The organism is Pseudomonas sp. TWI628 (assembly GCF_039673865.1).
Classification (GTDB): domain Bacteria; phylum Pseudomonadota; class Gammaproteobacteria; order Pseudomonadales; family Pseudomonadaceae; genus Aquipseudomonas.
The window spans coordinates 1-55249 of record NZ_JBDJMM010000034.1; the positions used below are offsets into that span (position 1 = coordinate 1).

Annotated in this window: 56 protein-coding genes, 2 tRNA genes and 1 pseudogene (1 of these 59 cut by a window edge); 35 read left to right on the top strand and 24 right to left on the bottom strand. The window is 62.7% G+C overall.

Translation table 11 applies throughout. The features are described from left to right. Positions 1-29: 29 nt before the first annotated feature. Together ABE528_RS22945 and ABE528_RS22950 are read right to left on the bottom strand one after the other, a co-directional pair. A complete protein-coding gene (locus ABE528_RS22945) occupies positions 30-1136 on the bottom strand; it encodes a GlxA family transcriptional regulator (RefSeq protein ID WP_060512237.1) in 1107 nt (368 codons plus the stop codon). A gap of 480 nt (positions 1137-1616) precedes the next feature. Beyond that, entirely contained in the window at positions 1617-2993 is a 1377-nt protein-coding gene (locus tag ABE528_RS22950) for an L-serine ammonia-lyase (RefSeq protein ID WP_152956874.1), read from the bottom strand. A 442-nt stretch (positions 2994-3435) separates the two neighbouring features. Here ABE528_RS22950 and ABE528_RS22955 point away from each other — a divergent pair, with 442 nt between their 5' ends. The 3 genes from ABE528_RS22955 to choV all read left to right on the top strand — a co-directional run bounded on the left by ABE528_RS22955 (position 3436) and on the right by choV (position 6488). After that, positions 3436-4383: a choline ABC transporter substrate-binding protein gene (locus tag ABE528_RS22955; protein ID WP_152956873.1), complete on the top strand. Its 948-nt coding sequence runs from the start codon at positions 3436-3438 to the stop codon at positions 4381-4383. Between the two features lie 81 nt (positions 4384-4464). Further along, the gene (choW, locus tag ABE528_RS22960) at positions 4465-5313 is read left to right on the top strand and encodes a choline ABC transporter permease subunit (RefSeq protein ID WP_346654173.1); all 849 of its coding nucleotides are present in this window, start codon (positions 4465-4467) and stop codon (positions 5311-5313) included. Then, positions 5310-6488, top strand: coding sequence for a choline ABC transporter ATP-binding protein (gene choV / locus ABE528_RS22965; RefSeq protein ID WP_152956871.1), 1179 nt, complete (start codon positions 5310-5312; stop codon positions 6486-6488). Before choW ends, choV begins: the two co-directional genes overlap by 4 nt. Before the next feature lie 37 nt (positions 6489-6525). Here the strand turns inward: choV and hisF are convergent, their stop codons facing one another. From hisF to ABE528_RS22995, 6 genes are all read right to left on the bottom strand, one after another. Then, entirely contained in the window at positions 6526-7296 is a 771-nt protein-coding gene (hisF, locus tag ABE528_RS22970) for an imidazole glycerol phosphate synthase subunit HisF (RefSeq protein WP_011536177.1), read from the bottom strand. Between the two features lie 10 nt (positions 7297-7306). Beyond that, positions 7307-8044 (bottom strand): 1-(5-phosphoribosyl)-5-[(5-phosphoribosylamino)methylideneamino]imidazole-4-carboxamide isomerase, encoded by a 738-nt coding sequence (gene hisA, locus ABE528_RS22975; RefSeq protein ID WP_003255731.1) that lies wholly within the window; start codon positions 8042-8044, stop codon positions 7307-7309. 27 nt (positions 8045-8071) lie between these two features. Next, the gene (locus ABE528_RS22980; protein ID WP_060512242.1) at positions 8072-8332 is read right to left on the bottom strand and encodes a DUF2164 domain-containing protein; all 261 of its coding nucleotides are present in this window, start codon (positions 8330-8332) and stop codon (positions 8072-8074) included. Further along, positions 8333-8971 carry an imidazole glycerol phosphate synthase subunit HisH gene (hisH, locus tag ABE528_RS22985; RefSeq protein WP_060512243.1) on the bottom strand — a complete coding sequence of 213 codons (639 nt, stop codon included), beginning with the start codon at positions 8969-8971 and terminating at the stop codon, positions 8333-8335. Next, positions 8972-9565, bottom strand: a complete 594-nt coding sequence (gene hisB / locus ABE528_RS22990) for an imidazoleglycerol-phosphate dehydratase HisB (RefSeq protein WP_027917570.1) — start codon at positions 9563-9565, stop codon at positions 8972-8974. A 170-nt stretch (positions 9566-9735) separates the two neighbouring features. Then, complete coding sequence (locus ABE528_RS22995) at positions 9736-11397, bottom strand: OFA family MFS transporter (RefSeq protein WP_346654142.1); 1662 nt, start codon at positions 11395-11397, stop codon at positions 9736-9738. A 366-nt stretch (positions 11398-11763) separates the two neighbouring features. On the opposite strand from ABE528_RS22995, the gene ABE528_RS23000 reads away from it, so the two are divergent. The 6 genes from ABE528_RS23000 to ABE528_RS23025 all read left to right on the top strand — a co-directional run bounded on the left by ABE528_RS23000 (position 11764) and on the right by ABE528_RS23025 (position 17181). Next, positions 11764-14001 (top strand): AsmA family protein, encoded by a 2238-nt coding sequence (locus ABE528_RS23000; RefSeq protein ID WP_346654143.1) that lies wholly within the window; start codon positions 11764-11766, stop codon positions 13999-14001. Beyond that, positions 13998-15065, top strand: a complete 1068-nt coding sequence (gene mutY / locus ABE528_RS23005) for an A/G-specific adenine glycosylase (protein ID WP_346654144.1) — start codon at positions 13998-14000, stop codon at positions 15063-15065. Before ABE528_RS23000 ends, mutY begins: the two co-directional genes overlap by 4 nt. Beyond that, a complete protein-coding gene (locus ABE528_RS23010) occupies positions 15062-15334 on the top strand; it encodes an oxidative damage protection protein (protein ID WP_027917574.1) in 273 nt (90 codons plus the stop codon). The genes mutY and ABE528_RS23010 overlap by 4 nt, the downstream gene beginning before the upstream one ends. A gap of 90 nt (positions 15335-15424) precedes the next feature. Then, positions 15425-15500 (top strand) — tRNA-Phe (locus ABE528_RS23015). A gap of 187 nt (positions 15501-15687) precedes the next feature. Next, positions 15688-16677, top strand: coding sequence for a polyphosphate kinase 2 (ppk2, locus tag ABE528_RS23020; protein ID WP_152956867.1), 990 nt, complete (start codon positions 15688-15690; stop codon positions 16675-16677). 60 nt (positions 16678-16737) lie between these two features. Continuing rightward, complete coding sequence (locus ABE528_RS23025) at positions 16738-17181, top strand: hypothetical protein (RefSeq protein WP_110639159.1); 444 nt, start codon at positions 16738-16740, stop codon at positions 17179-17181. A 72-nt stretch (positions 17182-17253) separates the two neighbouring features. Here the strand turns inward: ABE528_RS23025 and gabP are convergent, their stop codons facing one another. After that, the gene (gene gabP / locus ABE528_RS23030; RefSeq protein WP_152956866.1) at positions 17254-18639 is read right to left on the bottom strand and encodes a GABA permease; all 1386 of its coding nucleotides are present in this window, start codon (positions 18637-18639) and stop codon (positions 17254-17256) included. Positions 18640-19272: 633 nt separating this feature from the next. Here gabP and ABE528_RS23035 point away from each other — a divergent pair. The 5 genes from ABE528_RS23035 to ABE528_RS23055 all read left to right on the top strand — a co-directional run bounded on the left by ABE528_RS23035 (position 19273) and on the right by ABE528_RS23055 (position 23566). After that, positions 19273-20046 (top strand): ABC transporter ATP-binding protein, encoded by a 774-nt coding sequence (locus tag ABE528_RS23035; protein ID WP_085677911.1) that lies wholly within the window; start codon positions 19273-19275, stop codon positions 20044-20046. An 11-nt stretch (positions 20047-20057) separates the two neighbouring features. Then, on the top strand, positions 20058-20810 hold the full coding sequence (locus ABE528_RS23040) for an ABC transporter substrate-binding protein (protein WP_346654145.1): 753 nt from the start codon (positions 20058-20060) through the stop codon (positions 20808-20810). Positions 20811-20864: 54 nt separating this feature from the next. Continuing rightward, positions 20865-21557 (top strand): ABC transporter permease, encoded by a 693-nt coding sequence (locus tag ABE528_RS23045; RefSeq protein ID WP_152956864.1) that lies wholly within the window; start codon positions 20865-20867, stop codon positions 21555-21557. After that, entirely contained in the window at positions 21557-22246 is a 690-nt protein-coding gene (locus ABE528_RS23050) for an ABC transporter permease (RefSeq protein ID WP_054886716.1), read from the top strand. The genes ABE528_RS23045 and ABE528_RS23050 overlap by 1 nt, the downstream gene beginning before the upstream one ends. Before the next feature lie 114 nt (positions 22247-22360). Next, positions 22361-23566 carry a methyltransferase gene (locus tag ABE528_RS23055; RefSeq protein WP_346654146.1) on the top strand — a complete coding sequence of 402 codons (1206 nt, stop codon included), beginning with the start codon at positions 22361-22363 and terminating at the stop codon, positions 23564-23566. Between the two features lie 258 nt (positions 23567-23824). Here ABE528_RS23055 and ABE528_RS23060 read toward each other — a convergent pair whose 3' ends face one another. Together ABE528_RS23060 and ABE528_RS23065 are read right to left on the bottom strand one after the other, a co-directional pair. Next, positions 23825-24097, bottom strand: coding sequence for a DUF3077 domain-containing protein (locus tag ABE528_RS23060; RefSeq protein WP_346654147.1), 273 nt, complete (start codon positions 24095-24097; stop codon positions 23825-23827). Then, the gene (locus ABE528_RS23065) at positions 24090-24218 is read right to left on the bottom strand and encodes a hypothetical protein (RefSeq protein ID WP_346654148.1); all 129 of its coding nucleotides are present in this window, start codon (positions 24216-24218) and stop codon (positions 24090-24092) included. The genes ABE528_RS23060 and ABE528_RS23065 overlap by 8 nt, the downstream gene beginning before the upstream one ends. A 482-nt stretch (positions 24219-24700) precedes the next feature. Here ABE528_RS23065 and ABE528_RS23070 point away from each other — a divergent pair, with 482 nt between their 5' ends. The 3 genes from ABE528_RS23070 (at position 24701) to ABE528_RS23080 (ending at position 25746) form a co-directional block, all read left to right on the top strand. Next, positions 24701-24949 carry a hypothetical protein gene (locus tag ABE528_RS23070; RefSeq protein ID WP_346654149.1) on the top strand — a complete coding sequence of 83 codons (249 nt, stop codon included), beginning with the start codon at positions 24701-24703 and terminating at the stop codon, positions 24947-24949. A 97-nt stretch (positions 24950-25046) separates the two neighbouring features. Continuing rightward, positions 25047-25122 (top strand) — tRNA-Thr (locus ABE528_RS23075). 300 nt (positions 25123-25422) lie between these two features. After that, positions 25423-25746: a helix-turn-helix transcriptional regulator gene (locus ABE528_RS23080; RefSeq protein WP_346654150.1), complete on the top strand. Its 324-nt coding sequence runs from the start codon at positions 25423-25425 to the stop codon at positions 25744-25746. A gap of 51 nt (positions 25747-25797) precedes the next feature. Here the strand turns inward: ABE528_RS23080 and ABE528_RS23085 are convergent, their stop codons facing one another. Together ABE528_RS23085 and ABE528_RS23090 are read right to left on the bottom strand one after the other, a co-directional pair. Next, the gene (locus ABE528_RS23085; RefSeq protein ID WP_346654151.1) at positions 25798-26271 is read right to left on the bottom strand and encodes a transcriptional regulator; all 474 of its coding nucleotides are present in this window, start codon (positions 26269-26271) and stop codon (positions 25798-25800) included. Positions 26272-26316: 45 nt separating this feature from the next. Next, positions 26317-26853 carry a type II toxin-antitoxin system HigB family toxin gene (locus ABE528_RS23090; protein WP_346654152.1) on the bottom strand — a complete coding sequence of 179 codons (537 nt, stop codon included), beginning with the start codon at positions 26851-26853 and terminating at the stop codon, positions 26317-26319. Between the two features lie 61 nt (positions 26854-26914). Between ABE528_RS23090 and ABE528_RS23095 the strand changes: the two genes are divergently transcribed. Next, on the top strand, positions 26915-27115 hold the full coding sequence (locus ABE528_RS23095) for a hypothetical protein (protein WP_346654174.1): 201 nt from the start codon (positions 26915-26917) through the stop codon (positions 27113-27115). A 73-nt stretch (positions 27116-27188) separates the two neighbouring features. Here ABE528_RS23095 and ABE528_RS23100 read toward each other — a convergent pair whose 3' ends face one another. Then, positions 27189-29468 (bottom strand): TonB-dependent siderophore receptor, encoded by a 2280-nt coding sequence (locus ABE528_RS23100; RefSeq protein WP_346654175.1) that lies wholly within the window; start codon positions 29466-29468, stop codon positions 27189-27191. A gap of 157 nt (positions 29469-29625) precedes the next feature. Here ABE528_RS23100 and ABE528_RS23105 point away from each other — a divergent pair, with 157 nt between their 5' ends. The 3 genes from ABE528_RS23105 to ABE528_RS23115 all read left to right on the top strand — a co-directional run bounded on the left by ABE528_RS23105 (position 29626) and on the right by ABE528_RS23115 (position 33487). After that, the gene (locus ABE528_RS23105; RefSeq protein WP_346654153.1) at positions 29626-30345 is read left to right on the top strand and encodes a response regulator transcription factor; all 720 of its coding nucleotides are present in this window, start codon (positions 29626-29628) and stop codon (positions 30343-30345) included. A 1-nt stretch (position 30346) separates the two neighbouring features. Continuing rightward, entirely contained in the window at positions 30347-31714 is a 1368-nt protein-coding gene (locus tag ABE528_RS23110; RefSeq protein ID WP_346654154.1) for an ATP-binding protein, read from the top strand. A gap of 102 nt (positions 31715-31816) precedes the next feature. Next, a complete protein-coding gene (locus tag ABE528_RS23115) occupies positions 31817-33487 on the top strand; it encodes an FMN-binding glutamate synthase family protein (RefSeq protein ID WP_346654155.1) in 1671 nt (556 codons plus the stop codon). 30 nt (positions 33488-33517) lie between these two features. Here the strand turns inward: ABE528_RS23115 and ABE528_RS23120 are convergent, their stop codons facing one another. The 3 genes from ABE528_RS23120 to aguA all read right to left on the bottom strand — a co-directional run bounded on the left by ABE528_RS23120 (position 33518) and on the right by aguA (position 36715). Then, complete coding sequence (locus ABE528_RS23120; protein WP_152956856.1) at positions 33518-34807, bottom strand: OprD family porin; 1290 nt, start codon at positions 34805-34807, stop codon at positions 33518-33520. Positions 34808-35227: 420 nt separating this feature from the next. Further along, a complete protein-coding gene (locus ABE528_RS23125) occupies positions 35228-35425 on the bottom strand; it encodes a hypothetical protein (protein WP_152956855.1) in 198 nt (65 codons plus the stop codon). A 183-nt stretch (positions 35426-35608) separates the two neighbouring features. Then, positions 35609-36715, bottom strand: coding sequence for an agmatine deiminase (gene aguA / locus ABE528_RS23130; RefSeq protein ID WP_346654156.1), 1107 nt, complete (start codon positions 36713-36715; stop codon positions 35609-35611). Between the two features lie 453 nt (positions 36716-37168). On the opposite strand from aguA, the gene rfbC reads away from it, so the two are divergent. The 5 genes from rfbC to ABE528_RS23155 are packed head-to-tail and all read left to right on the top strand — an operon-like array spanning position 37169 to position 42279. Continuing rightward, positions 37169-37711: a dTDP-4-dehydrorhamnose 3,5-epimerase gene (rfbC, locus tag ABE528_RS23135; protein ID WP_152956853.1), complete on the top strand. Its 543-nt coding sequence runs from the start codon at positions 37169-37171 to the stop codon at positions 37709-37711. After that, complete coding sequence (rfbD, locus tag ABE528_RS23140; protein WP_152956852.1) at positions 37708-38568, top strand: dTDP-4-dehydrorhamnose reductase; 861 nt, start codon at positions 37708-37710, stop codon at positions 38566-38568. The genes rfbC and rfbD overlap by 4 nt, the downstream gene beginning before the upstream one ends. Positions 38569-38606: 38 nt before the next feature. Beyond that, on the top strand, positions 38607-40421 hold the full coding sequence (locus ABE528_RS23145) for an ATP-binding protein (RefSeq protein ID WP_346654157.1): 1815 nt from the start codon (positions 38607-38609) through the stop codon (positions 40419-40421). Further along, positions 40418-41827: a sigma-54 dependent transcriptional regulator gene (locus ABE528_RS23150; RefSeq protein WP_152956850.1), complete on the top strand. Its 1410-nt coding sequence runs from the start codon at positions 40418-40420 to the stop codon at positions 41825-41827. The genes ABE528_RS23145 and ABE528_RS23150 overlap by 4 nt, the downstream gene beginning before the upstream one ends. Then, entirely contained in the window at positions 41824-42279 is a 456-nt protein-coding gene (locus tag ABE528_RS23155) for a YiiD C-terminal domain-containing protein (protein WP_346654158.1), read from the top strand. Before ABE528_RS23150 ends, ABE528_RS23155 begins: the two co-directional genes overlap by 4 nt. Here ABE528_RS23155 and cysQ read toward each other — a convergent pair. Next, positions 42268-43095 (bottom strand): 3'(2'),5'-bisphosphate nucleotidase CysQ, encoded by an 828-nt coding sequence (gene cysQ / locus ABE528_RS23160; RefSeq protein WP_346654159.1) that lies wholly within the window; start codon positions 43093-43095, stop codon positions 42268-42270. The genes ABE528_RS23155 and cysQ overlap by 12 nt on opposite strands. Beyond that, on the bottom strand, positions 43092-43658 hold the full coding sequence (gene nudE, locus ABE528_RS23165; RefSeq protein ID WP_015268611.1) for an ADP compounds hydrolase NudE: 567 nt from the start codon (positions 43656-43658) through the stop codon (positions 43092-43094). The genes cysQ and nudE overlap by 4 nt, the downstream gene beginning before the upstream one ends. Before the next feature lie 64 nt (positions 43659-43722). Between nudE and yrfG the strand changes: the two genes are divergently transcribed. Continuing rightward, the gene (yrfG, locus tag ABE528_RS23170; protein WP_346654160.1) at positions 43723-44385 is read left to right on the top strand and encodes a GMP/IMP nucleotidase; all 663 of its coding nucleotides are present in this window, start codon (positions 43723-43725) and stop codon (positions 44383-44385) included. 50 nt (positions 44386-44435) lie between these two features. Here yrfG and lysM read toward each other — a convergent pair whose 3' ends face one another. After that, positions 44436-44873, bottom strand: a complete 438-nt coding sequence (gene lysM, locus ABE528_RS23175; RefSeq protein ID WP_152956845.1) for a peptidoglycan-binding protein LysM — start codon at positions 44871-44873, stop codon at positions 44436-44438. A 178-nt stretch (positions 44874-45051) separates the two neighbouring features. Here lysM and fdhD point away from each other — a divergent pair, with 178 nt between their 5' ends. The 3 genes from fdhD to ABE528_RS23190 all read left to right on the top strand — a co-directional run bounded on the left by fdhD (position 45052) and on the right by ABE528_RS23190 (position 48924). Then, positions 45052-45882 carry a formate dehydrogenase accessory sulfurtransferase FdhD gene (gene fdhD / locus ABE528_RS23180; protein WP_152956844.1) on the top strand — a complete coding sequence of 277 codons (831 nt, stop codon included), beginning with the start codon at positions 45052-45054 and terminating at the stop codon, positions 45880-45882. A 5-nt stretch (positions 45883-45887) separates the two neighbouring features. Then, positions 45888-48233: an FdhF/YdeP family oxidoreductase gene (locus ABE528_RS23185; protein ID WP_346654161.1), complete on the top strand. Its 2346-nt coding sequence runs from the start codon at positions 45888-45890 to the stop codon at positions 48231-48233. 214 nt (positions 48234-48447) lie between these two features. Further along, positions 48448-48924 (top strand): glycine zipper domain-containing protein, encoded by a 477-nt coding sequence (locus ABE528_RS23190; protein WP_152956843.1) that lies wholly within the window; start codon positions 48448-48450, stop codon positions 48922-48924. A 56-nt stretch (positions 48925-48980) separates the two neighbouring features. Here ABE528_RS23190 and ABE528_RS23195 read toward each other — a convergent pair whose 3' ends face one another. Beyond that, positions 48981-49421 carry a thioesterase family protein gene (locus ABE528_RS23195; protein WP_152956842.1) on the bottom strand — a complete coding sequence of 147 codons (441 nt, stop codon included), beginning with the start codon at positions 49419-49421 and terminating at the stop codon, positions 48981-48983. A gap of 103 nt (positions 49422-49524) precedes the next feature. On the opposite strand from ABE528_RS23195, the gene ABE528_RS23200 reads away from it, so the two are divergent. Both ABE528_RS23200 and ABE528_RS23205 read left to right on the top strand, forming a co-directional pair. After that, positions 49525-49989: a hypothetical protein gene (locus ABE528_RS23200; protein ID WP_346654162.1), complete on the top strand. Its 465-nt coding sequence runs from the start codon at positions 49525-49527 to the stop codon at positions 49987-49989. Next, positions 49989-50243: pseudogene (locus ABE528_RS23205) on the top strand (type II toxin-antitoxin system mRNA interferase toxin, RelE/StbE family); the annotation flags it as partial. The gene ABE528_RS23200 and the pseudogene ABE528_RS23205, both read left to right, overlap by 1 nt. 75 nt (positions 50244-50318) lie before the next feature. Here the strand turns inward: ABE528_RS23205 and ABE528_RS23210 are convergent. Together ABE528_RS23210 and hslO are read right to left on the bottom strand one after the other, a co-directional pair. Then, positions 50319-51866 (bottom strand): phosphoenolpyruvate carboxykinase, encoded by a 1548-nt coding sequence (locus ABE528_RS23210; protein ID WP_152956839.1) that lies wholly within the window; start codon positions 51864-51866, stop codon positions 50319-50321. Between the two features lie 179 nt (positions 51867-52045). After that, entirely contained in the window at positions 52046-52945 is a 900-nt protein-coding gene (hslO, locus tag ABE528_RS23215; RefSeq protein ID WP_346654163.1) for an Hsp33 family molecular chaperone HslO, read from the bottom strand. Between the two features lie 119 nt (positions 52946-53064). Here hslO and ABE528_RS23220 point away from each other — a divergent pair, with 119 nt between their 5' ends. After that, positions 53065-53859, top strand: coding sequence for a phosphatase PAP2 family protein (locus tag ABE528_RS23220; protein WP_346654164.1), 795 nt, complete (start codon positions 53065-53067; stop codon positions 53857-53859). Between the two features lie 114 nt (positions 53860-53973). Here ABE528_RS23220 and ABE528_RS23225 read toward each other — a convergent pair whose 3' ends face one another. Further along, a complete protein-coding gene (locus ABE528_RS23225; RefSeq protein WP_346654165.1) occupies positions 53974-54375 on the bottom strand; it encodes a S4 domain-containing protein in 402 nt (133 codons plus the stop codon). Positions 54376-54484: 109 nt separating this feature from the next. Here ABE528_RS23225 and ABE528_RS23230 point away from each other — a divergent pair, with 109 nt between their 5' ends. Next, positions 54485-54967, top strand: a complete 483-nt coding sequence (locus tag ABE528_RS23230; RefSeq protein WP_346654166.1) for an ATP-dependent zinc protease — start codon at positions 54485-54487, stop codon at positions 54965-54967. Next, positions 54964-55249 carry the 5' portion of a 30S ribosomal protein S6--L-glutamate ligase gene (gene rimK / locus ABE528_RS23235; protein WP_015268602.1) on the top strand. It continues 620 nt past the right edge of the window, so 286 of the gene's 906 nt are visible here — the first part of the coding sequence; the start codon lies at positions 54964-54966; its stop codon lies beyond the right edge, outside the window. Before ABE528_RS23230 ends, rimK begins: the two co-directional genes overlap by 4 nt.

A 55249-nucleotide genomic window follows, 5' to 3' on the forward strand; every position in this document is an offset into this window, starting at 1 on the left:
GGTTTACCCGCGAAGAGGCCGGCTCCGTTTCAGAGCCTTACACTGGCAAAGGTCGACTCGTTGCGAGCCTGGCTCAAGGCCGCCATCGGCCCGCTGTGCGGCGACAGGGTCATGGCTTGCGGGATCGGCATCATCGCCACCTGTTGCGCGGTGTTGGAACCGACGCGCTCGTCACGCGGCGGAATGCCGAAGTACTCGCGGTAGCACTTGGAGAAGTGCGGCGTCGATACGAAGCCGCACACCGAGGCCACTTCGATGATCGACATCGGCGTCTGCTTGAGCAACTGCCGCGCACGGATCAGGCGCAGCTTCAGGTAGTAGCGCGACGGCGAACAATGCAGGTACTTCTGGAACAACCGTTCGAGCTGACGACGCGATACCGACACATACACCGCCAGTTCGTCGAGGTCGATCGGCTCTTCGAGGTTGGCCTCCATCAGCGCGACGATCTCCTGCAGCTTCGGCTGGTTGGTGCCGAGCATGTGCTTGAGCGGCACGCGCTGGTGGTCCTGCTCGTTGCGGATACGCTCGTAGACGAACATCTCGGAGATCGCCGCCGACAGCTCACGACCGTGATCGCGGCTGATCAGGTGCAGCATCATGTCCAACGGCGCGGTACCGCCAGAGCTGGTGAAGCGGTTGCGGTCGAGGGTGAACAGGCGGGTGCTCATGTTGACCCGTGGGAAGGCCTCCTGCATCGCTGCCAGGCACTCCCAGTGCACGCTACAGTCGAAGCCATCGAGCAAGCCGGCACAGGCCAGCGCCCAGCTGCCGGTGCACACCGCGCCAAGGCGGCGCGACTGGCGGGCCTGGGCCTGCAGCCAGGTGACGTGCTCACGGGTGACGGTGCGCTGGATACCCACGCCACCGCAGACGATCACGGTATCGATCGGCGGCGCATTGTGCATGGCCGCGTCCGGGGTGATCTGCAAGCCATCGCTGGCCCACACCTGCCCACCATCGACAGTCAGCGTGTGCCAGCGGTACAACTCGCGGCCGGACAGCTGGTTGGCCATGCGCAGCGGCTCCACGGCCGATGCCAGGGAAATCAGGGTGAAATTGTCCAAAAGGAGAAACCCGATGGACTGGGGTGCTGTGCGGTTCTGGGTTGGGTTCCCGGAGGTGTACGACGTCATCGCGATTTCTCCTCACACAAATGCAGGGGGTGCCTCAGGCGGGCACTGATTTCTTGTTATGGCCCCGGTTTTGTGTGCAGGGGCTTGGTGCCAAACTCAACGCAAAGGCCGTGCCTGAAATTGAACGGCCATCCGAAAAAACCTGAAAACGACGCCTTCATTCGGCAAATCAGGCACTTCGATCAAGTTGGCAAGTCTTCGCAAACCGCCGTGCTAGCGCCTTGCGTGTAACGACTGAGCAATTTGGTGACACGCGCAGCGCAGGTTGCCCAGAAACGACACTCTTAAGTGTCACCGACAATGCTCGCGCTGATAGCGACATCCGACGATCGGTGAGCCTAGCCCATGCACCGAAACAGGGCGTGGCGCACCTTAAACATTCAAGGGCCCCATCGCGGATGAATCCGCTCCTACGGGGGCATGCATCCCCTGCAAGAGCGGATTCATCCGCGATAAGGCCCTTGAGGCTGGCTCAAACACTCAGCATTCAATGGCGCTGACCGCAAGGCCACCGCGCGAGGTCTCTTTATATTTGTCGTGCATGTCGGCACCGGTGTCGCGCATGGTGCGAATCACCTGGTCGAGGGAGATAAAGTGCTCGCCATCACCGCGCAGCGACATCTGCACGGCATTGATCGCCTTCACTGCGGCAATCGCGTTGCGCTCGATGCACGGCACCTGCACCAAGCCGCCGACCGGGTCGCAGGTCAGGCCAAGGTTGTGTTCCAGGGCGATCTCGGCAGCGTTCTCCACCTGCGGCGGAGTCGCCCCCAGCACTTCGGCAAGGCCCGCAGCCGCCATGGCGCAGGCCGAGCCGACTTCACCCTGGCAGCCGACCTCGGCACCGGAAATCGACGCGTTCTTCTTGCACAGGATGCCCACCGCCGCCGCCGCGAGGAAGTAGTCGACCACGCTGGAGTCGGTCACCGCATCGCTGAAGCGCATGTAGTAGTGCAGCACCGCCGGGATGATGCCGGCCGCGCCGTTGGTGGGTGCAGTGACCATGCGCCCACCGGCCGCGTTCTCTTCATTGACCGCCAGGGCGAACAGGTTGACCCACTCCATGGCGCTCATGGTCGAGCCGATCACATTGGGCTTGCCGATTTCCTGCAGGCTGCGGTGCAGCTTGGCGGCGCGACGCCGCACATTGAGCCCGCCGGGCAACGTGCCTTCGTATTTCAGGCCGTTGTTGACGCACTCCTGCATGGCTTCCCAGAGCTTGTGCAGGCCGGCGCGGATTTCTTCCTCGCTGCGCCAGACCTTCTCGTTGGCCATCATCAATTGCGACACGCTGAGGTCGTTTTGCTTGCACAGGCGCAGCAGTTCGGCGGCGCTGTTGAAATCGTACGGCAGCACCGTCTGGTCGGCGTCCAGCACGCCGCTGGCAGCCTGGGCAGCGTCGACCACGAAGCCGCCCCCGACCGAGTAGTAGGTGTCGCGGTGCAGCTCGCCCTGGGCGCCTTCGGCGATCAGGGTCATGGCGTTGGGGTGGTACGGCAGGTTCTCGTCCAGCAGCAGCATGTCGCGGGCCCAGACGAATTCGATGGGCAGGCGGTTATCCAGCTTCAGCGTGTTGGTTTCACGCAGGTCGGCGATGCGCGGGACGATCTGGGTCGGGTCGATGGCGTCCGGCCATTCACCCATCAGGCCCATGATGGTGGCGTTGTCGGTGCCATGGCCGATGCCTGTGGCCGACAGCGAGCCGTACAGCCGCACTTCGATCCTTTGCACCCGTTCCAGCTCGCCGCGCTCACGCAGGCCCTGGACGAACAGGGCGCCAGCACGCATGGGGCCGACGGTGTGGGAGCTGGAGGGCCCGACACCGATCTTGAACAGGTCGAACACGCTGATGGCCATTGTCGAATCACCTCTTGCTGGGCTTGTCTCTGCGCGCCATGCGCAGGGCGGGGCAACTGCTAGGCTGAAGCTGCGAGCCGCCACGAATGCACGCATCATCGGGCTTTTGCCTACCCCCTCGCCGTCTGCAACCGACGTACTTTTGTCCAGCAGCGCCGCAGCCTTTTCGGCCAACTGCGCGCCGCTTTCGAGCGGCCTTGTGACGCAAAAATGCGGCGGCAGGGGTGGAAAAACTCATAAACGACATCGCCCGTACTGGATGCGACCCGTTCCGTACTGGTTACGACCCCACCAGTAGGCGATTGCCCGGCGCTGGAGGATTATCGAAAGCGACTCGTAAAGCACGGCCACGCAACCTGCCCTCTGCAGGCCTGGTCGACCGGGCCCTGAGAACGCCCGGCGACCCATGCGAACCCGAAGACAAAATCACAGGAGTCCATCCATGAAAGGTTCACCCTCGCTGTTGCTGGTTGCGATGCTGTCCGCACCTCTGCTGGCCCAGGCCGCCGAGCCCGAACAGTGCCAGACGGTACGCTTCTCCGATGTCGGCTGGACCGACATCACTGTCACCACGGCGACCACCAGCGTTGTGCTCGAAGCACTGGGTTACAAGACCCACACCACCATGATCTCGGTACCGGTGACCTACAAGTCGCTGGCCACCGGCAAGGACCTGGACGTGTTTCTCGGCAACTGGATGCCGACCATGGAGAACGACATCAAGCAGTACCGCGATGCCGGCACTGTCGAGACCGTGCGCGCCAACCTGGAAAACGCCAAGTACACCTTGGCCGTACCCCAGGCGCTGTATGACAAGGGGCTGAAGGATTTCAGCGACATTCCCAAGTTCAAGAAGGAACTGGACGGCAAGATCTACGGCATCGAGCCCGGTAACGACGGCAACCGCACCATCCAGAGCATGATCGACAAGAACGCCTTCGGCCTGAAGGACGCCGGCTTCAAGATCGTGCAGTCGAGCGAGGCCGGCATGCTGTCGCAGGTCGACCGCGCGCAGAAGCGTGGCGAGGCGGTGGTGTTCCTGGGCTGGGAACCGCACCCGATGAACACCCGCTTCAAGATGCAGTACCTGACCGGCGGGGATGAGTACTTCGGCCCCGAGTTCGGCAAGGCCACCGTGCTGACCAACACCCGCAAGGGCTATGTGCAGGAATGCAGCAACGTCGGCCAGCTGCTGAAGAATCTGCAGTTCGAACTCAAGGATGAAAGCACCATGATGGGCTACGTCCTGGACGACAAGATGAAGCCCGAGGCGGCCGCCAAGAAGTGGCTGAAAGACAACCCCGGCAAGCTGGACACCTGGCTGGCGGGTGTCACCACCGTGGACGGCAAACCCGGCCTTGAGGCGGCCAAGGCGAAGCTCGCTCAATAACGCAATACGTCGTAGCGCTACCTCGGGGCGGGACCGTGCCCGCCCCGGACTGATTTCAATCTTCGCAGGTGGAAGCTCGCTATCATGCTTATCGATCAGAAAATACCCTTGGGTCAGTACATCGCGTCGTTCGTCGAATGGCTGACCCAGAATGGCGCGGACTATTTCGACGCCATTGCCCGAGGCCTGGAGTTCATGATCCATGGCGTCACCAGTACCCTTACCTTCTTCAACCCGTTCGTACTCATTGCCCTGTTCGCCGCCCTGGCGCATTTCATCCAGCGCAAGTGGGCGCTTACCGCATTCGTCGCCCTGTCCTTCCTGCTGATCCTCAACCTGGGGTACTGGCAGGAAACCATGGAAACCCTGGCCCAGGTGACCTTCGCCACCGTGGTCTGCGTGGCCATCGGCGTGCCGCTGGGCATCGTCGCCGCGCACAAGCCGATGTTCTACACCGCCATGCGCCCGGTGCTCGACTTGATGCAGACCGTGCCAACCTTCGTCTACCTGATCCCGACCCTGACCCTGTTCGGCCTGGGCGTGGTGCCGGGGCTGATCTCGACCGTGGTGTTCGCCATCGCCGCGCCAATCCGCCTGACCTACCTTGGCATCTGCGACGTGCCACAGGAGCTGATGGACGCCGGCAAGGCCTTTGGCTGTTCGCGCCGCCAGCTACTTACCCGTATCGAACTGCCGCATGCGATGCCGAGCATCGCCGCCGGCGTCACCCAGTGCATCATGCTGTCGCTGTCGATGGTGGTGATTGCCGCCCTGGTGGGCGCAGATGGCCTGGGCAAACCTGTGGTCAACGCACTGAACACCGCCGATATCTCCCTGGGCTTCGAAGCGGGCCTGGCGATCGTGCTGCTGGCGATCATGCTCGACCGTATCTGCAAGCAACCGGAACTGCCGGTAAGGGGTGAGGCATGAGCATCATTCGATTCGAAGACGTCGACGTCATTTTCTCCAACAAGCCGCGCGAAGCGCTGGCGTTGCTGGACAAGGGCCAGACCCGCGAGCAGATCCTCAAGCAGACTGGCCTGGTGGTCGGTGTGGAAAAGGCCAACCTCGATATCAAGAAAGGCGAGATCTGCGTGCTGATGGGCCTGTCCGGGTCGGGCAAGTCGAGCCTGTTGCGCTGCATCAACGGCCTCAACACCGTCAGCCGCGGCAAGCTGTTCGTCGAGCATGAAGGCAAAAACATCGACATCGCCCATTGCACCCCGGCAGAGCTGAAGATGATGCGCACCAAGCGCATCGCCATGGTGTTCCAGAAGTTCGCCCTGATGCCGTGGCTGACGGTGCGCGAGAACATCAGCTTCGGCCTGGAAATGCAGGGCCGCCCGGAAAAGGAACGGCGCAAGCTGGTCGACGACAAGCTCGAACTGGTCGGCCTGACCCAGTGGCGCAATAAAAAGCCGGACGAACTCTCCGGCGGCATGCAGCAGCGTGTGGGCCTGGCCCGGGCGCTGGCGATGGATGCCGACATCCTGCTGATGGACGAACCGTTCTCGGCCCTCGACCCGCTGATCCGCCAGGGCCTGCAAGACGAATTGCTGGGCCTGCAGGCCAAGCTGAGCAAGACCATCGTGTTCGTCAGCCACGACCTCGACGAGGCACTGAAGCTGGGCAGCCGCATCGCCATCATGAAAGACGGGCGGATCATCCAGTACAGCAAGCCGGAAGAAATCGTGCTGAACCCGGCCGACGAGTACGTGCGTACCTTCGTCGCCCACACCAACCCGTTGAACGTCTTGTGCGGCCGCAGCCTGATGCGCAGCCTGGACAACTGCAAGCGGGTCAACGGCTCGGTGTGCCTGGACCCGGGTGGCGATTCGTGGCTGGACCTGGGCGAAGGCAATTCGATCAAGCGTGCACGCCAGGGGCAGAACGGGCTGGACATGCAGAATTGGGCGCCGGGGCAGGCCGTGGAAGGGCTGGGGCGCAAGCCGACCTTGGTGCATGCCGATATCGGTATGCGTGAGGCGCTGCAGATTCGTTATCAGACCGGCAACAAGCTGGTGCTGCAGGAGAATGACAAGGTGGTGGGGATTCTTGGGGATACCGAGCTTTACCACGCCTTGCTTGGCAAGACTCACGGGTGATGCAAATTGGGGCCGCCTTGCGGCCCCAATCACGCTCTCAGCGAACGACGATACCGCGCGAAGCCATGTAGGCCTTGGCCTCCGGCACCGTGTACTCGCCAAAGTGGAAGATACTGGCCGCCAGCACCGCGCTGGCATGCCCTTCCAGAATACCGTCGGCCAGGTGTTGCAGGTTACCCACACCACCCGAAGCGATCACCGGAATCCCCAGCGCATCGCTGATGGCACGGGTTACCCCCAGGTCGAAACCATTCTTCATGCCGTCCTGGTCCATGCTGGTCAGCAGGATCTCGCCAGCCCCCAGACCTTCCATCTTCTTCGCCCATTCAACGGCATCCAGCCCGGTCGGCTTGCGCCCGCCGTGGGTGAAGATCTCCCAACGCGGCGCTTCGCCCGGCCCGGACACCTTCTTGGCGTCGATGGCAACGACGATGCACTGCGAACCGAAACGGTCCGCCGCCTCACCGACGAACTCCGGGTTGAACACCGCGGCAGTGTTGATCGAAACCTTGTCGGCACCGGCGTTGAGCAGGTTGCGGATGTCCTGCACGGTACGCACGCCACCGCCCACGGTCAGCGGGATGAACACCTGGCTGGCCATGCGCTCGACGGTATGCAGGGTGGTGTCGCGGCCATCGACGCTGGCAGTGATGTCGAGGAAGGTGATTTCGTCGGCCCCCTGCTCGTTGTAGCGACGGGCGATTTCCACCGGGTCGCCGGCATCACGGATGTTCTCGAACTTGACGCCCTTGACCACCCGGCCGTTGTCCACGTCCAGGCAAGGGATGATGCGCTTGGCCAGTGCCATGGTTCAGTCCTCAGCCTTGGTAGTTGTCGCAGAAGGCCTGGGCCTCGGCGACATCGAGGGTGCCTTCGTAGATGGCACGGCCGGTGATGGCGCCGATGATGCCCGGGGCCTTGGCGTCCAGCAGGGCCTTGATGTCACCCAGGTTGTGGATGCCGCCCGAGGCGATCACCGGGATGCGCGTCGCTTCGGCCAGGGCCTTGGTGAACGGCACGTTGCAGCCCTGCATCATGCCGTCCTTGGCGATGTCGGTGTAGACGATCGCCGAGACGCCATCGGCCTCGAAACGCTTGGCCAGGTCGATGACCTGCACCGAGCTCACTTCCGCCCAGCCGTCGGTGGCGACGAAGCCGTCTTTTGCGTCCAGGCCAACGATGACCTTGCCCGGGAAGGCCTTGCACGCTTCGGCCACGAACTCAGGCTGCTTGACCGCCTTGGTGCCGATGATCACGTAGCTGACGCCAGCCTTGACGTAGTGCTCGATGGTTTCCAGCGAGCGGATGCCGCCGCCGATCTGGATCGGCAGGTTCGGGTAGCGCTTGGCGATGGCGGTGACCACTTCACCGTTGACCGGCTGGCCTTCGAAGGCGCCGTTGAGGTCGACCAGGTGCAGGCGGCGGCAGCCACCTTCGACCCACTTGGCAGCCATGCTCACCGGGTCGTCGGAAAATACCGTGGAGTCTTCCATGCGGCCCTGGCGCAGGCGCACGCAGGCACCGTCCTTCAGATCGATAGCGGGGATAATCAGCATCTTGGGAACCTGTCTGTTCTTGGGGGTTCAGGGCTTTTCGAGTGCCCACAGATCGCTTTCGATGCTCTCGAACCGCTCCTTGAGGTGCAGCTGAACATCGGCAATCGCCCTGTTGTAGTAATGGGGTGCAATTTCTTTGCTGAACAGCTCGAGGACCTCGGCCACCTCGAACGACCCGAGCTGCAACTCGAAGCGGTCTTCGAGAAAGCGCTTGAGCGTGTCGAGCGCTTCGCGTTCCTCTTCGGGGGCCAGGGTGATGACCGGGGCCTTGGTCTTCGAACGGCTCATTTACCAGCGCCCGTCCCAGGCGACGAAGTTCTGCAGCAACTGCAGGCCATGGGTATGGCTCTTCTCCGGGTGGAACTGCACGGCAAAGCGCGAGCCATCGGCCAGCGCGGCGGCGAAGTCGACGCCATAGTGGCCACGGCCGACCACCTGGCCCGGTTTGCCGGCATTGATGTAGTAGCTGTGCACGAAGTAGAACCGCGCACGGTCGGAAATGTCGTGCCACAGCGGGTGGTCGATGGTCTGGCTGACTTCGTTCCAGCCCATGTGCGGCACCTTCAGGTGCTCGCCGTCTTCTTTCAGGTCTTTGCCGAAGAAGCGTACCTGGCCAGGGAACAGGCCGATGCAGTCGACACCGTCGTTCTCTTCGCTATGGTCGAGCAGCGCCTGCATGCCGACGCAGATACCGAGGAATGGGCGGTCCTGGCTCACTTCACGCACCAGGCTGTCGAAGCCCAGGCGGCGGATTTCAGCCATGCAGTCACGAATCGCACCCACGCCGGGGAACACCACGCGGTCAGCCTCGCGGATTACCGCGGCGTCGCTGGTGACCAGCACCTTGCCGGCGCCGACGTGCTCAAGCGCCTTGGCCACCGAGTGCAGGTTGCCCATGCCATAGTCGATTACGGCTACCGTCTGCATTTACAGGCACCCTTTGGTGGACGGCATCTGCCCAGCCATGCGCTCGTCGAGGGTAACGGCCATGCGCAGGGCGCGGCCGAAAGCCTTGAACACGGTTTCGATCTGGTGGTGGGTGTTGTGGCCACGCAGGTTGTCGATGTGCAGGGTCACCAGGGCGTGGTTGACGAAGCCCTGGAAGAACTCCTGGAACAGGTCGACATCGAAGCCGCCCACAGTGGCGCGGGTGTAGGGCACATGCATCTGCAGGCCTGGGCGGCCAGAGAAGTCGATGACCACGCGCGACAGCGCTTCGTCCAGCGGCACGTAGGCATGGCCGTAGCGGAAGATGCCTTTCTTGTCGCCGATGGCCTGGGCGAATGCCATGCCCAGGGTGATACCGACGTCTTCGACGGTATGGTGATCGTCGATATGCAGGTCACCCTTGCACTCGATATCCAGATCGATCAGCCCATGACGGGCAATCTGGTCCAGCATGTGTTCAAGGAAAGGCACACCGATATCGAATCGGGCCTTGCCACTGCCATCGAGGTTGATCGAGCACTTGACCTGGGTTTCCAGGGTATTGCGCTCGACGGAAGCCTTACGTTCGACCATCACCAGCTCCGCAAAATCATTGGGCGAAAAGGGTTTCATTATAGGCCCAGAACGCGCCCGCTTGAAACGCGGATGACATATGGCAAAGCAAGGAATTGCGGGGGCGGACAGCCCTACAGGTCTATACAACCGCGTCATGGGGGCTGCCAGGCAACCCCCAGACGGCTACATCACTGGAACAGGACAGCGGTCTTCTGCAGGGTGATCCACACCCCCCAGGCCAGCGGCACGACCACCACAGCCCAGGCCAGCAGCACCAGCGGCAGGCTGCCCGGCGCGGCGTGCCATTCAAGCGAACGCGCACCGTCAGCGCCTTTGTCGTGGCTCAGCGCACGCTCGGCAGCCAGTTCGGCATCGGTCATGAAGTACTTGTCGGCCACCGGGCGGATCAGCATGTTGCAGATAAAGCCCAGCACCAGCAGGCCGGCGAGGATGTACAGGGTCATGTCGTAGGCCGCTGCACGCTCTACCCCCGCCGCCAGTTGGTACTCGCGCAGGTAGGTGATCAGCACCGGGCCCAGCACGCCAGCTGCAGCCCAGGCGGTCAGCAGCCGGCCATGAATGGCACCGACCATCTGCGTACCGAACAGGTCGGCCAGGTAGGCCGGCACGGTGGAGAAGCCACCGCCGTACATCGACAGGATGATGCAGAACGCCGCCACGAACAGCGCCACGTTGCCCAGGTGGCCCATGTTCGGCACCAGGCTGTAGAGGCCGACGCCCAGGGCGAAGAAGGCGAAGTAGGTGTTCTTGCGGCCGATGTAGTCGGAGAACGACGCCCAGAAGAAGCGGCCACCGATGTTGAACAGGCTCAGCAAGCCGGTGAAGCCAGCGGCGATGGCAGCAATCTGCGCCAACTGCGCGGGGTTCAGCTCGCTGAAGCTCAGCTCGTTGCCCAGCAACTTGCCGGCGAACACTTCCTGCAGCAGGGGCGACGCCATGCCGAGGATGCCGATACCGGCGGAAACGTTCAGGCACAGCACCAGCCACACCAGGGCGAACTGCGGGGTTTTCCAGGCGACGCTGACGTGCACATGGCGGTCGGTGACCATGCCATTGCCGGCTTTTTTCGCCGGTGCGGTCCAGCCTTCTGGCTTCCAGCCGGTCGGCGGCACGCGGTAAGCCAGGGCGCCGGCCGTCATGAACACGAAGTAGATTGCGGCCATGGCGACGAAGCTCTGCCATACGCCCACTTCATGCTCGTTGCCAAAATGGCCCATCAGCGCGGTGGCCAGCGGTGCGCCAACCATCGCGCCTCCACCGAAGCCCATGATCGCCATGCCGGTGGCCATGCCGCGTTTGTCCGGGAACCACTTGATCAGCGTCGAGACTGGCGAGATGTAGCCCAGGCCCAGGCCGATACCGCCAATCACTCCGGACCCCAGCCACATCAGCCACAGCTGGTGGGTCTTCACGCCGATCGCCGAGATCAGCATGCCGCCGCACCAGCACAATGCCGATACCAGGCCGGCCTTGCGCGGGCCGGCATGTTCCAGCCAGCCGCCCAGCACCGCTGCCGAGCAGCCGAGGAAGACGAAGAACAGGGTGTAGATCCAGCTCAGCATCGAGATCGGCCAGTCGCATTCGGCGCTGAACATACGGGCGATGAAGCCCATGTCTGCCGAACAGGCAACAGGCGCGGTGATGCCGATGGCTTGCGACAGTGGCAGCCAGAACACCGAAAAGCCGTAGGCCATGCCGATACACAGGTGGATGGCCAGGGCGGCTGGCGGGACCAGCCAGCGGTTGAAGCCCGGGCGGGCGATGATGCGCTCCTTCGACAGGAAGCTCGGCGCGCTGGCCAGCCCCCCTGCCGTGATGGTACTGCTCATGGATTCAATCCTTTTGTAGGTAGACGGTGCTGGCGGATGGCATCCCGGGCTCTTGTTCTCGCACGCAGGGCGAACTGGCCTTTTCCGTAGGTAACGGCCCGCGACAATGGGTCGCGGCCGCTCCGCAAAGCGGCACAAGGGTACCAGTTCGCAGATGACATGAAAGCAATCTGATATCGTTATTTTCTGCGTGGCTGAATCGGTATTTCAAAGAATCCAGCGGCGAAGGAACTGACAAACCCACCGCTGTCGAATCCCGCAAACATCGGAAATACCCTGCATCGCTAGTCGAATACGCAGGGCCCACCCCTGCGGCGCTATACTCAGCCGTTCGGAATTCACACTACGGACTACAAGGACTCGCCCATGAAAGCGTTCGGCAAAATCCTGGGACTGGGGCTTCTCGGGTTGCTGCTGATCATCGTGGCGCTGGGCTTCGCCCTGACCCACCTCTTCGATCCCAACGACTACAAAGACGAGATCCGCCAGTTGGCGCGCGACAAGGCCCATGTCGAGCTGACCCTCAATGGCGACATCGGCTGGAGCCTGTTCCCCTGGCTGGGCCTGGAGTTGCACGAAGCCAGCATCGCCACCCTGACCCAACCCAAGGAACCATTCGCTGACCTGCAGATGCTCGGCCTCTCCGTGCGCGTGCTGCCATTGCTGCGCCGCGAAGTGCAAATGAGCGATGTGCGCGTCGAAGGCCTCAACCTGACCCTGGCGCGTGACGAAAACGGCCACGGCAACTGGGAAGACATCGGCAAGCCGCTGCCGGCGGCAACCGACGGCACTGCCAATGCGCCAGCCCAGCCAGCTGCCGAACAACCCGCGAAACCTGCTGAAAGCAGCAGTGAGCGCGCGGTGAAGCTCGACATCGACAGCCTGACCGTGAACAACGCCCGGGTTTACTACAACGATGCCAAGAGCGGCCAGAGCTACAGCGCCGAAAGCATCCAGCTGAGCACCGGCCCGGTCCACGAGGGCAGCAATATCGCCCTCAAGGCCAGCGCCTTCCTCAGCGCCAGCCAGCCGGCGATCAAGGCCCGCACCGAGCTTGCCGGCGAGCTGCGCTTCGATCGCAAGCTCAAGCGCTACAACTTCGAAGACCTGCGCCTGACCGGCGAAACCTCAGGCGAACCTACCGCTGGCAAGACCGTCACCTTCGGCGCCCAAGGCCAGTTGCTGGTCGACATGGGCGCCAACGTGGCCTCGTGGAGCGGCCTGAAAGTTTCGGCCAACCAGCTGCGCGCCCTCGGTGAGCTGAACCTGCGTGACCTGGACAAGGCACCGCAACTGAGCGGCGGCCTGTCTATTGCCCAGTTCAACCTGCGCACCTTCCTTGACGGCATCGGCCACCCGCTGCCGGCCACCAACGACCCGGCAGCCTTCGGCAAGCTGGAGCTGGTCACGCGCCTGCAAGGCACGCCGACCAGCCTGACCCTGGCCGACCTGGCCGTGAAGCTGGACGACACCACCTTCACTGGCCGCGTAGCCATCGAGGACTTCGCCAAGCAGGCCCTGCGCCTGCAGCTCAAAGGCGACAAGTTCGACGCCGATCGCTACATGCCGGCCAAAAGCGAAGAGGCCAAGGGTGCCACTGTCGCACGCCAGGCCGAGGTCCAGCAGCAGGAAGCCACTGCGGTGGCCGGTGCCGGCAGCTCACCGCTGCCAAACGCCCCGACCCAGGTGGCCTGGAGCGACGACAAGCTGCTGCCGGTGGACCGCCTGCGCGCACTCGACCTGCAGGCTGACCTGGCCTTTGGCTCGCTGACCCTGGACAAGCTGCCGATCAGCGACGCTCAGCTGCAGGCGACCGGCCAGGGTGGGCTGCTGACCTTGCAGACCCTGCGTGGCGGCCTCTACAACGGCACCTTCGAAGCCAAAGGCAATGTCGACGTGCGCCCGGCCGTGCCACAGCTCGGTATCAACAGCAAAATCAATCGGGTGCCGGTCGAGCACTTCATCAAGGCTGAAGGCAAGGAGCAGACGCCTCCTGTCAAAGGCCTGCTGACCCTGACCAGTGATCTGACCGCCACCGGCAACAGCCAGAAGGCACTGGTCGATACCCTCAATGGCAGCGCAAACTTCACCATCAACGATGGCGTGCTGGTCAACGCCAACCTCGAACAGCAACTCTGCCAGGCCATCGCCACCCTCAACCGCAAGGCACTGAGCGGCGAGCCACGCGGCAAGGACACCCCGTTCGAAGAACTGCGCGGCAGCCTGGTGATTCGTAACGGCGTGGCCAGCAACCCGGACCTCAAGGCACGAATCCCGGGCCTGACCGTCAACGGCCATGGCGACCTCGACCTGCGTGTGCTGGGCATGGACTACAACATCGGCGTGATCGTCGAAGGTGACCAGCGCGCCATGCCCGACCCGGCCTGCCAGGTCAACGAACGCTTCGTGGGCGTTGAAGTGCCGCTGCGCTGCCGTGGCCCGCTGGAGCTCGGTGCCAAGGCCTGCCGCCTGGACCAGGACGGCCTGGGCAAGGTCGCGGCCAAACTGGCTGGCAACCGCCTGCAAGACAAGATCGATGAAAAGCTCGGAGACAAAGTGAACCCAGAACTGAAAGACGCGCTCAAGGGGCTGTTCAAGCGATGACCCCCACGCAGTTCTCCAGCGCCGTGCTGGACTGGTACGACCAGCACGGTCGCCACGACCTGCCCTGGCAACAGGGCATCAACCCATACCGCGTGTGGGTGTCGGAAATCATGCTGCAGCAGACCCAGGTCAGCACCGTGCTCAACTACTTCGACCGCTTCATGCAGGCCCTGCCAACCGTGCAGGCCCTGGCTGCAGCGCCGGAGGACGAAGTGCTGCACCTGTGGACTGGCCTTGGCTACTACACCCGCGCACGCAACCTGCAGAAGGCGGCGAAGATCGTCGTCGAGCAGCATGGTGGCGAATTCCCGCGCAGCGTCGAGCAGCTCACCGAGCTGCCCGGCATTGGCCGCTCCACGGCTGGTGCCATCGCCAGCATCAGCATGGGCATCCGTGCACCGATTCTCGATGGCAACGTCAAGCGCGTGCTGGCCCGCTACACCGCCCAGGCCGGCTACCCCGGCGAGCCGAAGGTGGCAAACCAGCTGTGGGCCACGGCCGAGCGCTTTACTCCGCAGCAGCGCGCCAACCACTACACCCAGGCGATGATGGACATGGGCGCGACGCTGTGTACGCGCAGCAAGCCCAGCTGCCTGATCTGCCCGTTGCAGCGCGGCTGCGAAGCGCACTTGCACGGCGAAGAAACCCGCTACCCCGAGCCCAAGCCACGTAAGGCACTGCCACAACGGCGCACGCTGATGCCGCTGCTGGCCAACCACGAAGGCGCCATCCTGCTTTACCGCCGCCCATCCAGCGGCCTGTGGGGCGGCTTGTGGAGCCTGCCGGAGCTGGACGACATCGCCCAGCTCGACGACCTCGCCTACCAGCATGGCCTGCGCCTGGCCGAAAGCCGCGCACTGGACGGCCTGACCCATACCTTCAGCCACTTCCAGCTGGCGATCGAGCCCTGGCTGGTACGTGTCGACCCGGTCGGCCAGCACGTGGCCGAGGCCGACTGGCTCTGGTATAACCTCGCCACCCCGCCGCGCCTGGGCCTCGCCGCCCCGGTCAAGAAGCTGCTCAAACGCGCGGCCGACGAACTGATTGCAGGAGAAGCCCGATGACCCGCACCGTGATGTGCCGCAAGTACAAAGAAGAACTCCCAGGCCTGGCTCGTCCGCCCTACCCTGGCGCCAAGGGCCAGGACATCTTCGACCACATCTCGGAGAAAGCCTGGGAAGACTGGAAGAAACACCAGACCATGCTGATCAACGAAAAGCGCCTGAACATGATGAACGGCGAGGACCGCAAGTTCCTCCAGGGCGAGATGGACAAGTTTTTCGCTGGCGAGGAATACGCCCAGGCGGAAGGCTACGTTCCACCCTCTGAATGACCCCACGAATCGTAAGCGACGGAATTAATTTAAAATTTTTTCAAAAAGTCGTTGACGGGCCGTCAGAAAATCTATTTAATTCACCTCGTCGCCCAGATAGCTCAGTCGGTAGAGCAGAGGATTGAAAATCCTCGTGTCGGCGGTTCGACTCCGTCTCTGGGCACCACCTTCAAGCTTCTGGTGGTTGCAAAGTTACCCGAAGCGACAACAAGAAACCCGCCTAGTGCGGGTTTTTTGTTGTCTTGGATTTACTGCCCTGCCCCCTCTCTGCCGTTGACCGGTATCAACAAGCCCTCTATCGCCCAGTCTCAAAATTGCAGGTGGACATTCGACCCAACCTCGCAAGGACCTCCATGAGCGAAGAAGCCACCCTCCTGCTCCCCGCCCCCGGCGAATCCTCTTCCCCCGCCCCTGCCGCACCTCGCACGCGCCGCCCTCGCCAGCGCAAACCCGAGCCCACCATCACCCAGGTCAGCCAGGCCCCGGCCGCGCTTGAAGTGGCCAGTGCTCCGAAAGGCAGTAATGAAGACAGCACCTCGGCGCGCCTGCCAGCCAGCTACCCGTACCGCACCCGCCTGCGCCGCCAGGATTACGAAAAGGCCAAGCATGCGCTGCAGATCGAGCTGCTGAAGGTACAAAGCTGGGTCAAGGAAACCGGCCAGCGCGTGGTGATCCTGTTCGAGGGGCGTGACGCGGCAGGCAAAGGTGGCACCATCAAGCGCTTCATGGAGCACCTGAACCCACGGGGCGCACGGATCGTCGCGCTGGAGAAGCCTTCCCAGCAGGAGCTGGGGCAGTGGTATTTCCAGCGTTACATCCAGCACCTGCCCACGGCGGGTGAAATGGTCTTCTTCGACCGCTCCTGGTACAACCGCGCCGGGGTCGAGAAGGTGATGGAGTTCTGCTCGCCGCTGCAGTACCTGGAATTCATGCGCCAGGCACCGGACCTGGAGCGGATGCTGTGCAACAGCGGCATCCTGCTGTTCAAGTACTGGTTCTCGGTGAACCGTGAAGAGCAACTGCGCCGCTTCATCTCGCGCCGGGACGACCCGCTCAAGCACTGGAAGCTGTCGCCCATCGACATCAAGTCGCTGGACAAGTGGGAGGACTACACAGCAGCCAAGGAGGCGATGTTCTTCCATACCGATACTGCCGATGCGCCATGGACGGTGATCAAGTCAGATGACAAGAAGCGCGCGCGGATCAACTGCATCCGGCATTTCCTGCATTCGCTGGATTACCCGGGCAAGGACCACCGCGTGGCGCATGCGCCGGATGAACTACTGGTCGGCCGTGCATCGCGCGGGTTCGAGGAGGACGAGCCGACACCGCTCGCCAGTTGAATCGCCCGGGCTGCTGCGCTTCAATACGCGCAATTTCCGAACACCCCAAGGATTCACCCCATGGCCACCCCAACCAAGCAACAGAAACGCGCCAAACGCGCCGCCAGCAAAGCCAAGCAGAACCGCATGGTGCGCAGCGGCCAGGCGGTCAAGGCCAGCGCCGGTGACAGTGCGAGCATCGAGCAGGTGTTCAACAAGGCCATGGAGACCGACAGCTACAAAGAGCTGTTCGACAAGATGAAGGCCGCCCAGGAAACCGGCCTGGTGGCGATGATCTCGGTATTCCTGGTCGACCCGCTGCTGGCCCTGGTACTCAAGGGCCACAAGGAAGAACACGCCACCGACTACATCGTGCTGGTGTTCAACGCCTACCGCACCTGGCTCGACGGCGCCGACGAGGACACCACCATGGCCTGGTTGGAGAGCGATGAGTTCCAGGAAGCCTATATCGCCGCTTCCGAGCTGGTGGCCAAGCAGCAGCAACAGCAGAAGCAGTTCGGCTGACAGGCCCGCACAGGCAACAAAAAAGGCCGCGTCCTGTGCAGGACGCGGCCTTTTCATTTCAAGCAGCGCGGATCAGTTATCCAGCGCCACCCGCCCGGCAGCTTCACGCTTGCGGTGCACCAGCAAGCCCGCCGCCACCACACCAATGCTCAGCAGCGCAGTCGCGATGATCTCGGCACGGTGATCCTCACGCAGCGCCATCACTGCCAGCACGGCGACGATGAAGGCGATGGTCGCCCAGGTCAGGCCCGGGAACAGCCACATCTTGAAGTCGATTTTCTCGCCACGCGCTTCACGCTGGCTGCGCATGCGCAGCTGCGACACGGCAATCACCAGGTACACCAGCAGCGCGATGGCGCCGGAGCTGGCCAGCAGGAACTCGAACACCTGGGCCGGAGCCACGTAGTTGGCGAACACGCAGAGGAACGCGGCAGCGGTCGACAGCAGCACAGCCACATGCGGGGTAGCCGCCTTGGTGGTGCGCTGGGCGATGGCCGGGGCGTCGCCACGCTTGCTCAGCGAGAACAGCATGCGCGACGAGGTGTACAGCGCCGAGTTCAGGCAGCTGGTCACGGCAACCAGTACCACGATGTCGACGATCAGCTTGGCGTTCGGCACGCCGATGCGGCTCAGCACGGTCTGGTAGGAACCGACTTCGGCCAGGGCCGGGTCGTTCCACGGCACCAGGGCCACGACCAGGAAGATCGACACCAGGTAGAACAGGCAGATCCGCCAGATCACCGAGTTGGTAGCACGGCTGATCTGCTTGCCCGGGTCTTTCGATTCGGCAGCCGCAATGGTGACGATTTCGGTACCCATGAACGAGAACATGGTGGTCAGCATGGCCGCCAGCACCGCACCCAAGCCGTTAGGCATGAAGCCCTGGGTATCGAACAGGTGCGCAGCGCCGCTCACCTGGCTGCTAGGCACAAAGCCGAACATGGCGATGCAACCGACAACGATGAAGCCGATGATCGCCAGCACCTTGAGCAGGGCGAACCAGAACTCGAACTCACCGTAGTTCTTGACGCTGCACAGGTTGGTCAGGGTCAGCGCCAGGGTAATAAGGAGGGAGAAGGCCCACAGGTCCACGGACGGGAACCAGGCGTGGAGAATGGCCGCAGCGGCGTTGGCTTCCAGCGGAATCACCAGCACCCAGAACCACCAGTACAACCAGCCAATGGTGAAACCGGCCCAGCGGCCAATGGCGCGGTCGGCATAAGTAGAGAACGAGCCCGTATCCGGCGAGGCGATCGCCATTTCGCCAAGCATGCGCATCACCAGTACGACCAAGGTACCAGCGGCGGCGTAGGCCAGCAGCACGGCCGGGCCGGCAGCTGCGATGGCATGGCCGGAACCCACGAACAGACCGGCGCCGATGACGCCAGCAATGGACAGCATGGTGACATGCCGTTGTTTGAGCCCCTGAGCGAGGTCATTGGAATTGTTACCGCTCATTAAAACTACCTTTGTAAGGAGTGGACCACTCCGACTGCGGGAACAGAGCGCACCTGGGGTTGACCTAGGCGTCGCTGCAATCGGCGGATTCCTACTGGCAATAAGCGCGCCATGTGCCAAGTACATTCGTCAGATGGATAGCCCAACCTTCAAACGGCGCGGGTTGCAGGCCATTCGGCCAACCCTTGACCGAAAGGTCGCCAAATCCCCCTGCCACTTCCGGATTACTGAAATACCCACTTACAAACGCACCAAAGGTGCTCCCCGGTAACACCTTTGCACCAGCGCAAGCCACAAAAGTGCAACCCAAGGGTACAACCCTCCACCCCCGGATCAACAGGCCTAAGTCGCACCCACAGCCGCGGGCCAGACCCGCGAATGGTCTAAAACAGCTTCCCAGTGCCGGCCAAAACTGGCACCATCGCGCCTTTTTTCATCAAGGCTATGGAGCTGGGCGAGACCCTTTGCGGACATCGGCGCGACGTTGCACTGCAACGATGCGACAAACTGCCCCGGCAACGCCTTGAGCCCCCTGCGACCCTGTTGGCCGTCATATTGCCGCTATGCTAGCGTGGCGCTCGCCAGGAAGGCCGCCAACAGCTGGGAACGCACCCGATCACATGAGGACCGCACATGGCCCAGGCCACGCCCGCGCTGGAAATCCGCAATCTGCACAAACGCTACGGCGAGCAGGAAATTCTCAAGGGCATTTCGCTGACCGCGCGCGACGGTGACGTGATCTCCATCCTGGGGTCGTCCGGCTCCGGCAAGTCCACTTTGCTGCGCTGCATCAACCTGCTGGAAAACCCCCACCAGGGCGAAATCCTCGTTGCTGGCGAGAGCCTAAAGCTCAAGGCCGCCAAGAACGGCGACCTGATCGCCGCCGACAACCGCCAGATCAACCGCCTGCGCAGCGAGATCGGCTTCGTCTTCCAGAACTTCAACCTGTGGCCACACATGTCGATCCTCGACAACATCATCGAGGCACCACGCCGCGTGCTCGGCCAGAGCAAGGCCGAGGCCATCGAAGCCGCCGAAGCGCTGCTGAACAAGGTCGGCATCTACGACAAGCGCCACAGCTACCCCGCCCAGCTTTCCGGTGGCCAGCAGCAACGTGCTGCCATCGCCCGCACCCTGGCCATGAAGCCCAAGGTCATCCTGTTCGACGAGCCGACCTCGGCGCTCGATCCGGAAATGGTCCAGGAAGTGCTTAACGTTATCCGCGCACTGGCCGAAGAAGGCCGTACCATGCTGCTGGTGACGCACGAGATGAACTTTGCCCGCCAGGTGTCCAGTGAAGTGGTCTTCCTGCACCAGGGCCTGGTTGAAGAGCAAGGATCGCCGCAGCAGGTCTTCGAGAACCCGACCTCGGCGCGTTGCAAGCAATTCATGTCCAGCCACCGCTAACGGAGCAATACATGCACACTTACAAGAAGTTCCTCCTGGCAGCTGCTGCCACGCTGGTGATGTCGGCAAACGCCATGGCCGCGGAAAAACTGCGCATGGGTATCGAAGCCGCCTACCCACCGTTCAACAACAAGGATGCCAGCGGTAACGTCGTCGGCTTCGACAAGGACATCGGCGACGCCCTGTGCGCCAAGATGAAGGTCGAGTGCTCGGTGGTCACCTCCGACTGGGACGGCATCATCCCGGCCCTGAACGCCAAGAAGTTCGACTTCCTGGTGTCGTCGCTGTCGATCACCGACGAGCGCAAGCAGGCCGTCGACTTCACCGACCCGTACTATTCCAACAAGCTGCAGTTCATCGCGCCGAAAAATGTCGACTTCAAGACCGACAAGGCTTCGCTCGAGGGCAAGACCATCGGCACCCAGCGCGCGACCCTGGCCGGTACCTACCTCGAAGACAACTTCCCGGGCGTCAACGTCAAGCTCTACGACACTCAGGAAAACGCCTACCTTGACCTGGTTGCCGGCCGCATCGACGGCATCCTGGCCGACAAGTACGTGCAGTACGAATGGTTGAAAAGCAAGGACGGCATGAATTACGAGTTCAAGGGCGAGCCGGTGATGGACAGCGACAAGATTGGCATTGCCGTGCGCAAGGGTGACTCCAAGCTGCGCGACGACCTGAACAAGGCCCTGGCAGAAATCAAGGCTGACGGTACGTACAAGAAGATCAACGACAAGTACTTCCCATTCAGCATCGAATGATCCGCCCCGACCTGCGCGCCCCTGGGGCGCGCAAGTCCCTAAAATGACCTGCCCATGAATATCGACCTGCACGGATTCGGTCCGGCCATGATGGCCGGCACCCTGATGACCGTAAAACTGGCGCTCTGCGCCCTGCTGCTAGGCCTGGTGCTGGGCCTGCTCGGCGCCCTGGCCAAGACTTCTTCGGTCAAGCCACTGCAGTGGCTTGGCGGTTTCTACTCGACCCTGGTACGCGGCGTGCCCGAGCTGCTCTGGGTCCTGCTGATCTACTTCGGCACCGTCGGCCTGATGAGCAGCCTCGGCGAAGCCCTGAACATGCCCGGCCTTGAGCTCAGCGCCTTTGCCGCGGGTGTCATCGCCTTGGGCCTGTGCTTCGGCGCCTACGCCACTGAAGTGTTCCGCGGCGCGATCCTGGCAATCCCCAAAGGCCACCGTGAGGCCGGCCTGGCACTGGGCTTGTCCAAGGGCCGCATCCTGTCGCGGATCATCCTGCCGCAGATGTGGCGCATTGCCCTGCCTGGCTTGGGCAACCTGTTCATGATCCTGATGAAGGACACCGCGCTGGTGTCGGTGATCGGCCTGGAAGAAATCATGCGCCACGCGCAGATCGGCGTGACCGTGACCAAAGAGCCGTTCACCTTCTACATGGTCGCCGCCTGCATCTACCTGAGCCTGACCATCGTCGCCATGACCGGCATGCACTTCATGGAAAAACGCGCCGCTCGCGGCTTTGCGAGGGCTGAATAATGAATTGGGAAGTCATCATCAAGTGGCTGCCGCGCCTGGCCCAGGGCGCGACCCTGACCCTGGAGCTGGTGGCCATCGCCGTGGTTGCCGGGTTGATCCTGGCCATCCCGCTGGGCATCGCCCGCTCCTCGCGCCACTGGTACGTGCGCGCCGTGCCGTTCAGCTACATCTTCTTCTTCCGTGGCACGCCACTGCTGGTGCAGCTGTTCCTGGTCTACTACGGCCTGGCGCAGTTCGACGCAGTGCGTTCCAGCTCGCTGTGGCCGTACCTGCGCGATCCGTTCTGGTGCACGGTGCTGACCATGACCCTGCACACCGCCGCCTACATTGCCGAGATCCTGCGCGGTGCGCTGCAGTCGATCCCCAAGGGTGAGATCGAAGCGGCACGGGCGCTGGGCATGTCGCGGGGCAAGACGCTGTTCTACATCATGCTGCCGCGCGCCTCGCGCATCGGCCTGCCGGCGTACAGCAACGAAGTGATCCTGATGCTCAAGGCCAGCGCCCTGGCCAGTACCGTGACCCTGCTGGAACTGACCGGCATGGCCCGTACCATCATTGCCCGGACCTACCTGCCGGTGGAGATCTTCTTCGCTGCCGGGGTGTTCTACCTGGTAATCTCGTTCGTGCTGGTGCAAGGCTTCAAGCTGCTGGAGCGCTGGTTGCGCGTGGACGCCTGCCAGGGCCGTTAAACCTTCACTGCCGTCTTCGCCGGTAAACCCGCCCCTACAGGATACGCGCCCCTGTAGGAGCGGGTTTACCCGCGATAGGGCCCTGAAAAACACCACACATCTCAAACCCTACCCATGTCCACCTACCTCTACAGCCACCACCTGAGCGACCGCTTCCAGGCCCTCGACCAGTTCCTGACCGAGCACCAACCGCTGTGGAAACCCCGCCCCTTCACTGCCCTACACCTGGACTGGGAAGGCAAATACCCCGAACTCGCCGCCCACCTGCGCCAATGCTCACTGGCCGACGCCGAAGCCGACATCAACCCGCACGGCCTGCCGGCCCCGTTCCCGCAACTGGCCGCACAAGCCGGGCAACTGTCAGCCCTGGGCGAGCTCCCCGATACCGGCCTGCCCGCCGCTGGCCACCGCCTTGACGTCGCCGTGCCCGGCCGCAAATGGCAGCAGATCGAAGCCTTCAGCCGCCGCCTGGGCTTTCGCGAACACACTCGCCACTGGCTCGACTGGTGCTCCGGCAAAGGCCACCTCGGCCGCCGCCTGCTGCAACCCGGCCAGCAGCTGACCTGCCTGGAGTACAACCCTGAGCTGGTCGCCGCCGGCCAGGCCCTGAGCGATCACCATCACCTGCCCGCGACCCACGTCCAGCAGGACGTAATGGCTGCCGGCAGCACCCAGCACCTGAACCACGAGAAAAGCGTGGTCGCCCTGCATGCCTGCGGCGAACTGCACGTGCACCTGCTGCGCCAGGCCAGCCAGCAAGGCTGCCGCCACCTGGCCGTGGCCCCATGCTGCTACAACCGCATCCCGGGCGAGCACTATCAGCCGTTATCCACAGCCGCGCAGAACTCGCCACTGCAGTTGAGCTTGATCGACCTGGGCTTGCCGCTGAACGAAGCCGTCACCGCCAGCGCCCGCGTGCGCCATCAGCGCGATTGCTCCATGGCCCGCCGCCTGGGCTTCGACCTGCTGCAGCGTGAACAGCGCCAATGCGACGAATACCTGTCCACCCCTTCCCTGCCTGTCGCCTGGCTGGACAAGCCTTTCGAGCAGTACTGCCGTGAGTTGGCCGACCTGCGCCAGGTCGAGCTGAGCGGCAACCCGGACTGGGCTGCGCTGGAGGCCGCCGGCTGGCAGCGCCTGGCCGAGGTCCGCAACCTCGAACGCCTGCGCAACCTGTTCCGCCGCCCACTGGAGCTATGGCTGGTGCTCGACCGCGCCCTGTTCCTCGAAGAACAGGGCTACCTCGTTCGCCTGGGCACTTTCTGCGATTACCCGCTCACGCCACGCAACCTGCTGCTACTGGCCGAACGTGACCGTTAGCCGCAGCACAACCTGTGGATAACTCTGTGAACAAGCTTTTGATGAGTGGATGGAGCCAAGCGCTATTTCAAGCGATTGGCTTATTCCGGCATGGGCCTCAAGCCCAGTAAAAACAGGTATTTGCGCAAAGACCGGCGGTATCGAGAAGCGGCATGCCTTTCGCGCAAGGCGGCAATGCCTCTTGTGCATAAACAAATTTTCGATTAGGCAAATGGCCCGCTTTGTGGAGGCGGGCTTGCACGCGAAAGGGCCGCCGAATCAATGCACCTTGTTCTTGGCAATCTCGATATCGTTCATCAGCGCCTTGGCGAGGGCCAGCAGATAGTCCGCAGCGCCCAACAGCTTATGGTCATCTTCCATATCCCCCTCGCGCACAAGGTGCTTGATATAGCCGAGCAACACCGACACATGCTCGTAGGCATGGTCGATCGGGATACCCGGTTGCACGCGTAGCAGGTCCACAGTCGGGTTTCCTGCTTCCAGGAAGGTCTCTACACCTGCCGTGACGATGGTATTAGCGGCATCACTCATGCGCCTGCCCCTCTTCATCGCGCATGCTCGCTACCGCATGCTGGAACAGGGTCAATGCCGAGTCGGCCGCAAAGGGGGGTTGGATTAATACATAGGGTGGATCAAGTACGATTTTTTTCATGACAGCAGCTCCTTGAATAGAACCACCACATGGACCTTTCTCACGGGTTCAGGTGGCAGTCGTACACGGGGTGAGAAAACCGAGGGAGCTACAAAGCTCGGCCAGACCGAAGTCTGCCCGCGTACGACCGCCATAACTGACTAGCCGAAATAGCTCCTTGTCGGGTTTCTCACACCCGGTCACCAGGAATTGGCAACCCAGGAACGTTATCCCTGGGCCACTTCCCCGCCAACAGAGAAGGGTCGACTAGCCGCGTAGGATAATTCCCAACCCCCCCAATCCTGAAGCATTGGATCTCAAGTTCAGAATTCCCTCACAAAATCACCACGGTCCCTGTAGAAACGGGTTCACCCTCGAAGAGGCCCGACGGTGTATCATCCGCCCCCCAAATCATTAAAAAGCTACGTCGCACGCTGCCCGCCAGCCCTGCGACCGTCTGGCGTTGCGCCAGAATCGACAATGGACTAACGGACTAAACCATCGTGACCCAAGCCAAATCCCTTGCCCTGCTGGCTTTCACCCTGACCCTGGGCGCCTGCGCCAACAGCCCTGCCCCACACCCTGCGAGCAACCTGGACTGGAACACCCCCGGCATGCAGCTGGGCGGCGACAACGGCCTGCCCCTGCGCGTCGACAGCCCCTGCCGCAAGCGTGGCTGCGACAACGACAAGCTGTTCTTCAACCCTGGAAAGAACGAGCCGAGCGTCAACACCATCCATCGCGGCTGGTAAGAAAATATCCTTTTGGGCCGGTGACTTAGCCTATTTTCACGCTTTCGCAAGGAAGTGGTTTACAGGCGCCAACCGATCGTTATAATGACGCCCCATTGCCGGTATAGCTCAGATGGTAGAGCAACTGACTTGTAATCAGTAGGTCCCGGGTTCGATTCCTGGTGCCGGCACCATACGCAGTATCAAAAAAGGCTCACCGAAAGGTGGGCCTTTTTTGTTTTCAGCGTGCTGGCCGGTCGGTGCCGAATGGTAAAGCGGATAGCCTGGGCTCGCTGCGAACGATGTGGGAGCCGGCTTGCCGGCGATCGGCTGCATAGCAGCCCCAGCAATCTTGACCGACACAGAAATCGAATTCCCAGATCGCCAGCGCAGCTCAAAGGCAAGTGTGTCGCCCAGAGAAACGCTTTGACTTACAACCCATGGGCCGCTACGATTTTATCGTAAATTTTAGATATTCCTAATGAGGCCAGCCCATGGCACTTCAATTCCACGAAAGCCCCTTCCATGTCACCCATGATGCCGACACAGCCAGCAAAATGGCCTTGAAGATGGACTTGTCCATCTTCATCACGGACTGCATCAAGAAAATGGGCCTCAAGCAGCATGATGCTGCGGTCCGGCTGAACGTGACCCAATCGCGCATCTCCGAGCTGGCCAATGGCAAGATCGAGAAGTTCACGCTCGACGCCATGATGGACATGCTCGACAGGCTCGGCTTTCGCACCAGCCTGACCCTGCCCTCGAACGATGCCGGCCCCCCACCGCAGATCGTCATCTCACAAGCGTCACAGGCGTAGACCGATATCAAGAGGTTCAACAAACGGTACGCTTTTTAACTTGCCGAGCGCTTAAACCACACCGTGCATGAAGAACTCGACCGGCACATTAAAAAATTCAGCAAAACCCTTGATCTGGGCAACTGTCATTTTCCGCTTGTTATTCAATATCTCCGATACCGCACTCTGGCTCACAATCGCGGCCAAATCTTTCTGTTTCACATCGCGGTCCGACATCAGAAATTGCAATGCCTCTGATTGAGTAGCGAAAGGAACCAGTACCGTTTCACGCTCGTACTCATACACGCGGTCCGTGACCATTACCGCAAAGCGAGCGGCAGCATGCTCTTCGCTGTCAGCATGGGAGTAAAGTTCATCGATCAACTTCATCCGCACCTGTAGATCAGCATCATCCTTTACCGGATCGTGACAAGCAGCCAGCAACTGAGCCAGCGTCGTGGCCTGCTCGTTGAGGCCAGCAAGCAAGGGTGAAATATTAGCGATGAAGGCATCCAGCCCAGCGGCTTCGACTTTATCACGCTTCATTGTGTCACCTTTAAATTCGTCAATTATAGACAACCAAGCATCAACCTACTTCACATCGCGCTTGCACCACTTGTCGTATTCAGCGTGCGACAGAATGGCCTTGATATAGAGGATGCCTGAGGCACCGTTGATCCAAGCAACAATCCTGCACTCGGTTTTCTTGATATCAAATATATAGATATCCAGTGGCCCCTTCTGGCTTGCGGGCTTCAACTTCGAGTGAGGGACCCGATCAACGTTCCACCCCGATGCGGTTAACCACGTCTGCCGGAGCTGCTCAAAAGACTCGAAGCGCAGGCCGGCCCTGTCAAACGTGTTTAGCCACAAGCTCAAAGGGGCCTTCCATTGAGCATGGGATTCGATGGCTTTTGTCACCGCCGCTTTGGTAATCACTCGCATTTTTCTTGTTCCGGCGTCCCAACCAGATAAGAAAATATTGCATATCCAGATATCTGTCAACCAGATATCTGAATATGCGATATTTCTCCGAGTAGCAGCAAGCGCGGCTCCCATCGTGTATGCACGAGCCTCGGGAGGCGCCGTGCGACGAGCGGCGAAGATCGAAAATCCGCAGGTGGGCATAATGGCATCGCGACCTACCCCCTATCCGCTTATTCAATCCGCCATTGCGAGCGCCTCTGTAATGAATGCCGAAATCCGTTACTCGATCATCCTGGAGCACAACGCTGAAGTGCTGCTTGCCAATGCCTCCATGGCGCAGGTCGAGGCATTCTGGGATGCCAACGACTCCCGTTACTTCGGCTTACGCATGGAAGACTCATGCGGCGCGCATGTGCGAGTAATGGTTACCGATGACATGCCAGATGAAGAGGCTGTGCTATAGCCCCCGTTGCTTGTTCATAGCCTGCTGGGTATCCCCTGCCCTGGCAAAGGGGCCGCTTTGCGGCCCCCATTGCTCAGAACGCAGTGCTGACGCTCAGCGACATGTTGCGCGGGTCACCGTAAATCGCCCCGGCATAGAACCCGTACTGGGTGTAGTAGTGCTTGTCGAACAGGTTGTCGACATTGAGGCTCACCGTGGTGTCATCCGTGAGCTGGTACTTGGCCATGGCATTCCAGATCGCATAACCGGACCAGTTCACATCAGTTGAGCCCGCGCTCACGCCATTCACCGGCTGCCCAGCCGGGCTGGAAATCGCGCGGATGTTGGTCTGCGCCTTTACTCCCGCACCCAGGGTCAGGCGGTCCAGCGGGCCAGACAGCCGATAGGTGGTCGAGGCCTTGAACAGGTGCGACGGGTCACTGCGCCCGTCGCTGTCGACGCGGCGCAAGTGCAGGTAGGTGTAGCCGGCATAGACGTTCCAGTTAGGCGTCAGCGCACCTGCAATTTCCAGGTCGATACCGTCAGTTTCCTGGCCCGTGCCGGCCTTGTAGGCATCACCACCGGTCGGCGTGGTCAGGCCGTCGTCGAGCACCGCCTTGTTCTGCTGCTTGGTGCGGAAATACGCCGCCGAGGCGTTCAGGCGCCCATCCAGCCACTCGCCCTTGATGCCGGTCTCGTAGCTCTGGCCCCGAATCGGCTCGACCTTGGTACCGCTTTCGGTCTCGGCCGTCTGTGGGTTGAAGATGTCGGTGTAGCTGGCGTACAGCGAGTAGGTGTCGTTGAGGTCGTACACCGCGCCCAGGTACGGGGTGACGATGCCGTTGTTCTGCTGGTTGCTGCGCACGCCGGCGACACTGTTGGTGGTTGCCGAATAATCAGTGGTGCGCACGCCGACGATCACCGACAACGGGTCGGTGATGCTCAGGCGGGTTGCGGCGTACATGCCCTGCAGGCGCGTGGTGGTCTTGGTGTGCAAGCCAGTGCGCGAGGCGATCATGTCGTAGTCGTTGTCCACCCCGTCGTGCCAGTCCGTGACCGGGAAACCGTTGTTGGCGCGGAACTGGCAGCCTACCGAAGGCGCACTGATGCGGTCATTGCCGACCATGGTGCAGGTGTACTGCGGCGACCAGGCCACGGTGCGGCTGTCGTTGTAGCCGACCATCGCCTGGTGGGTACGGCCAAACAGCTGGAACGGGCCGGACAGGTCGATCTGCGCCGACTGTTGGGTGGTGTCGCTGGAGCTGTGCAGGCCGTTGAGCACGGCGCCGCTGCCATCCTGGTCCCAGTAACCGCCGTAGCTGCCACGGCCAGCCGAGTTGACCTTGGCCAGGCCACGGTGGTTGAGCACTTCGGCAGTGCTCTGGGCGGCCTTCAGGTCCAGGGTCCAGTCGTTGTCGAAGCGGTGCTCCAACGAGCCGAAGGCGGTGCGGGTGGTGTACTCGCCAAAGCTCCAGCTCGGCACCACGTTGGTGCTGCGCGGCAGGTCGGTCTTGCTGCCGTCCTTGTACCAGATGGGGATATTGGCGCCCCAGCCACCGCCGACCACCTTGTTGTATTCGTACTGGTAACCGGCGCCAATCGTGGTGGCATCGTCGATGTCGAACGCGAAGTTGGCCAGGGCCGCACGCGAGCGTTCGGACTGGTTGTCGCGGAACGAGTTGGAATCGCCCTGGGTCATCACCAAGCGCGAACGCAGGCGGCCGTCTTCGGACAGCGGCAGGTTGAGGTCGGCGCCCAGGCGGCGTTTGTCCCAGCTGCCGTAGGTAGCGTAGGCGCTGCCGCCAAAGGTCCGGGTCGGTGCCTTGCGGATCAGGTTGACGGTGGCCGACGGGTCGCCAGTGCCGCCGAGCAGGCCGTTGGCGCCGCGGACGATGTCGATGCGCTCGTACAGGTCCATGTTCAGCGCGTTGCCGCCACCGCTGAAGTCGGAACCGCCCTGAAATTGCAGGCCGTCAACCTTCCAGTTGCTGATCGAGTAGCCACGGGCACGGAAATCGGTGCGCCCACCCACTTCGGACTTGGTGGCACTCACGCCTGGCGTGGTGTCCAGCGCCTGTTCGATGGAGCGCACATCGCGGTCGTCCATCTGCTGCCGGGTGATGGTGGTGACCGACTGCGGCGTCTGCCGTGGCGTAAGCTTCAGGCCGGTGGAGCTGCGGGTGCTTTCTACCGTGTAGCCGAGCTGGCCGGTGTCATCTGCGGACACCAGCGCACTGTCCTCGATCTGTGTGGCTTCCAGCTCCAGGGGCTGGCTTTCGGCAGCCAAGGCGCTGCCACTGATGGCGACGGCAACGAAGAAGGCAAGCGGGTGCTGGCGGCTACTACCCCGGACAACAGCAGTGAAGTCGTTCATGGCGATCGTGGGATTCATTTGGGAAGGCTTCGTATTTGCAGATGATTTTTTGTTACGATTCTAGGGATCCGCCCTTTGGGCTCCATACCCGGCTTGTACGGGGATGTAATAGAACGTAACGAGCGCTGCCGGCCCTCCCCGAACAGGTGTTTTCCCGATGAGCACGACCTTGCTGGTTGTCGACGATGACGACGAGATCCGCGAACTTCTTTGTGATTACCTTACCGATGCCGGCTACACCGTACTGGCGGCAGCAGACGGTGAAGGCATGCGCGAGCAACTGGCTACGAGCAAGGTCGACCTGGTGGTGCTCGACGTGATGCTGCCTGGCGAGGACGGCTTGAGCCTGTGCCGCCAGTTGCAAGCGACGCCGGGCCTGGCGGTGATCATGCTGTCGGCCAAGGGCAGTACGCTGGACCGCATCATCGGCCTGGAAGTGGGCGCCGACGACTACCTGGCCAAGCCATTCGAACCGCGCGAACTGATCGCCCGCATCAAGGCGGTGCTGCGCCGCCCGCAACGCCTGGATACCCCGGCCGAGGCAGCCGCTGCCCCAGCCGAGCGTTTCGCCGGGTTCAGCCTCGATCACGTCAAGCGCCTGCTGACCCGCCCCGACGGCACAACCCTCACCCTGCCCCGCTCCGATTACCGGGTGCTGCGTGAACTGCTGGAAGCCAACAACCGTGTGGTCTCGCGCGATCAGCTGACACGCAGCGCGTTTGGCCGCGACCACCACCCCGATGACCGCTCGGTGGACATGTGCATCAGCCGACTGCGCCAGCAACTGCGCCGTGCGCCGGCCAGCGACATCCAGATCCTGACCATCCGCAACGAAGGCTATCTGCTGAGCATCGCCCGTGCCGAGGCAGGCGGCTGAAATGCGTTGGCTCCGCCGCCTGTGGCCGCGCACGCTGTTTGGCCAGCTGCTGCTGATCATGGTCAGCGGCACGCTGGTGATCCAGTTGATGTCGAGCAGCATCTGGTTCGATGTGCGTTTCGCCCAGGTGCTCGAGGCACCGATCCGGCTCATGGCCGCGCGCAGCGCGCCGCTGATTGCGCGGGCCGACTGCCACACGGAACAGTTGCAGGTGCCGGTGCACTATCAGCTGCGCTGCGCCGAAAGCGAACCCACGCAACAGCAGGATCAGCGGCGCGGGCACCGGCGCGTCGAACTGCTGCTGCAGCAGGCGCTCAAGTACGAACTGGGCCATGCCCAGGAGGTGCGCCTGCTGAGGGTGCAACTGACCGATGAACAGGGCCAGCCGATCGTCTGGCGCAGCCTGTTCGGCCTGCGCACGGCCCAGGCACATATCCAGTTCGCCGTGCCGTTGCCCGACGGCCATTGGCTGAGCATCGACGGCCAGGAACTGCAAGGCTGGAGCGGCGAGTCGGCGTGGGTGCTGATCAGTGACTACCTGCTGCGCGTCTATGCGCTGCGCATCGTCGCCGTGCTGCTGGTCTGCCTGATCGCGGTGCGCCTGTGCCTGCGCCCGTTGCGGCGCCTGGCCGACGCGGCGCGCGGGCTGGGCAGCAACCTCGAGCAGCCGGCACTGGCCCTGGACGGCCCCGAGGAAGTGCGCCAGGCCGCGCTGGCCTTCAACGCCATGCAACAGCGCCTGATCGCCATGGTCAACGACAAGGCCTACTTCCTGGCTGCCGTGTCCCACGACCTGCGCACCCCGCTGACGCGCATGCGCCTGCGCCTGGAGCGGCTGCCAGACGACGAGCAGCGCGAACGCCTGCGGCAGAACATCACCCAGATGGACAACATGATCGGCCAGGTGCTCGACTACCTGCGTGCTGGCGAACAGCAGAACCTCCAGCTGGTCGACCTCGACCGGCTGGTGGCGCGGCTGTGCGTCGACCTTGCCAGCAGTGCCGAGCCCTTGCCTGTGCACGGCAAGGGCGGCAGCCTGCGGGTCGATGCCCTGTTGCTGCAACGCTGCCTGCAGAACCTGGTGGTCAATGCCCTGCGTTATGCCAGGGAGGTTTCGGTGACCCTGGAAACCGCCATCACCGGCGTGTACATCCATATCGACGACCGCGGCCCCGGCATCGCGCCGGGCCTGCTGGCCACCATCAGCGATCCGTTCGTGCGTGGCGAAGGTTCGCGCAACCAGGCGTCCGGGGGCTATGGGCTGGGGCTGAGCATCGCCCAGCGCATCGCCAGCAGCCATGGCGGCGAACTGCTGCTGCGCAATCGTGAAGGCGGCGGTTTGCGCGTCAGTGTACTGCTGCCTCGGTGATCCAGCCCCGCGTTCAGGTAATAGTCTTTTACCAAAACCCCAGGTTTTCCAAACCTGCGGTTTGCCTATCCTAGGCCGCGTCATCCAGCCTGCGATGGACCCATGAAAGACTCGCTCCCCAGCCGTTATGCCTGCCTGGCCCTGTGCCTGCTGTTCACCTTCGCCAGTATCCCGTTCCTTGCCCAGCACAGTTGGCTCTGGCCGCTGACGGTGGTTACCGCCCTGCTCAGCCTGGTCGGCCTCAACGACCTGCGCCAGAGCCACCACGCGGTGCGGCGCAACTACCCGATCCTGGGCAATATCCGCTACCTGATCGAGACCATCCGCCCCGAAATCCGCCAGTACCTGATCGAAGGTGACGACGACAAGCTGCCGTTCTCCCGCTCGCAGCGTTCGCTGGTATATGCCCGGGCCAAGAACGAGAGCGCCGAGAAAGCCTTCGGCACGCTCAACGATGCCTACAAGCCTGGCTTCGAATTCATCAGCCACTCGATGCTGCCGGTCGCCACACCCGACCCGGCATCATTGCGCATTGCCATCGGCGGGCCGCAATGCCGCCAGCCCTACTCCGCGTCGATCTTCAACATCTCGGCCATGAGTTTTGGCGCGCTCAGTGCCAACGCGATTGCCGCACTCAACCAGGGCGCACGCCTTGGCCGCTTTGCCCATGACACCGGCGAGGGCAGCATCAGCCCTTACCACCGCGAGCATGGCGGCGACCTGATCTGGGAAATCGGCAGCGGCTACTTCGGTTGCCGCACCGAAGACGGCGGTTTCGACGCGCAACGCTTCGCCGAGCAGGCACGCAGCCCGCAGGTGAAGATGATCGAAATCAAGCTCAGCCAGGGCGCCAAGCCCGGCCATGGCGGGATTCTGCCGGCACACAAGGTCAGCCCGGAAATTGCTGCCACCCGCGGTGTGCACGTGGGCGAAGACTGCATCTCGCCGGCCGCGCACAGTGCGTTCCGCACCCCGGTGGAGCTGCTGCACTTCGTCGCCAGCCTGCGCGAGCTGTCGGGCGGCAAGCCGGTGGGCTTCAAGTTCTGCCTGGGCCACCCGTGGGAGTTCATGGGCATCGCCAAGGCCATGCTGGTCACCGGCATCACCCCAGACTTCATCGTCGTCGACGGCAAGGAAGGCGGCACCGGCGCGGCGCCTCGGGAGTTCAGCGACAACATGGGCGTGCCGATGCGCGAAGGCCTGATGTTCGTGCACAACACCCTGGTCGGCCTGAACCTGCGCTCGAGCATCCGCATCGGCGCCGCGGGCAAGATCGTCAGCGCCTTCGATATCGCCAGCGTGCTGGCCATCGGCGCCGACTGGGTCAACTCGGCCCGTGGCTTCATGTTCGCCATCGGCTGCATCCAGTCGCAGAGCTGCCACACCAACAAATGCCCGACCGGCGTCGCCACGCAGGACGCCCTGCGCCAGCGTGCACTGGTCGTACCCGACAAGGCCGAGCGGGTGGCCAGCTTCCATCGCAACACGCTGCATGCCCTGGCCGAAATGCTCGCTGCCGCAGGGCTGGAGCACCCGTCGGAGCTCAAGCCCAAGCACCTGGCGCGGCGTATCAGCACCAGCCAGATCAGCCTGTTTTCCGACCTGCACCAATTCCTCAAGCCTGGCGAATTGCTCAGCGGCTCGATCGAAAGCGAGTTCTATGCGCGGATGTGGCGGATGGCGCGCAGTGACAGCTTTGCGCCGGAGACAGGCGAGGTAGCGGGCGCACCGGTATCGGCCAGCGTGCACCGCAAAGAAGCAGCCCCGGCATAAGCCGGGGCTGTTCGGGACGCTCGGTCAGGATCAGAAGATGCTGATCGGGTACTCGACGAATACGCGGACTTCGTTGCCGTCGTCGTTGTAGCCGTTCTGCTGTACCGCGTTGTTGGTACGCAGCCAGGAACCACGCAGCTTGACCGACAGGTCCTTGGCCGGGCCGTCCTGAACGACGTAGCGCAGCTGGTTGAAGATTTCGCGCTCTTTACCTTCGCCGAAGCCGTGGGTGTTGATGTTGTCACCCGCCACGTAGGCGATCTTGTAGGTCAGGCCCGGCATGCCGAAGGCGCCGAAGTCCAGGCCGTAGGCGAGCTGCCAGGAGCGCTCGTCTTCGGCGTTGAAGTCGGACCAGTAGGAGTTGGCCAGGTAGATGGTCGAACCACCGTCACCCACGCCACCGCGGTCCTGGTACCAGCCGTAGTTGTAGCCGGTGCTGCCGGTGCTGCGCTGGTGCGCCAGGGTCACCGAGTGCGGGCCGAAGGCGTAGGTGGCCGCCAGGCTCCAGATGGTGTTTTCGTCACCGGTCAGTTCGGCTTTCTGGACGTACTTGCTGTTGATGTCCGACTTGTAGCCGTTGAAGTCCAGGGTCAGGGACTGGTCTGCCGCGATCGGGAAGACGTAGTTCATGCCCAGGTAGTGCTTCTTCATCACGTCTTCGATGTTCGACGTGTAGGCGGAAGCGGTGAAGTTGTCGGTGAACTTGTAGCTGCCACCGAATACGTCGATCGACTTCAGGTGGCCGCTGTCACGACCTTCGGCGCTCTTGCGCGCTTGCTCGGTGAAGTGACCGGCGTTCAGCTCCAGGCCTTCGATCTCCTTGGAGGTGATGAAGGTACCGGTGTAGCTCTCGGGCAGCAGGCGGCTGTCGTCGTACTGCAGAACCGGCAGCTCAGGCATCATGTCACCGTACTTGAGCACGGTGTTGGAGACGCGAAACTTGATGGCAGCGCCACCGCGGGCCAGGTTGTGCGGCGAATTGGTCGGCGCGGTGTCGCTGGGCTTGAAGAAGTCGATGCCGGCCCCGCCATTACGGCCTTTGCCACCATCCAGGCGCAGTGCATACAGGCCGAAGGCATCAACGCCCACACCTACGGTGCCTTGGGTGAAGCCGGAGGAGAATTTGCCGATGAACGCCTGGCCCCATTCGCTCTGGTCGTTCTTGCCGTGCTTCTTGTCACGGTTGATGTAGGCGTTGCGCAGCAGAACGTTGGCGTGGCTGTCCTCGAGGAAGCCCTTGCTGTCGGCCTGATCGTTGGCCTGTGCCTGGGTCGCGGCGATCATCGCCAGGGCGACCAGGCTGATCCTGGTTTTCAACATGTTGTTTTCCTTATTTCCAAATCAAAAACGCTTTGCACTATTACGCCAGGAACCAACGCCCCTTCGTAGGTTCGACGCTATGCGGATCCGAACTGAAAGGCCCGCCGATCATGGGATGGCGGGCTTTTCGCAGCAGCATGGCCATGGGTGGCCAGCAAGCGTTGGCCGAATCCTATCCGTGTGCGATTACAAATGTCAAAAAGTCGTGAATTGCAGGTTGATATGACCAAATTCGAGGAATGACTTGGTGCATTTCCATGCATGTTTGCCAATACGAAAGGCAATTTCTCTTTTGTAGGATTGGCCCTCTTGACCTAACAGACAAATCCCGGCGAACCCTTGCAACGGCTTGCCAGGTCACAAACGAAAACGCCACCGCAATAGCGGTGGCGTTCTTGATGGGGCGGGCTCCTGCCCTGGTCAGTGCCAGACCCCCAGCAGCGCATCCAGCTCAGCGTCGCTGATCAGCCCTTGAGGATAGCGGCCGTCAAGCAGACGTCGTGGGTCGGTCGTCCTGACCCGTTTGCCTCCATGGTGTTTCAACCACTGCGCCACAACCCTGAGCGAGTGGTGATTGACTGCCGATGGGCGCAAAGCCGTCTCACTTGCTGCGTTCATGTCCACACGTACTCCCTGGGCCCGTGAGCGGCTAATTTACGTCTTGATTGTTACAGGACGGTGTGCCCGGCCTGCCTGGGTAACTCCCTGAAAAACAATACAAAACGTATGCCATGCAGCCTTCCGGATATCGTCGGAGCAAAAAAAACCCGTCATCTGACGGGCTTTTTCGTGTGGCAGCTATCAGCGCTTGAACGGTGCCGGCTGCTGCTGGGTCAGGCAATGGATGTTGCCACCGCCAAGCAGCAGCTCACGGCCCGGGATCATCACCACTTCGTGGCCCGGGAAGACCTTGGCAAGAATCGCTCTGGCCTGCGCATCTGCCGGGTCATTGAAGCTCGGTGCAATGATGCCGCCGTTGACGATCAGGAAGTTCACGTACGAACCGGCCAGGCGCACCGACGGGTCGCGCTCCTGGCTGCCGGCCACCTGATCGACACCGGCGCATTCTTCTTCTGTGGCAAACAGCGGACCAGGGATCGGCATCTTGTGCACCACAAACTCGCGGCCTTTGGCATCACGGGTGTTTTTCAGCACCTCGTAGGCGGCGTGGCAACGGGCGTAGTTGGGGTCGTTGGAATCATCCGTCCAGGCCAGTAACACTTCGCCCGGGCTTACGTAACAGCAGAAGTTGTCGACGTGGCCGTCGGTTTCGTCGTTGTACAGGCCATCGGGCAACCAGACGATGGTTTGCACCGCCAAGTGCTCGCGCAGGGTCTCTTCGATCTGCTCGCGGTTCAGGTGTGGGTTGCGGTTGCGGTTGAGCAGGCACTCTTCGGTGGTGATCAGGGTGCCTTCACCATCGACATGGATCGAACCGCCTTCCAGCACGAAGCCTTCGGTGTGGTAGCGCTGGCAGCGCTCCATTTCCAGCACCTTGGCCGCCAGTTCCTCATCGCGGTTCCACGGCGCATACAGGCCACCGTCGAAGCCGCCCCAGGCGTTGAAGCCCCAGTCCACACCGCGCACTTCACCGTGGTCGTTGATCACGAAGGTCGGGCCGGTGTCACGCACCCAGGCGTCATCGTTGCTGATTTCCACCACACGAATGTTCGGCAGGTCGAGCTGACGACGGGCGTTTTCGTACTGACCGGCGGAAACGGCTACCGTTACCGGCTCGAAGCGGGCAATTGCCTTGGCCAGGGTGACATGGGCCGCCTGGGCTGGTTTGCCGCCCAGGCGCCAGTTGTCCGAGCGCTCTGGCCAGACCATCCAGACCTGGCTTTGCGGCGCCCATTCGGCGGGCATGTGGAAACCGTCGGCGCGGGGGGTGGAGTTGAGGGTTTTCATGGGTAACCTCTGCAAAGGCACTAGGCCGATGGTCGATGGATAGCAAGTGAATGTGACATTTCCGACGGTGCAGGATGCCGGCGGCATTTGGCTAATTTATAACCGATACATATCGACTTTAGAAGCCTAAAATACGATTAATGATTGATAAATTTCTACTTTTGACCGATATCAATCGACAAGTGGTCAGCCAAGATCAATCGGGTATCGACGTTCGATATAATTGTTTGGCGCAGGCTGCACCAGCATGCCAAAAAGCCTCAAGATGAAACCTGTTTCATCTTTCTGCTTGAAAAGCCGAGCTTGTGGCCGATAACCCGGTGCAAAGATGAAATCGACAGGTGGGCTCGTGCTGGCTCACCGCCAGCCGATCTAGGCTCAGTTTGCCAAGGCGGCGGACTTAGAGCGGACCTTTCAAGGTCGGACCTTCAGCACACTGACCGAAGAATTTCCATGAACATCATAGCGACCGAGATACCCGACGTAGTCATCATCGAACCAAAGGTCTTCGGCGACAGCCGTGGCTTTTTCTTCGAAAGCTTCAATGCCCGCGAATTCAAGAAGCAGACCGGGTTTGACGGCCATTTTGTCCAGGACAACCATTCGCGCTCCCAGCGCGGCGTGCTGCGCGGCCTGCATTACCAGATCGACAACCCTCAGGGCAAACTGGTGCGCGTGGTGCAGGGCGAAGTGCTGGACGTGGCCGTGGACATCCGCCGCAGTTCGCCGTACTTCGGCCGCTGGGTAGCCCGGCGCCTGACCGCCACCGACCACCTGCAGTTCTGGATTCCACCGGGGTTCGCCCATGGCTTCCTGGTGCTGAGCGAAACAGCCGACTTCCTGTACAAGACCACCGATTATTACAACCCTGCCGCCGAGCGATCGATCCGTTGGGACGACCCTGACCTGGCCATCGACTGGGGGGTGGAGAACCCGACCCTGTCGGCCAAGGACCAGGCGGCCGTGCGGTTGAAAGACGCGGACCTGTTCCCATGAAAATCCTCGTCTGTGGCCACCATGGCCAGGTCGCTCAGGCGCTGCAGGCGCAATTGAACGGGCTTGGCGAAGTGCATCTGCTTGGCCGCGATCAACTGAACATGGCACGGCCCGAGGCGCTGCGCGAACCACTGCGACGCCTTGCCCCGCAGCTGATCATCAACGCCGCCGCCCATACCGCGGTGGACCAGGCCGAAAGCGAAGCCGACCTGGCCTTCGCGATCAATGCAGAAAGCCCACGGGTTCTGGCCGAAGAGGCGGTGCGCCTGGGTGCGCCGCTGATCCACTACTCCACCGACTATGTCTTCGATGGCGAAAAGGCCTTGCCCTACACCGAGCTCGACCACCCCAACCCGCTGGGGGTCTACGGCCGCAGTAAACTGGCCGGGGAGCAAGCCATCACCGCAGTGGATGGCGAACACCTGATTTTGCGCACCAGCTGGGTCTACTCGCTGTACGGGCGCAACTTCCTGCTGACCATGCAACGCCTGCTGCAGGAAAAACCGCAGCTGCGCGTGGTCAGCGACCAGGTCGGCGCCCCCACCTGGGCCACGACCATCGCCGTCGCCACCCGGGAACTGATCGAGCGCTGGCAAGCCGGGCGGCGCGGCGCCTGGGGCACCTATCACCTCACCGCCCAAGGCGAAACTTCCTGGTTCGGCTTCGCCCAGGCCATCGGCGAGCAGCTCAAGGCGCGCGGCCTGCCCTGCGCCGAGCTGCTGCCGATCCCCTCCAGCGAGTACCCGACCCCAGCGCGCCGCCCGGCCAACTCACGCCTGGACTGCTCGCGCCTGGCCCGTGAGTGGGACGTACACCTGCCGCACTGGCACCAGGCACTGATCGACTGCCTCAAGTAGCGCATAATTGCGCCAGACCCTTCTGGCGCATGTACGCGATGATTGCAAAACCCACGCCCCCTCGCCGTCCCCGCTGGCGCAGCCTGGCCCTGCTGGCCCTGTGCCTGGCACCACTGCTGTGGCCACTGCACCATCTGGCCGAGCGCTACTATCAGGACGAACTGGCCTCGCAGAACCGCCAGACCCTCGACCTGTACGTCGCCAACCTGCTCGGCACCCTGCACCGCTATGAAACCCTGCCGCAGATCCTCGGCGACCTGCCGGCACTGCGCGGCGTGCTGGCCGACCCGTTCCGACTCGAAGCGGTCACCAATGCCAACCGCCTGCTCAAGGACATCGTCCAACAGACCGGCGCCGAGGTGATGTACCTGATGGACGTCAGCGGCAATACCCTGGCCGCCTCCAATTGGGACAAGCAGGACAGCTTCGTCGGCCGTAACTTCTCGTTCCGCCCGTACTTCATCGAAGCCATGGCCGGCCACCTGGGTCGCTTCTTCGGCCAAGGCACCACCTCGGCCAAACGCGGCTACTTCTTCGCTGCCGCCGTGCGCGACCGCGAACGCATCGTCGGTGTGCTGGTGGTCAAGGTCGACCTGGACCACACCGAAACCCTCTGGGGCCGTACCCCCGAGCAATTGCTGCTGACCGACCACAACGGCGTGGTGATCCTCACCTCGCGCCCCGAATGGCGTTTTCGTGCCACCCGTGAGCTGACCGACGCCGAGCGCCAGGCGATCATCGCTATCCAGCCCTACCCGACCCAGGCCCCGCAGCCGCTGACGCTCAACCAGGACGCCTGGCTCACCCAGACCCGCGATATCAAGGAAACCGGCTGGCAGGTGAGCATCCTTGCCCCACGCTCGCTGGTCGATCGCTCGGTGCAGACCGTAATGGCCATCGGCGCTGGCGCACTGCTGGTGCTGATGCTGTTCGCCGGCCTGGTGATGCAGCGGCGCCGCCACTACATCGACCGCATCGACTTCGAGGCCCGTGGCCGCCAGGAGCTGGAGTCACGCGTGGCCGAGCGTACCGCCGCCCTCGAAGGCCTCAATGCCCGGCTCAAGAGCGCCGTGCTGGAGCGCGAGAACGCCCAGCAGGAGCTGGTGCGCGCCCAGGACGAACTGGTCCAGGCCGGCAAGCTGTCGGTGCTAGGCACCATGTCGGCGAGCATCAGCCACGAACTCAACCAGCCCTTGGCGGCGATCCGCAGCTACGCCGAGAACGCCGAAATCCTGCTCGACCACCAGCGCACCGAGGACGCCCGCGGCAACCTCAAGCTGATTGGCGAACTGACCGGGCGCATGGCTTCGATCATCGCCCACCTGCGCGCCTTTGCCCGTCGCGACCGCCACGCCCCGGAAAGCGTAGCCCTGCAGCCAGCGCTGGATGATGCGCTGGCCCTGTTGGCCAAGCGCCGCCGGGCAATGGCCGTGGAGCTGATCCGCGACCTGCCCGAAGCCACCCTGTGGGTGCAGGCCGGCGAAACCCGCTTGCGCCAGGTGCTTGGCAACCTGCTGGCCAACGCCCTCGACGCCCTGACGGAAAAGGCCAACCCGCGGCGCCTGTGGCTGAGTGCCGAACAACGCGATGGCTACGTCTACCTGTACATTCGCGACAACGGCCCGGGCTTCAGCCGCCAGGCCCTGGAGCACGCCAAGGAGCCGTTCTTCACCACCAAGACCCGCACCCAGGGCCTGGGCCTGGGCCTGGCCATCTGCGAAAGCCTGATGCGCGCCCTGGGCGGTGAACTGTTGCTGGCCAACCACCCTGAAGGTGGCGCCCTGCTCACCCTGCAACTGCGCGTGGCCGCACCCGGCGCTACTTTGCCCACTTCGGAGGACCCCTCGGCATGACGACCGAGCCTTACATCGACAGCCAGGCCCAGGTGATCCTGGTCGATGACGACCCACACCTGCGCCAGGCCCTGAGCCAGACCCTCGACCTGGCCGGGCTCAAGGTCGCCGCCCTGGCAGATGCCCAAGGCCTGGCCGAGCGCATCGAGCCTGATTGGCCGGGCGTGGTGGTCAGCGATATCCGCATGCCAGGCATCGACGGCCTGCAACTGCTGGAGCAGTTGCACGGCCGCGACAGCGAGCTACCGGTGCTGCTGATCACCGGCCACGGCGATGTGCCACTGGCGGTGCAGGCGATGCGCGCGGGCGCCTACGACTTCCTGGAAAAGCCCTTCGCCAGCGACGCCCTGCTCGACAGCGTGCGCCGCGCCCTGGCCTTGCGCCGCCTGGTGCTGGACAACCGCAGCCTGCGCCTGGCCCTGAGCGACCGTCAGCAACTGGCCACCCGCCTGGTCGGCCACTCACCGTCGATGCATCGCCTGCGTGAACAGATCGGCGCCCTGGCGGGTACCCGCGCCGATGTGCTGATCCTCGGCGAAACCGGCGCCGGCAAAGAGGTGGTCGCCCGCGCCCTGCACGACCTGTCCAGCCGTCGCGCGGGCCCGTTCGTAGCAATCAATGCCGGTGCACTGGCCGAGTCGGTGGTCGAAAGCGAGCTGTTCGGCCACGAGCCGGGCGCCTTCACCGGTGCGCAGAAGCGCCGCATCGGCAAGTTCGAGTTCGCCAATGGCGGCACGCTGTTCCTCGACGAGATCGAGAGCATGAGCCTGGACGTGCAGGTGAAGCTGCTGCGCCTGCTGCAGGAGCGGGTGGTCGAGCGCCTCGGCGGCAACCAGCTCATCCCGCTGGATATCCGCATCATCGCGGCCACCAAGGAAGACCTGCGCACCTCTGCCGACCAGGGGCGCTTTCGCGCCGACCTCTACTATCGCCTGAACGTGGCACCGCTGCGCATCCCCCCTTTACGCGAACGCGGGGACGACATCCTGGTGTTGTTCCAGCACTTCGCCGATGCCGCCAGCCAGCGCCATGGCCTGCCACCCCACAGCCTGCAACCGGCCCAGCGGGCCATGCTGCTGCGCCATGACTGGCCGGGCAACGTGCGCGAACTGCAGAATGCTGCCGAACGTTTTGCCCTGGGCCTGGAGCTGGCCCTCGATGAGCAGGCACCCGCTGCTGCACCGACTGCGGCGCCAATCCTGCTGGGCAACCTCAGCGAGCAGGTCGAGCGGTTCGAACGCTCGCTGATCGCCGCCGAACTGGCCCAGCCCCACAGTTCCATGCGCAGCCTCGCCGAAGCCCTCGGCATCCCGCGCAAGACCCTGCACGACAAGCTGCGCAAGCACGGCCTGCATTTTGAAGGCGGTGCCAGCGGCAGCGACGACCACGAGGAAAACCGCCCATGAGTTCCGATAGCCAATACCTGCAGTCCGTGCTGCACGGCGACATTCCGCTGACCCGTGAAATGGGCCTGGAAGTCATCGATTGGCAAGCCCAGACCCTGCGCCTGCAACTGCCGCTGGCGGCCAACGTCAACCACAAGAGCACGATGTTCGGCGGCAGCCTGTACTGTGCCGCGGTACTGGTGGGCTGGGGCTGGCTGCACCTGCGCCTGCGCGATCTGGGCATCGATGACGGGCATATCGTCATCCAGGAAGGCCAGATCAGCTATCCGCTGCCGGTGACCGGCGCGGCGGTGGCGCGTTGCGCAGCACCGGACGAAAAGGCCTGGGAGCGGTTCCTGACGATGTACCAGCGCCGTGGCCGGGCCCGGCTGACGCTGGCGACCACAGTCAGCAACGCTGGCAGTGATGAGCCCGCCGTCACCTTCAGCGGGCAGTATGTGTTACATCGCTGAGGCGAGCTGGATCAGCGCCTGGCGCCAGCTGGCGGCACCGGGCAGGGCCAGGAAGAACGGATTGAGCAACGACTCACGGGCCGGGTAGCGGAACGGCTGGCCATCCAGACCAATCACCTCGCCCCCGGCACCTTCCAGCACCCCCTGCGCCGCCGCCGTATCCCATTGCGAAGTCGGCGCCAGGCGTGGGTAGCAGTCGGCGCTGCCTTCGGCCAGCAGGCAGAATTTCAGCGAGCTGCCGATATTCGCCAACTCCAGCTCACCGACGGCAGCACTCAGATCCGCCAGCAGCGCCTCCTGTTGCGGGCTGGAATGACGACGGCTGGCCACCACGGTGAAACGGCCACCGGCAGGCGGCGCATTGCGCACGTGAACAGGCAGCGCCTCAGCAGCCCCTTCGGAGCGCCATGCGCCGAAGCCACGGCCACCGAAATAGCAGCGCCCGTTGGTCGGCATCGACACCACGCCAAACACCACCTCGCCGTTCTCGACCAGCGCGATGTTGACGGTGAATTCCTCACTGCCGGCGATGAACTCCTTGGTGCCGTCGAGCGGGTCAACCAGCCACCAGCGGCTCCAGCCCTGGCGCTCGGCCAGCGGGATATTGCAGTCCTCTTCGGAGAGCACCGGAATCTGCGGCGCCAGCGCCAGCAAGCCATCGGCAATGACCCGATGCGCCGCCAGGTCGGCAGCCGTCACCGGCGAATCGTCGGCCTTGTTGGTCACCGCCACGTCGGCGCGCCAGAACGGCAGGATGGCCTCGCCGGCCTGCTGGGCGAGCTTGACCACTTGGTGCATCAGTTGCAGGTCGTTCATGCTTCGAGCAGCCCCCGCTGGATCAACAGGTCACGGGCCAGGTACAGCGCCGCCAACGCCCGCCCCTCGGTGAACTGCGGGTGCATGGCCAGGGCTGAAAGCTCGCGCAGGTTAACCTTGTCGACCCGCATCGGCTCCGGCTCGTCGCCCTCCAGGCGCTCCTCGTAGAGGTCGCTGGCCAGTACCACCTGGATCTTCTGGCTCATGTAGCCCGGTGACAGCGACAGCTCGGTCAGGTGCTCCAGCTGGCGAGCGCCAAAGCCGGCTTCTTCCTTGAGCTCACGGTCGGCGGCGGCCAGCACGTCCTCACCTGGCTCGATCAGGCCCTTGGGCAGCGACAACTCGTATTCGTCGGTGCCGCCGCAGTATTCCTCCACCAGCACCGCGTGCTCGGCGTCGAGCATGGCCACGATCATCACCGCGCCGTAGCCGTTGCCACGGCCAACCAGGCGCTCATAGGTGCGCTCGTTGCCATTGCTGAAGCGCAGCTGCACGGCCTCGACCCTGAACAGGCGGCTGCTGGCGACGATTTCGCGACTGAGGACGGTGGGTTTCTGGCGCATGGGGCGGCTCCTTGGCGTGAACGGGTTACTATACCGTGGCTTGCCGACTGATCGAGAGTTTCCCATGCCTGTTCTTCCCTGGTCTGCCATCGATACCGTCCTGCTGGACATGGACGGCACCCTGCTCGACCTGCACTACGACAACCGCTTCTGGCTCGACCACCTGCCCCAGCGCTACGCCGAGCTGCATGGAGTCAGCCGGGCCATGGCGGAAATGGAGCTGCAGCCACTGTTCGAGCGCAATGCCGGCACACTCAACTGGTACTGCCTGGACTTCTGGAGCCGCGAGCTGAAACTGCCGATTCGCGAGCTCAAGCGCGAAATCGCCGACCTGATCGCCCTGCGGCCCGATGCCGACACCTTCCTCGCGGCCATCCGCAAGGCCGGCAAGCGCGTGGTGATGATCACCAATGCCCACCGCGATTCACTGTCGCTGAAGCTGGAGCGGGTGGAACTGGCGCCGTATTTCGAACGGCTGATCAGTTCGCACGATTACGGTTTCCCAAAGGAGAACCCGCAGTTCTGGGATGCCTTGAAGGCGGATATCGGCTTTGATCCGCAGCGCAGCCTGTTCATCGATGACACCTTGGCCATCCTGCGCAGTGCGCGGCGGTTTGGCGTGGGGCATCTGTTGGCAATACGCCAGCCGGACAGCAAGGCGCAGCCGCGCGATACCGAGGAGTTCGCGGCGGTCGAGGACTACCGGGATTTGCTGGTAGGCCTGTAAGGGCCTCTTCGCGGGTAAACCCGCGAAAGGGCCGGGACGGCAGATAGAGATCAGTCAGGAATGCGCAGCACCTGCCCCGGATAGATCTTGTCCGGGTGCTTGAGCATCGGCTTGTTGGCCTCGAAGATCTTGTTGTAATCGGCCTTGCCATACGCGACCACCGCAATCGCTGACAGCGTGTCGCCTTTTTTCACGGTGACGAACCTGGCCGCCGCCACGACCGGCCCGGTCACGGTGATCTGGTCATCGACGCTGGCCACCCCGGCGATGTTGCCCGCGGCAAGGATGATCTTCTCTTTCTCCTCCTGGCTGGCCACCTCGCCCTTGAGGGTGACCTTGTCACCCTCTACAGTGGCCGAGATATTCGGGTTGCCCAGGCCGACACTTTCCACGTGTTTCTTCAACTGCTCCTCGGCGTTGGCATTGCCGGGAGTCAGCAGGTCGATCAACTTCTCGCCGGCTTCCTTCACGAAACTGAACAGGCTCATGACGCGCTCCTTGTTGACGTAAACCTCGGAGCCAGGAGTCTAGGCCATGATTGCCCCGCCCGCCCCACTGCGACCAATCGACGCGGTCTATCAAGGCATAGAGCCTAGCGATTAGACGCGACCGGCCCACAAGCCTAGGCTTGATGCTATCAAACAGCCGCCGGTAGTCAGCCTCCCGATGCAAAGCAAACCTCCGGTCTGCGCGGCCTCCATGCCTCTGGCCCTGCCCGCCGCCAGCAACACCTACGACTACGTCCAGCTCAGCGACGGCCAACGCGCCTGCACGCCGCTGGCCGAAGAAGTCGCCCTGGCCATTGCCTACAACGGCCTGAACCAGGCGGTGATGCTGGTCAGCCCCACCGACCTGGAAGACTTCGCGGTCGGTTTCAGCGTCGGCAGCGGCATTGTCGAAGGCACTGCGGAGATCTATGACCTGAAGCTTTCCGGCAGCGGCTCGGCGATGTATGCCGACCTGGAGATCTCCAGCCGTGCGTTCTGGAACCTGAAGAACCAGCGCCGTCAGTTGGCCGGTACCAGCGGCTGCGGCTTGTGCGGGGTGGAAGCCCTGGAACAGGCGCTGCCGGAACTGACTGCTCTGCCGGGCGCTCCGTTGCCGCCGGCGCAATGGCTGGCAGGCCTGCGCGAGCGCATCGATGCGTTCACGCCGCTGGGCCAGCACTGCGGTGCCGTGCACGCGGCGCTGTTCATGAACGCCCAGGGCGAACTGCTGATGGGCCGCGAAGACATCGGCCGGCACAACGCCCTCGACAAGCTGATCGGCGCCCTGCTGCGCCAAGGCATCAGCACCGAAGGCGGCCTGGCGATCGTCACCAGCCGCTGCAGCCTGGAGCTGATCCAGAAAGTGCTGCGCGCCGGCATCCAGACCCTGGTCAGCCTCTCGGCGCCCACCGGCCTGGCCCTGCAATGGGCGCGCAAGCACAACCTCAACCTCATTCATCTGCCCAAACACAGTGCACCGCGGGTCTACAGCCCAGCGGCGGAGTCGTAACAGTCGTGACCTCGTACCAGCAACTCCCGGACAACGCCCCAGCCTCCACCCCTCGCTACCAGCCCTACCACGGCCCCGCCGGTGGTTGGGGCGCGCTGCGCAGCGTGGCCAAGGCCTGGGTCGGCAGCGACAACGCGCTGAAGAACATCCGCGCCCTGCTCAAGACCAACCAGAACGGCGGCTTCGACTGCCCCGGCTGCGCCTGGGGTGACTCGCCCGAGAGCGGCATGGTCAAGTTCTGCGAGAACGGCGCCAAGGCGGTCAACTGGGAAGCCACCAAACGCCGTGTCGATGCGGCGTTCTTCGCTCGCTACAGCGTCAGCGCACTGCTGCAACAGAGTGACTACTGGCTTGAGTACCAGGGCCGCCTGACCGAGCCGATGGTTTACGACCCACAAAGCGACCGCTACCAGCCGATCGCCTGGGATGCCGCCTACGCCCTGATCGCCCGTGAGCTGAACAAGCTGGCCACCCCCGACCAGGCCGAGTTCTACACCTCCGGCCGGGCCAGCAACGAAGCGGCCTACCTGTATCAGCTGTTCGTGCGCGCCTATGGCACCAACAACTTCCCCGACTGCTCGAACATGTGCCACGAAGCCAGCGGTGTGGCCCTGGGCCAGAGCATCGGAGTCGGCAAGGGTACTGTCACCTATGACGACTTCGAGCACGCTGATGCGATCTTCGTCTGGGGTCAGAACCCAGGTACCAACCACCCTCGCATGCTCGATCCACTGCGCGACGCGGTGAAACGCGGCGCCCAGGTGGTTTGCGTCAACCCGCTCAAGGAGCGTGGCCTGGAGCGCTTCCAGCACCCGCAAAACCCGTTGGAAATGTTGACCAACAGCGACCGCCCGACCAACACGGCCTTCTTCCGCCCGGCACTGGGCGGCGACATGGCGCTGCTGCGCGGCATGGCCAAGTTCGTCTTGCAATGGGAGCGCGAAGCCCAGGCCAACGGCGAGCCGGCAGTCTTCGACCACGTGTTCATTGCTGAGCACGGCCACGGCGTGGAGGAATACCTGGCAGCGGTGGACGCCACCTCCTGGGAACACATCCAGGCACAATCCGGCCTGACGCTAGCCGACATCGAGCTGGCTGCCCGCATGTACTGCCGTGGCAAGCGGGTGATCATGTGCTGGGCGATGGGCATCACCCAGCACCGCCATTCGGTGCCGACCATCCAGGAAATCGTCAACCTGCAGATGCTGCGCGGCAACATTGGCGTGCCGGGCGCCGGCCTGTGCCCGGTACGTGGCCACAGCAACGTGCAGGGCGACCGCACCATGGGCATCAACGAGCGCCCGCCAGTGGCGCTGCTCGATGCCATCGAAAAACGTTTCAACTTCCCGGTGCCGCGGCATAACGGCCACAACACCGTGGAGGCGATCCACGCCATGCTCGATGGCCGTTCGAAAGTGTTCATCGGCCTTGGCGGCAACTTCGCCCAGGCCACCCCGGACACCGAACGCACCGCGCAGGCCCTGCGCAACTGCGACCTCACCGTGCACATCAGCACCAAGCTCAACCGCAGCCACCTGATCCACGGCAAGCAAGCGCTGATCCTGCCGTGCCTGGGCCGCACCGATATCGACCTGCAGGCCGACGGGCCGCAGGCCGTCACCGTGGAAGACTCGTTCAGCATGGTCCACGCCTCCAATGGCCAGCTCAAGCCGCTGTCGACCCAGATGCGCTCGGAGCCTGCCGTAGTTGCCGGTATCGCGGCCGCTACCTTGGGCAAACACCCGGTGGACTGGCACTGGCTGGTGGCCGATTACGACCGCATCCGCGACCTGATCGGCGACACCATTGCCGGTTTTACCGACTTCAACCAGCGCCTGGCCCTCCCGGGCGGTTTCTACCTGGGCAACAGCGCTGGCAGCCGCCAGTGGAAGACCACCACAGGCCGCGCCAACTTCAAGGCCAACCTGCTGCCCGACACCCTGATCGACGAGCGCGTTCGCGCCAGCGGCCAGTTGCCGGACCTGATCATGCAGTCGATGCGCTCCCACGATCAGTACAACACCACCATCTACGGCCTGGACGACCGCTACCGCGGCGTGCGCGGCCAGCGCGAGGTACTGTTCGCCAACGAGGCCGACATCATCCGCCTGGGCTTCCAGCCTGGGCAAAAGGTCGACATCGTCTCGTTGTGGGGTGACGAGCATGTGCGCCGTGTGCATGGCTTCACATTGCTGGCCTTCGATATCCCTGCGGGGCAAGCGGCGGCGTACTATCCGGAAGTGAACCCGCTGATTCCCCTGGAAAGCATCGGCGACGGCAGCCATACGCCGACCTCCAAGTTCGTTGCCATCAAGCTGGAACGCGCCCGGGACGACGGCCGAATCCTGTAAGCAGAAGTGCCCCGGCAAAAACGAAAAAAGCCCTGAACCGCGAGGTCCAGGGCTTTGTCACAATAAGCTCAGACAAGCGAAAATAGACAAAGTTTCATAGCAAATACAGTAAGTTAGAGAATTGTGTACAACTCGTGTTACTCGTCGGATTTTCGTTGCCAGCCGCCCGCCTTAGCCTCAAATTCGCCCTCGTCATCCCTATGAGGCTTTCTCGATGAAGAAGTACTCCTCGATTCTGTTGTTGTCTTTCAGCTTGCTCAGCGGCGTTGCCATGGCAGGCGGCACCACCGAGGCCGGCATTGGCGGCGCATTGGGTGGGGTACTGGGCTCAGTCGTGGGCCAGTCCATCGGCGGTAGCACTGGCGGCACCATCGGTGCTGGCCTGGGCGGCGCTGCCGGTAGTGCCGTAGGTGCCAACAAGCACCAGCGTGGTGAGGCTGCCATCGGTGGCGCATTGGGCGCCGCAGGCGGTAACGCGGTAGGTCGCTCGATGGGCGGCACCACCGGTAGCTACATCGGTGCAGCCGCTGGCGGCGGCGCTGGTGGTGCACTGGGCAACTACATGGGCAAAGAAGCCGATGAAGAAGATCGCCATGACGACCGTCGCTACCGTCGTGACTACGACGACCGTCGCCACTACGACCGTGGCCGCCACTATGGCCACCGCAAGCACCGTCACTGGCGTGACTGATACCTGAGGCTCAGCCCACAGGTAAAAAGAGCCCTGCCCTCACCGGCAGGGCTTTTTCATGCCTGCGGATCGAGTTGCAGGCCGGCCAGGATCACCTGCAGTGCCTCGGGCAGCGGCACCGGCCTGCCACTGGCACGCTCGATGAACACCTGCACCACCGTCCCTGCTGCGCACGCATCGGTTTCCCCTGGGCGGTAGAGTGCCAGGCGGTACTCCACCGTGCTGCCTGCCAGCCGCATCACGCCCAACCCCACCTCCAGCACATCCGGGAAGCCCGGCAAAGCGAAGAAGTCTGCCGCCGAACTCACCACGAAAGCCGCCAGCTCGCCATCGCGCAGATCGACATCCGCCTGTTCGACAAGGAAGGCCTGGATGGCGGTTTCGAAGAAGCCATGCACGGTGGCGCCAGCGATGTGGCCGTTGACGTCGTTGTCCTGGGGGCGGGTGAGGATTGGGTGGAAGTGGGAGAAGGCCGTGCGGTTGGGGGATTCGGTCATGAGTTATCCACAATTGGTTACATCAGAGAGAAGCTTCCCACAACAAGTCAGGAAGGCCTATAGTCGCAATCAACTATAGATTGCATAGCATGGTGTATCCCCAATGAAATCGAGAATCACACCAGTGCCTACTCATCAGCTGGACCATGCACACCTTAGCCGAATGGCAGAATCAGGCCGAATCAATGCAACACATATTGTAGGGCAGCCCGGAGGCTGGGCTGTCCAGGTTGACGTCAACCATCAGGAACATGTGCTCATTGCTCAACGCAGTGGCAATGTCAGGCTGTTCAAGAAATTCGAAACCTTGGTGACCTACCTGCTCGACCTCGGCATTGACCATTTCCAGGTCGATGCGTCCACCTTCGACCCGGCCCAGCTGAGCACCTACCAACGTCCTGACCGTGCGCTGGCACTCAAACGAGTTCATGAGGCAGCAGCCTATGAAGGGTGGTTTTCCGAACAGGTCGAGGCAAGCCTCAAGGATGTATCCCCTGTGATCGAGGACGATGATGCGGAGCGGCAACTCGCTGTCTTGCGCGCCAACCTCAAAGCCAAGACTCGCTGATGCGACTGGTTTGGCGAGAAATGGCGCTTAAAGACCGTATTCGCATCATGGAGCACATTTCCGAGAACAATCCTGCAGCTGCCATAGTGTTGGACGAGACGTTCAGAGACAAGGCGAGGCGCGCCACTCTGGCACCCACGCTGTATAAGGCCGGCAGATACCCAGGCACGAGAGAAATTGTCGTAAGGTCGAATTATGTGATGATTTACCGAATCATGGATGACCGCATTGAGATCATACGCATCCTCCATGCACGGCAGCAGTGGCCGTGCCCCAGATACAAAAAAGCCGCCCGAATGGGCGGCTTTCTCGTTGCGGCTGGGCTCAGCTTACAGCTGTGGGCCAGCAGCCTTGATGGCGTCGGAAACTTCGAACTTCTTGAAGTTTTCGATGAACAGCTTGGCCAGGCCTTGGGCGGCCTCGTCGTAGGCAGCCTTGTCAGCCCAGTTGGTGCGCGGGTTGAGCAGCTCGGTTTCAACGCCTGGAACAGCCTTCGGCACGTCCAGGTTGATGATGTCCAGGTGCTCGGTTTCGGCACCGACCAGCGCGCCGCTCTGGATCGCAGCGATCACCGCACGGGTGGTCGGGATGCTGAAGCGCTTGCCAACGCCGTAGCCACCGCCAGTCCAGCCGGTGTTGACCAGGTAGACCTTGGAGCCGAAGGCGTTGATACGCTTGATCAGCAGCTCGGCGTACTCGCCAGCCGGGCGCGGGAAGAACGGTGCGCCGAAGCAGGTGGAGAAGGTCGACTTGATGCCGCCGCCCGAACCCATTTCGGTGGAACCGACCAGCGCGGTGTAACCGGACAGGAAGTGGTAGGCCGCCTGCTCGTTGTTCAGGATCGAAACCGGAGGCAGAACACCGGTCAGGTCGCAGGTCAGGAAGATAACGGCATTAGGCTCGCCGCCCAGGTTCGCTTCGGAACGCTTGGCAACGTGCTCCAGCGGGTAGGCCGCACGGCTGTTCTGGGTCAGGCTGACATCGGTGTAGTCGGCGTGCTTGTTGGCGTCGAGAACAACGTTTTCCAGCACGGCGCCATGCTTGATGGCTTTCCAGATGACCGGCTCGTTCTTCTCGGACAGGTCGATGCACTTGGCGTAGCAGCCGCCTTCCATGTTGAAGACAACGCCTTCGCCCCAACCGTGCTCGTCGTCACCGATCAGGTAACGGCTTTCGTCGGCCGACAGGGTGGTCTTGCCGGTGCCGGACAGGCCGAAGAACAGGGTCACATCGCCTTCTTCGCCGATGTTGGCAGCGCAGTGCATCGGCAGCACGTCGGCAGCCGGCAGCAGGAAGTTCTGCACCGAGAACATGGCTTTCTTCATTTCGCCGGCGTAGCGCATGCCAGCGATCAGCACTTTCTTCTGGGCGAAGTTGATGATCACGCAGCCGTCGGAGTTGGTGCCGTCACGCTCAGGCTCGCAAACGAAGTTGGCAACGTTGAGGATCTGCCACTGGTCGCGACCGGCCGGGTTGAACTGGCCTGGCTCCGGGTTGATGAACAGGCAACGACCGAACAGGTTCTGCCAGGCAGTCTGGGTGGTCATCTTCACCGGCAGGTAGTGCTCGGCAGCAGCCCCTACGTGAACGTAGGAAACGAAGTGATCCTGGGCGTTGTTGAACGCCTCGACGCGGTCCCACAGGGCATCGAACTTGTCAGCCGGGAACTTGCGGTTGATCGGGCCCCAGGCGATAGCGGCCTGGGTGGAAGGTTCTTCGACGATGAAACGGTCAGCCGGCGAGCGGCCAGTACGGTGGCCAGTTTCGACTACCAGTGCGCCGGTATCGGCCAGCACGCCTTCACCGCGTTGCAGCGCTTCTTCAACCAGCTTATCGACGCTCAGGTCGGTGTACACGGTGTTGTTGGCTTGCGTCATGAGATACCCCATCCGGCCCGAGGCCGAGTGCTCCAAACGTTTTGTAGTTGTCTCGAAAAAACTACTACAGCGAAAAAAGTGGCCGGATTATGCCAGAAACGCCCAAAAAAAGTAGGCCCCTCCTGTCAGAACTGCTCTTTTGCGCAATTCGACAGGAGATTCCCCTGAAATTAAACGTTTCAGTGGCGAGTTTCTGACGCCGCTTCCGTGCCGCCACCGGCAAACAGTTGCGCAACATCGCTGGCATCGAAGAAATAGCGCTGGTTACAGAACTGGCAATCGATCTCCACCGTGCCACCGCACTCCTCGACCAGCGCGTTTGCATCGTGCTCGCCCAAACTGACCAGCGCATTGCCGGAACGTTCGCGCGAGCAGCTGCACTTGAAGCGCAGCGGCTGGATGTCGAACAGGCGCACGGCGTCTTCGTGGTAGAGGCGGTGCAGCAGGGTTTCGTTGTCTTCCGACCACTCCTCGGGCTTGAGCGTCTTGGCCAGGGCAATCACGTGCTGCCAGCTGTCTTCGCGCTCCTCATCGTCCGGTTGGCGATCGCGCGGCAGTTGCTGCAACAGCAGGCCACGGGCCTTGCCGCCATCGGCGTTGAGCCAGAAGCGGGTGTTGAGCTGCTGCGACTGCACGAAGTAGTTGGTGAAGCACTCCGCCAGGTCGGCGCCGTCCAGCTCGACGGTGCCTTGGTAACGCTGGCCTTTGACCGGGTCGATGGTCAGGGTCAGGTGGCCGCCGGGCATCAACTGCTCCAGGGTGGCATCGGCCGGGATCTGCTCCGCCTCGTAGCGGGCCATGCCACGGATGTCGCGCTCGCCCGAACATTCGACCATCAGCAGCGGGATCGGCCCTTGGGAACGCGCCTGCAGAATCAGCAGGCCGTCGAACTTCAACGCGCCCACCAGCAAGGCGGTGGCGGCCATCAGTTCGCCAAGCAGTGCCTGCACCGGCTGCGGGTACTCATGACGAGCCAGCACCGCGGCGTAGCTGTCATCGAGAGACACCCACTCGCCGCGCACATCGCGCTCGTCGAAGATGAAACGTTGGGTGAAATCGGTATCAGGCAAATCGCTCATAGGTTTTGGCTATCTGAAAATGATGACAAAATGGTTACACCGGATGTCGAACTACTGCGATATCCCGTGGTAAAGCGCTCACAAGGCGCTCTGATTCCTGTTTGCAATAGAGGTATTCTATGGACAATCGACCACTGTTCCAAGCAAGGTGGTCCTTGGGGCCATTGGCAGCCTGTACGCTGCTTCCCATCGCTCTACTGTGTTTCTGGTTATGGCCTATTGGCCAGATCCTGTGCCTGACTTTCGACGAGTGGCTATTCCATAGCCTCAATACGCCACTGGCCGACCACACGGCCTGGCGCTACATCTGGACCGTCGGCAGCCTGCGCCCCTTCGACATCGTCGTCGGCCTGATCCTTCTGGCCGTGCTGATCCGTGGCAACTGGGTGTTCAAGGCCAGCCAGGTTCGCGAAGCCTTCTTTGGCTTTCTGGTCACGCTGCTCCTATTAGTGGTGATTCGCGCGCTGTTTTCCAAGTGGGTGGATGCAATGGGTTGGCAACATGACAGCCCGTCGATGGTGTTCGACCACGTGGTACACCTCAGCAGCTACTACCCGAACCTGGAAAAAGCCTGGGAACTGAAGGACCGTTCCAGTAACAGTTTCCCGGGTGATCATGCTTCGGTGCTGCTGATCTGGGCCTTGTTCATGAGCCTGTTCAGCCGCCGGCTGGTACAGCATCTGGTGGTCTGGAGCCTGGCGTTCCTGTTCATGATGCCGCGGCTGGTGGCCGGGGCGCACTGGGGGCAAGACGATTACATTGGCGGCCTGCTGATGGCGGTGCTGGCGTTGGGCTGGAGTTGCCATACGCCGCTGGCGGCCAAGGGCAGTGCCTTGCTGCTGCGCGGGACGGCGCCGTTGTTTGCGATCGCGGCCAAGCTACCGCTGGTCGGACGATTGGCAGTGATCCGCTAGATCCCTGGGGCTGCTGCGCAGCCCATCGCTGGCAAGCCAGCTCCCACAAGGTCATGCGTACGTCGATCAATGTGGGAGCTGGCTTGCCGGCGATGGGCCGCACAGCGGCCCCAGCTATTCGAAGCTCCCATGCAACTGGTGAATCTGCCGCCGCTGCTTCTTGGTCGGCCGGCCATCGGTAGTCACCCCCATCGCCCCTGCCTTGCGCATCTCGGCCGCCTGCTCACGGCGGCGTACACTCTCGTCAGTCTCTTCATACAGCGTCTGCGCCTCTGGCGCCCCGCGCCGCACCACCGACAGCGCCTTGACCACGACCGTGCGCTCGTCGAACCCGGTGCGCAACACGAACTCATCGCCCACCCGCGGCTCCTTGCCCGGCTTGCAGCGTTCGCCCCGGCAATGCACCTTGCCGCTCTCGATCGCCGCCTTGGCCAGCGCACGGGTCTTGTAGAACCGCGCCGCCCACAGCCATTTGTCCAGGCGGACCTTGTCGTCGTCCTCGGCTTTTTGTGCCATCTCGTTTCCTCGAATTCTGTCTTTCATCGAACTGTACTACCGTAACTGACGGATGCAAAAAGTCCCCGCCGTGCTTACAGTTCACCACCTTATCCGCAGGGTGTGCTTCGTGAAGAAATTTGACCATCTGACAGTGATCGGCCTGCGTGAGTGGGTGGCCCTGCCCGACCTCGGCGTGGCGGGCCTGCGCGCCAAGATCGACACCGGCGCCAGCACCTCCAGCCTGCATGCCACCGAAGTCGAGCCGTTCGAGCGTGACGGCCAGGCCTGGCTACGCTTCACCGCCCACCTTGGCTCGGTGGTGCAATTGCGCCACCGCCGCTGTGAAGCGCCGCTGGTGACCATGAAGACCATCAAGAGCTCCAACGGCCAGGCGCAGACCCGTTACGTGATCCGCACCACGCTGGCCCTGGGCGATGCGGTCTGGGAAGTAGAGTTCACCCTGGCCTGTCGCAAGAACATGCGTTATCGCCTGCTGCTGGGCTCCAAGGCGCTCATACATGGCCAGCTGGTGGTCAACCCCGGCTTGAAATACGTACAAGACAAACCGGCCTATCCGGCCACCCTCTCCCCTGTCACAGGTGCTGCATGAAGATCGCTGTGCTGTCGCGCAATCCGCGTCTGTATTCCACCCGCCGTCTGGTCGAAGCCGGTACCCAGCGGGGCCATGAAATGGTGGTGATCGACACCCTGCGGGCCTACATGAACATCGCCAGCCACAAGCCGCAGATCCACTACCGCGGCAAGCCGCTGGAGGGCTTCGATGCGGTGATCCCACGCATCGGCGCTTCAGTGACCTTCTATGGCTGCGCAGTGCTGCGCCAGTTCGAGATGATGGGCGTCTATCCGCTGAACGAATCGGTGGCCATCGCCC

Coding starts and splice junctions, on each gene's coding strand:
- ABE528_RS23155 (WP_346654158.1), top strand. CDS start 41,824: ATGAGTTCCGATAGCCAATACCTGCAGTCCGTGCTGCACGGCGACATT.
- hisB (WP_027917570.1), bottom strand. CDS start 9,565: ATGGTCGAACGTAAGGCTTCCGTCGAGCGCAATACCCTGGAAACCCAG.
- nudE (WP_015268611.1), bottom strand. CDS start 43,658: ATGCGCCAGAAACCCACCGTCCTCAGTCGCGAAATCGTCGCCAGCAGC.
- aguA (WP_346654156.1), bottom strand. CDS start 36,715: ATGAAAACCCTCAACTCCACCCCCCGCGCCGACGGTTTCCACATGCCC.
- ABE528_RS23040 (WP_346654145.1), top strand. CDS start 20,058: ATGCACACTTACAAGAAGTTCCTCCTGGCAGCTGCTGCCACGCTGGTG.
- ABE528_RS23195 (WP_152956842.1), bottom strand. CDS start 49,421: ATGACCGAATCCCCCAACCGCACGGCCTTCTCCCACTTCCACCCAATC.
- ABE528_RS23065 (WP_346654148.1), bottom strand. CDS start 24,218: ATGAAAAAAATCGTACTTGATCCACCCTATGTATTAATCCAACCCCCC.
- ABE528_RS23035 (WP_085677911.1), top strand. CDS start 19,273: ATGGCCCAGGCCACGCCCGCGCTGGAAATCCGCAATCTGCACAAACGC.
- ABE528_RS23100 (WP_346654175.1), bottom strand. CDS start 29,468: ATGAACGACTTCACTGCTGTTGTCCGGGGTAGTAGCCGCCAGCACCCG.
- ABE528_RS23150 (WP_152956850.1), top strand. CDS start 40,418: ATGACGACCGAGCCTTACATCGACAGCCAGGCCCAGGTGATCCTGGTC.
- ABE528_RS23225 (WP_346654165.1), bottom strand. CDS start 54,375: ATGGCACAAAAAGCCGAGGACGACGACAAGGTCCGCCTGGACAAATGG.
- ABE528_RS23125 (WP_152956855.1), bottom strand. CDS start 35,425: ATGAACGCAGCAAGTGAGACGGCTTTGCGCCCATCGGCAGTCAATCAC.
- ABE528_RS22950 (WP_152956874.1), bottom strand. CDS start 2,993: ATGGCCATCAGCGTGTTCGACCTGTTCAAGATCGGTGTCGGGCCCTCC.
- ABE528_RS23080 (WP_346654150.1), top strand. CDS start 25,423: ATGGCACTTCAATTCCACGAAAGCCCCTTCCATGTCACCCATGATGCC.
- ABE528_RS23105 (WP_346654153.1), top strand. CDS start 29,626: ATGAGCACGACCTTGCTGGTTGTCGACGATGACGACGAGATCCGCGAA.
- hisF (WP_011536177.1), bottom strand. CDS start 7,296: ATGGCACTGGCCAAGCGCATCATCCCTTGCCTGGACGTGGACAACGGC.
- ABE528_RS23025 (WP_110639159.1), top strand. CDS start 16,738: ATGGCCACCCCAACCAAGCAACAGAAACGCGCCAAACGCGCCGCCAGC.
- ABE528_RS23110 (WP_346654154.1), top strand. CDS start 30,347: ATGCGTTGGCTCCGCCGCCTGTGGCCGCGCACGCTGTTTGGCCAGCTG.
- ABE528_RS23050 (WP_054886716.1), top strand. CDS start 21,557: ATGAATTGGGAAGTCATCATCAAGTGGCTGCCGCGCCTGGCCCAGGGC.
- ABE528_RS23190 (WP_152956843.1), top strand. CDS start 48,448: ATGAAGAAGTACTCCTCGATTCTGTTGTTGTCTTTCAGCTTGCTCAGC.
- ABE528_RS23095 (WP_346654174.1), top strand. CDS start 26,915: ATGAATGCCGAAATCCGTTACTCGATCATCCTGGAGCACAACGCTGAA.
- ABE528_RS23000 (WP_346654143.1), top strand. CDS start 11,764: ATGAAAGCGTTCGGCAAAATCCTGGGACTGGGGCTTCTCGGGTTGCTG.
- mutY (WP_346654144.1), top strand. CDS start 13,998: ATGACCCCCACGCAGTTCTCCAGCGCCGTGCTGGACTGGTACGACCAG.
- ABE528_RS23060 (WP_346654147.1), bottom strand. CDS start 24,097: ATGAGTGATGCCGCTAATACCATCGTCACGGCAGGTGTAGAGACCTTC.
- hslO (WP_346654163.1), bottom strand. CDS start 52,945: ATGAGCGATTTGCCTGATACCGATTTCACCCAACGTTTCATCTTCGAC.
- ABE528_RS23090 (WP_346654152.1), bottom strand. CDS start 26,853: ATGCCCACCTGCGGATTTTCGATCTTCGCCGCTCGTCGCACGGCGCCT.
- yrfG (WP_346654160.1), top strand. CDS start 43,723: ATGCCTGTTCTTCCCTGGTCTGCCATCGATACCGTCCTGCTGGACATG.
- cysQ (WP_346654159.1), bottom strand. CDS start 43,095: ATGAACGACCTGCAACTGATGCACCAAGTGGTCAAGCTCGCCCAGCAG.
- ABE528_RS23055 (WP_346654146.1), top strand. CDS start 22,361: ATGTCCACCTACCTCTACAGCCACCACCTGAGCGACCGCTTCCAGGCC.
- ABE528_RS23220 (WP_346654164.1), top strand. CDS start 53,065: ATGGACAATCGACCACTGTTCCAAGCAAGGTGGTCCTTGGGGCCATTG.
- ABE528_RS23210 (WP_152956839.1), bottom strand. CDS start 51,866: ATGACGCAAGCCAACAACACCGTGTACACCGACCTGAGCGTCGATAAG.
- ABE528_RS22955 (WP_152956873.1), top strand. CDS start 3,436: ATGAAAGGTTCACCCTCGCTGTTGCTGGTTGCGATGCTGTCCGCACCT.
- gabP (WP_152956866.1), bottom strand. CDS start 18,639: ATGAGCGGTAACAATTCCAATGACCTCGCTCAGGGGCTCAAACAACGG.
- rfbC (WP_152956853.1), top strand. CDS start 37,169: ATGAACATCATAGCGACCGAGATACCCGACGTAGTCATCATCGAACCA.
- ABE528_RS22995 (WP_346654142.1), bottom strand. CDS start 11,397: ATGAGCAGTACCATCACGGCAGGGGGGCTGGCCAGCGCGCCGAGCTTC.
- ABE528_RS23145 (WP_346654157.1), top strand. CDS start 38,607: ATGATTGCAAAACCCACGCCCCCTCGCCGTCCCCGCTGGCGCAGCCTG.
- ppk2 (WP_152956867.1), top strand. CDS start 15,688: ATGAGCGAAGAAGCCACCCTCCTGCTCCCCGCCCCCGGCGAATCCTCT.
- ABE528_RS23115 (WP_346654155.1), top strand. CDS start 31,817: ATGAAAGACTCGCTCCCCAGCCGTTATGCCTGCCTGGCCCTGTGCCTG.
- ABE528_RS22945 (WP_060512237.1), bottom strand. CDS start 1,136: ATGACGTCGTACACCTCCGGGAACCCAACCCAGAACCGCACAGCACCC.
- fdhD (WP_152956844.1), top strand. CDS start 45,052: ATGCAAAGCAAACCTCCGGTCTGCGCGGCCTCCATGCCTCTGGCCCTG.
- rfbD (WP_152956852.1), top strand. CDS start 37,708: ATGAAAATCCTCGTCTGTGGCCACCATGGCCAGGTCGCTCAGGCGCTG.
- hisA (WP_003255731.1), bottom strand. CDS start 8,044: ATGCTGATTATCCCCGCTATCGATCTGAAGGACGGTGCCTGCGTGCGC.
- ABE528_RS23045 (WP_152956864.1), top strand. CDS start 20,865: ATGAATATCGACCTGCACGGATTCGGTCCGGCCATGATGGCCGGCACC.
- ABE528_RS23085 (WP_346654151.1), bottom strand. CDS start 26,271: ATGAAGCGTGATAAAGTCGAAGCCGCTGGGCTGGATGCCTTCATCGCT.
- lysM (WP_152956845.1), bottom strand. CDS start 44,873: ATGAGCCTGTTCAGTTTCGTGAAGGAAGCCGGCGAGAAGTTGATCGAC.
- ABE528_RS23010 (WP_027917574.1), top strand. CDS start 15,062: ATGACCCGCACCGTGATGTGCCGCAAGTACAAAGAAGAACTCCCAGGC.
- choV (WP_152956871.1), top strand. CDS start 5,310: ATGAGCATCATTCGATTCGAAGACGTCGACGTCATTTTCTCCAACAAG.
- ABE528_RS23200 (WP_346654162.1), top strand. CDS start 49,525: ATGAAATCGAGAATCACACCAGTGCCTACTCATCAGCTGGACCATGCA.
- ABE528_RS22980 (WP_060512242.1), bottom strand. CDS start 8,332: ATGAGCCGTTCGAAGACCAAGGCCCCGGTCATCACCCTGGCCCCCGAA.
- hisH (WP_060512243.1), bottom strand. CDS start 8,971: ATGCAGACGGTAGCCGTAATCGACTATGGCATGGGCAACCTGCACTCG.
- ABE528_RS23120 (WP_152956856.1), bottom strand. CDS start 34,807: ATGTTGAAAACCAGGATCAGCCTGGTCGCCCTGGCGATGATCGCCGCG.